General features: G+C 63.6%; 57 protein-coding genes and 1 pseudogene. 22 read left to right on the plus strand and 36 right to left on the minus strand.

Going from position 1 to position 55,743, the window contains the following annotated elements; genetic code table 11:
- The 4 genes from LB545_RS00005 to LB545_RS00020 form a co-directional block, all read right to left on the minus strand.
- Positions 1-994: MBL fold metallo-hydrolase (locus LB545_RS00005; protein WP_140577977.1), on the minus strand; the 994-nt coding region annotated here is incomplete at its 3' end.
- The gene (locus LB545_RS00010) at positions 994-2,070 is read right to left on the minus strand and encodes an ABC transporter ATP-binding protein (RefSeq protein WP_224704178.1); all 1,077 of its coding nucleotides are present in this window, start codon (positions 2,068-2,070) and stop codon (positions 994-996) included. The genes LB545_RS00010 and LB545_RS00005, both read right to left, overlap by 1 nt.
- Positions 2,058-3,761, minus strand: coding sequence for an ABC transporter permease (locus tag LB545_RS00015; RefSeq protein ID WP_140517918.1), 1,704 nt, complete (start codon positions 3,759-3,761; stop codon positions 2,058-2,060). Before LB545_RS00015 ends, LB545_RS00010 begins: the two co-directional genes overlap by 13 nt.
- Before the next feature lie 78 nt (positions 3,762-3,839).
- Positions 3,840-4,826 (minus strand): ABC transporter substrate-binding protein, encoded by a 987-nt coding sequence (locus LB545_RS00020; protein WP_140525497.1) that lies wholly within the window; start codon positions 4,824-4,826, stop codon positions 3,840-3,842.
- Positions 4,827-5,089: 263 nt separating this feature from the next.
- On the opposite strand from LB545_RS00020, the gene LB545_RS00025 reads away from it, so the two are divergent.
- Positions 5,090-6,067: a sugar-binding transcriptional regulator gene (locus tag LB545_RS00025; RefSeq protein ID WP_140500629.1), complete on the plus strand. Its 978-nt coding sequence runs from the start codon at positions 5,090-5,092 to the stop codon at positions 6,065-6,067.
- A gap of 18 nt (positions 6,068-6,085) precedes the next feature.
- Here LB545_RS00025 and LB545_RS00030 read toward each other — a convergent pair whose 3' ends face one another.
- The 9 genes and pseudogenes from LB545_RS00030 to LB545_RS00070 form a co-directional block, all read right to left on the minus strand.
- Positions 6,086-6,454 carry a hypothetical protein gene (locus tag LB545_RS00030; protein WP_140561611.1) on the minus strand — a complete coding sequence of 123 codons (369 nt, stop codon included), beginning with the start codon at positions 6,452-6,454 and terminating at the stop codon, positions 6,086-6,088.
- A gap of 114 nt (positions 6,455-6,568) precedes the next feature.
- A complete protein-coding gene (locus LB545_RS00035) occupies positions 6,569-7,963 on the minus strand; it encodes a pyruvate dehydrogenase complex dihydrolipoamide acetyltransferase (protein WP_140561609.1) in 1,395 nt (464 codons plus the stop codon).
- 3 nt (positions 7,964-7,966) lie between these two features.
- On the minus strand, positions 7,967-8,965 hold the full coding sequence (locus tag LB545_RS00040; protein ID WP_140558466.1) for an alpha-ketoacid dehydrogenase subunit beta: 999 nt from the start codon (positions 8,963-8,965) through the stop codon (positions 7,967-7,969).
- Positions 8,965-9,993, minus strand: a complete 1,029-nt coding sequence (locus tag LB545_RS00045; RefSeq protein WP_140500625.1) for a thiamine pyrophosphate-dependent dehydrogenase E1 component subunit alpha — start codon at positions 9,991-9,993, stop codon at positions 8,965-8,967. The genes LB545_RS00040 and LB545_RS00045 overlap by 1 nt, the downstream gene beginning before the upstream one ends.
- 2 nt (positions 9,994-9,995) lie before the next feature.
- Positions 9,996-11,324: an NAD(P)H-dependent oxidoreductase gene (locus LB545_RS00050; protein WP_140525493.1), complete on the minus strand. Its 1,329-nt coding sequence runs from the start codon at positions 11,322-11,324 to the stop codon at positions 9,996-9,998.
- A 245-nt stretch (positions 11,325-11,569) separates the two neighbouring features.
- Positions 11,570-11,746 carry a hypothetical protein gene (locus LB545_RS00055; protein WP_224619737.1) on the minus strand — a complete coding sequence of 59 codons (177 nt, stop codon included), beginning with the start codon at positions 11,744-11,746 and terminating at the stop codon, positions 11,570-11,572.
- A gap of 116 nt (positions 11,747-11,862) precedes the next feature.
- Positions 11,863-12,651, minus strand: coding sequence for a 3-hydroxybutyrate dehydrogenase (locus LB545_RS00060; protein ID WP_140561607.1), 789 nt, complete (start codon positions 12,649-12,651; stop codon positions 11,863-11,865).
- 137 nt (positions 12,652-12,788) lie between these two features.
- Positions 12,789-13,040, minus strand: a pseudogene (locus LB545_RS00065) (inorganic phosphate transporter); the annotation flags it as partial.
- A gap of 14 nt (positions 13,041-13,054) precedes the next feature.
- Positions 13,055-13,624: a TetR/AcrR family transcriptional regulator gene (locus LB545_RS00070; protein WP_140517913.1), complete on the minus strand. Its 570-nt coding sequence runs from the start codon at positions 13,622-13,624 to the stop codon at positions 13,055-13,057.
- A 145-nt stretch (positions 13,625-13,769) separates the two neighbouring features.
- Here LB545_RS00070 and LB545_RS00075 point away from each other — a divergent pair, with 145 nt between their 5' ends.
- Both LB545_RS00075 and LB545_RS00080 read left to right on the plus strand, forming a co-directional pair.
- On the plus strand, positions 13,770-15,083 hold the full coding sequence (locus LB545_RS00075) for an efflux RND transporter periplasmic adaptor subunit (RefSeq protein WP_140500621.1): 1,314 nt from the start codon (positions 13,770-13,772) through the stop codon (positions 15,081-15,083).
- The gene (locus LB545_RS00080) at positions 15,080-18,163 is read left to right on the plus strand and encodes an efflux RND transporter permease subunit (RefSeq protein WP_140525490.1); all 3,084 of its coding nucleotides are present in this window, start codon (positions 15,080-15,082) and stop codon (positions 18,161-18,163) included. Before LB545_RS00075 ends, LB545_RS00080 begins: the two co-directional genes overlap by 4 nt.
- A 155-nt stretch (positions 18,164-18,318) precedes the next feature.
- Here LB545_RS00080 and LB545_RS00085 read toward each other — a convergent pair whose 3' ends face one another.
- Both LB545_RS00085 and LB545_RS00090 read right to left on the minus strand, forming a co-directional pair.
- Positions 18,319-18,783 carry a L,D-transpeptidase gene (locus LB545_RS00085; protein WP_140525489.1) on the minus strand — a complete coding sequence of 155 codons (465 nt, stop codon included), beginning with the start codon at positions 18,781-18,783 and terminating at the stop codon, positions 18,319-18,321.
- Between the two features lie 213 nt (positions 18,784-18,996).
- Complete coding sequence (locus LB545_RS00090; RefSeq protein WP_181167427.1) at positions 18,997-19,218, minus strand: hypothetical protein; 222 nt, start codon at positions 19,216-19,218, stop codon at positions 18,997-18,999.
- A gap of 326 nt (positions 19,219-19,544) precedes the next feature.
- On the opposite strand from LB545_RS00090, the gene LB545_RS00095 reads away from it, so the two are divergent.
- Entirely contained in the window at positions 19,545-19,712 is a 168-nt protein-coding gene (locus LB545_RS00095; protein WP_140558462.1) for a hypothetical protein, read from the plus strand.
- Between the two features lie 79 nt (positions 19,713-19,791).
- Here the strand turns inward: LB545_RS00095 and LB545_RS00100 are convergent, their stop codons facing one another.
- Positions 19,792-20,493, minus strand: coding sequence for a response regulator transcription factor (locus LB545_RS00100; protein ID WP_140500617.1), 702 nt, complete (start codon positions 20,491-20,493; stop codon positions 19,792-19,794).
- Positions 20,494-20,538: 45 nt separating this feature from the next.
- Here LB545_RS00100 and LB545_RS00105 point away from each other — a divergent pair, with 45 nt between their 5' ends.
- Complete coding sequence (locus LB545_RS00105) at positions 20,539-21,312, plus strand: response regulator (protein WP_181167426.1); 774 nt, start codon at positions 20,539-20,541, stop codon at positions 21,310-21,312.
- A gap of 160 nt (positions 21,313-21,472) precedes the next feature.
- The gene (locus LB545_RS00110) at positions 21,473-23,560 is read left to right on the plus strand and encodes a sensor histidine kinase (RefSeq protein WP_181172799.1); all 2,088 of its coding nucleotides are present in this window, start codon (positions 21,473-21,475) and stop codon (positions 23,558-23,560) included.
- Between the two features lie 130 nt (positions 23,561-23,690).
- Here the strand turns inward: LB545_RS00110 and LB545_RS00115 are convergent, their stop codons facing one another.
- Both LB545_RS00115 and LB545_RS00120 read right to left on the minus strand, forming a co-directional pair.
- Entirely contained in the window at positions 23,691-24,101 is a 411-nt protein-coding gene (locus LB545_RS00115; protein ID WP_140558459.1) for a hypothetical protein, read from the minus strand.
- 29 nt (positions 24,102-24,130) lie between these two features.
- Positions 24,131-24,442 (minus strand): hypothetical protein, encoded by a 312-nt coding sequence (locus LB545_RS00120; protein WP_224704179.1) that lies wholly within the window; start codon positions 24,440-24,442, stop codon positions 24,131-24,133.
- A 98-nt stretch (positions 24,443-24,540) separates the two neighbouring features.
- Here LB545_RS00120 and LB545_RS00125 point away from each other — a divergent pair, with 98 nt between their 5' ends.
- Entirely contained in the window at positions 24,541-25,743 is a 1,203-nt protein-coding gene (locus LB545_RS00125) for an aromatic ring-hydroxylating oxygenase subunit alpha (protein ID WP_140500615.1), read from the plus strand.
- 74 nt (positions 25,744-25,817) lie between these two features.
- Here the strand turns inward: LB545_RS00125 and LB545_RS00130 are convergent, their stop codons facing one another.
- Positions 25,818-27,236 carry an aminotransferase gene (locus LB545_RS00130; RefSeq protein ID WP_140500614.1) on the minus strand — a complete coding sequence of 473 codons (1,419 nt, stop codon included), beginning with the start codon at positions 27,234-27,236 and terminating at the stop codon, positions 25,818-25,820.
- A 26-nt stretch (positions 27,237-27,262) separates the two neighbouring features.
- Entirely contained in the window at positions 27,263-27,508 is a 246-nt protein-coding gene (locus tag LB545_RS00135; RefSeq protein WP_140500613.1) for a hypothetical protein, read from the minus strand.
- 63 nt (positions 27,509-27,571) lie between these two features.
- Between LB545_RS00135 and LB545_RS00140 the strand changes: the two genes are divergently transcribed.
- The 3 genes from LB545_RS00140 to LB545_RS00150 are packed head-to-tail and all read left to right on the plus strand — an operon-like array spanning position 27,572 to position 30,421.
- Complete coding sequence (locus tag LB545_RS00140) at positions 27,572-28,489, plus strand: ABC transporter permease (protein ID WP_140500612.1); 918 nt, start codon at positions 27,572-27,574, stop codon at positions 28,487-28,489.
- Positions 28,486-29,310, plus strand: coding sequence for an ABC transporter permease (locus tag LB545_RS00145; protein WP_140525484.1), 825 nt, complete (start codon positions 28,486-28,488; stop codon positions 29,308-29,310). Before LB545_RS00140 ends, LB545_RS00145 begins: the two co-directional genes overlap by 4 nt.
- Positions 29,311-29,347: 37 nt before the next feature.
- Positions 29,348-30,421 (plus strand): ABC transporter ATP-binding protein, encoded by a 1,074-nt coding sequence (locus tag LB545_RS00150; protein ID WP_140666492.1) that lies wholly within the window; start codon positions 29,348-29,350, stop codon positions 30,419-30,421.
- Here LB545_RS00150 and LB545_RS00155 read toward each other — a convergent pair.
- From LB545_RS00155 to LB545_RS00175, 5 genes are all read right to left on the minus strand, one after another.
- Positions 30,385-31,695: a flavin monoamine oxidase family protein gene (locus tag LB545_RS00155; protein WP_263493547.1), complete on the minus strand. Its 1,311-nt coding sequence runs from the start codon at positions 31,693-31,695 to the stop codon at positions 30,385-30,387. The genes LB545_RS00150 and LB545_RS00155 overlap by 37 nt on opposite strands.
- Positions 31,692-32,768, minus strand: a complete 1,077-nt coding sequence (locus tag LB545_RS00160; protein WP_224704181.1) for an extracellular solute-binding protein — start codon at positions 32,766-32,768, stop codon at positions 31,692-31,694. The genes LB545_RS00155 and LB545_RS00160 overlap by 4 nt, the downstream gene beginning before the upstream one ends.
- 106 nt (positions 32,769-32,874) lie before the next feature.
- Entirely contained in the window at positions 32,875-33,975 is a 1,101-nt protein-coding gene (locus LB545_RS00165; RefSeq protein WP_224704183.1) for an ABC transporter substrate-binding protein, read from the minus strand.
- A 33-nt stretch (positions 33,976-34,008) separates the two neighbouring features.
- Positions 34,009-34,695: a transcriptional regulator BetI gene (gene betI, locus LB545_RS00170; RefSeq protein ID WP_224655901.1), complete on the minus strand. Its 687-nt coding sequence runs from the start codon at positions 34,693-34,695 to the stop codon at positions 34,009-34,011.
- A gap of 27 nt (positions 34,696-34,722) precedes the next feature.
- Positions 34,723-35,523 carry a class I SAM-dependent methyltransferase gene (locus LB545_RS00175; RefSeq protein ID WP_140558445.1) on the minus strand — a complete coding sequence of 267 codons (801 nt, stop codon included), beginning with the start codon at positions 35,521-35,523 and terminating at the stop codon, positions 34,723-34,725.
- A 201-nt stretch (positions 35,524-35,724) separates the two neighbouring features.
- Between LB545_RS00175 and LB545_RS00180 the strand changes: the two genes are divergently transcribed.
- From LB545_RS00180 to LB545_RS00195, 4 genes are read left to right on the plus strand one after another with little or no spacing between them, the layout of a single operon-like run.
- A complete protein-coding gene (locus LB545_RS00180) occupies positions 35,725-37,344 on the plus strand; it encodes a phytoene desaturase family protein (RefSeq protein WP_140558443.1) in 1,620 nt (539 codons plus the stop codon).
- Complete coding sequence (locus LB545_RS00185; protein WP_140558441.1) at positions 37,331-38,896, plus strand: phytoene desaturase family protein; 1,566 nt, start codon at positions 37,331-37,333, stop codon at positions 38,894-38,896. The genes LB545_RS00180 and LB545_RS00185 overlap by 14 nt, the downstream gene beginning before the upstream one ends.
- A 51-nt stretch (positions 38,897-38,947) precedes the next feature.
- Entirely contained in the window at positions 38,948-40,171 is a 1,224-nt protein-coding gene (locus tag LB545_RS00190) for an aminomethyltransferase family protein (RefSeq protein WP_140558440.1), read from the plus strand.
- 2 nt (positions 40,172-40,173) lie between these two features.
- Positions 40,174-40,428, plus strand: coding sequence for a hypothetical protein (locus tag LB545_RS00195; RefSeq protein ID WP_140500602.1), 255 nt, complete (start codon positions 40,174-40,176; stop codon positions 40,426-40,428).
- A gap of 5 nt (positions 40,429-40,433) precedes the next feature.
- Here the strand turns inward: LB545_RS00195 and LB545_RS00200 are convergent, their stop codons facing one another.
- The 4 genes from LB545_RS00200 to LB545_RS00215 form a co-directional block, all read right to left on the minus strand.
- Positions 40,434-41,492: a dipeptidase gene (locus LB545_RS00200; RefSeq protein ID WP_224704186.1), complete on the minus strand. Its 1,059-nt coding sequence runs from the start codon at positions 41,490-41,492 to the stop codon at positions 40,434-40,436.
- Positions 41,493-41,645: 153 nt separating this feature from the next.
- A complete protein-coding gene (locus LB545_RS00205) occupies positions 41,646-41,945 on the minus strand; it encodes a GNAT family N-acetyltransferase (protein WP_140500600.1) in 300 nt (99 codons plus the stop codon).
- The gene (locus LB545_RS00210) at positions 41,938-42,567 is read right to left on the minus strand and encodes an alpha/beta hydrolase (RefSeq protein ID WP_140558437.1); all 630 of its coding nucleotides are present in this window, start codon (positions 42,565-42,567) and stop codon (positions 41,938-41,940) included. Before LB545_RS00210 ends, LB545_RS00205 begins: the two co-directional genes overlap by 8 nt.
- A gap of 11 nt (positions 42,568-42,578) precedes the next feature.
- The gene (locus LB545_RS00215) at positions 42,579-43,511 is read right to left on the minus strand and encodes a VOC family protein (protein WP_140558435.1); all 933 of its coding nucleotides are present in this window, start codon (positions 43,509-43,511) and stop codon (positions 42,579-42,581) included.
- Between the two features lie 221 nt (positions 43,512-43,732).
- On the opposite strand from LB545_RS00215, the gene LB545_RS00220 reads away from it, so the two are divergent.
- Positions 43,733-45,298 carry an alkaline phosphatase family protein gene (locus tag LB545_RS00220; RefSeq protein ID WP_224704188.1) on the plus strand — a complete coding sequence of 522 codons (1,566 nt, stop codon included), beginning with the start codon at positions 43,733-43,735 and terminating at the stop codon, positions 45,296-45,298.
- Between the two features lie 30 nt (positions 45,299-45,328).
- Here LB545_RS00220 and LB545_RS00225 read toward each other — a convergent pair whose 3' ends face one another.
- Positions 45,329-46,639, minus strand: a complete 1,311-nt coding sequence (locus tag LB545_RS00225; RefSeq protein WP_140517892.1) for a PRC-barrel domain-containing protein — start codon at positions 46,637-46,639, stop codon at positions 45,329-45,331.
- Positions 46,640-46,915: 276 nt separating this feature from the next.
- Here LB545_RS00225 and LB545_RS00230 point away from each other — a divergent pair, with 276 nt between their 5' ends.
- Positions 46,916-47,836, plus strand: coding sequence for a diacylglycerol/lipid kinase family protein (locus tag LB545_RS00230; protein ID WP_140500595.1), 921 nt, complete (start codon positions 46,916-46,918; stop codon positions 47,834-47,836).
- Between the two features lie 29 nt (positions 47,837-47,865).
- On the opposite strand, the gene LB545_RS00235 is transcribed toward LB545_RS00230, so the two are convergent.
- Positions 47,866-48,039 carry a hypothetical protein gene (locus tag LB545_RS00235; RefSeq protein WP_181165417.1) on the minus strand — a complete coding sequence of 58 codons (174 nt, stop codon included), beginning with the start codon at positions 48,037-48,039 and terminating at the stop codon, positions 47,866-47,868.
- Between the two features lie 203 nt (positions 48,040-48,242).
- Between LB545_RS00235 and LB545_RS00240 the strand changes: the two genes are divergently transcribed.
- Positions 48,243-49,730: a sensor histidine kinase gene (locus LB545_RS00240; RefSeq protein ID WP_181165423.1), complete on the plus strand. Its 1,488-nt coding sequence runs from the start codon at positions 48,243-48,245 to the stop codon at positions 49,728-49,730.
- Positions 49,731-49,773: 43 nt separating this feature from the next.
- Here LB545_RS00240 and LB545_RS00245 read toward each other — a convergent pair whose 3' ends face one another.
- From LB545_RS00245 to LB545_RS00255, 3 genes are all read right to left on the minus strand, one after another.
- Complete coding sequence (locus tag LB545_RS00245) at positions 49,774-50,238, minus strand: hypothetical protein (protein ID WP_140500594.1); 465 nt, start codon at positions 50,236-50,238, stop codon at positions 49,774-49,776.
- Positions 50,239-50,248: 10 nt separating this feature from the next.
- The gene (locus LB545_RS00250) at positions 50,249-50,575 is read right to left on the minus strand and encodes a YqjD family protein (RefSeq protein ID WP_140517891.1); all 327 of its coding nucleotides are present in this window, start codon (positions 50,573-50,575) and stop codon (positions 50,249-50,251) included.
- 193 nt (positions 50,576-50,768) lie between these two features.
- Complete coding sequence (locus LB545_RS00255) at positions 50,769-51,530, minus strand: Crp/Fnr family transcriptional regulator (RefSeq protein WP_140525472.1); 762 nt, start codon at positions 51,528-51,530, stop codon at positions 50,769-50,771.
- Positions 51,531-51,574: 44 nt separating this feature from the next.
- Between LB545_RS00255 and LB545_RS00260 the strand changes: the two genes are divergently transcribed.
- On the plus strand, positions 51,575-52,024 hold the full coding sequence (locus LB545_RS00260) for a response regulator (protein WP_140500637.1): 450 nt from the start codon (positions 51,575-51,577) through the stop codon (positions 52,022-52,024).
- 77 nt (positions 52,025-52,101) lie between these two features.
- On the opposite strand, the gene LB545_RS00265 is transcribed toward LB545_RS00260, so the two are convergent.
- Together LB545_RS00265 and LB545_RS00270 are read right to left on the minus strand one after the other, a co-directional pair.
- Positions 52,102-52,653, minus strand: coding sequence for an RNA polymerase sigma factor (locus tag LB545_RS00265; RefSeq protein WP_140500591.1), 552 nt, complete (start codon positions 52,651-52,653; stop codon positions 52,102-52,104).
- A gap of 3 nt (positions 52,654-52,656) precedes the next feature.
- Entirely contained in the window at positions 52,657-52,860 is a 204-nt protein-coding gene (locus LB545_RS00270; protein WP_181165418.1) for a NepR family anti-sigma factor, read from the minus strand.
- Between the two features lie 219 nt (positions 52,861-53,079).
- On the opposite strand from LB545_RS00270, the gene LB545_RS00275 reads away from it, so the two are divergent.
- The 4 genes from LB545_RS00275 to LB545_RS00290 all read left to right on the plus strand — a co-directional run bounded on the left by LB545_RS00275 (position 53,080) and on the right by LB545_RS00290 (position 55,734).
- Positions 53,080-53,874, plus strand: coding sequence for a response regulator (locus LB545_RS00275; protein WP_140500589.1), 795 nt, complete (start codon positions 53,080-53,082; stop codon positions 53,872-53,874).
- Positions 53,875-54,057: 183 nt separating this feature from the next.
- The gene (locus LB545_RS00280) at positions 54,058-54,222 is read left to right on the plus strand and encodes a DUF1328 domain-containing protein (RefSeq protein ID WP_006203859.1); all 165 of its coding nucleotides are present in this window, start codon (positions 54,058-54,060) and stop codon (positions 54,220-54,222) included.
- Between the two features lie 177 nt (positions 54,223-54,399).
- A complete protein-coding gene (locus LB545_RS00285) occupies positions 54,400-55,434 on the plus strand; it encodes a sensor histidine kinase (protein ID WP_140500587.1) in 1,035 nt (344 codons plus the stop codon).
- A 129-nt stretch (positions 55,435-55,563) separates the two neighbouring features.
- Positions 55,564-55,734 (plus strand): hypothetical protein, encoded by a 171-nt coding sequence (locus LB545_RS00290; protein ID WP_181165419.1) that lies wholly within the window; start codon positions 55,564-55,566, stop codon positions 55,732-55,734.
- The last annotated feature ends 9 nt before the right edge of the window (positions 55,735-55,743 follow it).

The following is a 55,743-nucleotide window of genomic DNA, read 5'->3' on the forward strand; positions in this document are numbered from 1 at the left end:
GGGTGGGCATGCGCACCCAGTCCGCCCGGCCGGCCTTGTGCAGCAGATCGCCGGGGGAGCCGGACGGCAGATGCCCGGTCAGCAGAACCGGAAAGCCGGCCCGGTCGGCGCGCGGCAGCAGGCGGGACGAAGGCCCAGCCTCGCCCATGCCGTCATCGGCCAGCAAGGGCAGCGAGGGCAGCGGGTCGGCGTCGGTCCAGTCTGCGGCACTACCCAGCCGCAAGCGCAGCATCTCGGATACGCCAGGAAGCAGCGCTGAAGTGGCGGCGATCTGCGCTTCGAGCGAAGCACGCATGCCGGCGTGGATGGCGAAGGGTCCCGGCAAGGCCGCGATCAATTCCAGCGACCGCCCCGACAGCGGCGTCGGCAGAAGGCATCCGTTCGAATGGCGCGCCACCCAGCCCGAAATGGCCTCGGCGCGCGCCGCACCCGGCACGGGATCGGCGCCATAGGACGCGTCGAGAACGAGAAGATCGCATTCGGGGATCGCGTCCATCACGAAGACATTGCTGTCCGGCACCACGTCGGCCGAATAGACGACGCGGCTCTTGCCATCGTCGACGGCAAACCAGACGCCGCCGACGACATGTCCCGACCTCCCCGTCCTGACCGTGAGATTGCCGCTCTTCAGCAAATCGCCGGGTTCGAAAATCTCGATGCGATCTTCCGGAAAGGGAAATCGCTTGAGATCCCCGGGATCGGCATAGCCGGCGAGCGTGGCCGGAGCCTCGGCGCGGGTTTCGGCCGTCATGAAAATCGGACCGGCATAGCCGCGCGACAAAAGCCAGCTCAGAGCACCGACGTGATCCTCGTGCGCATGCGAGACAAACAACGCGTCGATGTCGGCGATCGACCCGTCAAGTGCCGGATAGTACTCCGCCCCTGTGGCGCCGACCTTGATGCCGATATCGAGCAGGATGCGATCGTTTCCGCTGCGGACGGCAACGCTGGTGCGGCCCTTTTCGCCGAAGCCGCCGGCCAGGTCCAGCTTCATCACGACGCCGCCTCCGCCGGGATCAGCCAGCCGGACTTAATGCGCAGGCGCGCCTGGGCTCCGCTCTCCAGCACGACCGGGTCGGGCTGCCCGAAATGCAAGGTAAGATCAGGTCCTGCGGAAGGCGTAAATTCGATGCGCGCCGAGCCACCCTGGTAGATCACCCGCTTGACGAGGCCATCGAAGCCGGGGCCGTCCGGCGAGACGTCGAGATCGGCCGACCGGCAGCAGATCCTTGCGCCGGCGCGCGGCCGCTCGCCTGCCCGGCAGCGGACGACCAGCTCGGTTCCGAGAACCCGGACCTTGCAATGACCGGCTTCCTCGGCGTTCAGCACGTCGGCCGGAAGCAGAATGCCCTGTGAAATGAAGGAGGCCACCATTTCATTCGCCGGCTCATGATAGAGCTCGCGCGGCGTCGCGAGCTGGACCAGGCGACCGTGATCCATCACCGCGATGCGATCGGCCAGCGCCATGGCCTCGGCCTGATCGTGGGTGATGTAGACGATGGTCGTGCCGGTGCGCTTGTGAAAGGCGGCGAACTCGTCCTCCATCGAGGCCCTGAGATGCACGTCGAGATTGGCGAGTGGCTCGTCGAACAATACCAGCGAGGGCGCGGCGACCAGGCAGCGCGCCAGGGCCACGCGCTGGCGCTGGCCGCCGGAGAGGTTGGCCGGCCTACGGTCTCCTAACCCCTGTAGATTGACCAGGGCCAGCGCGTCGGCAACCTTCTGGCGGGCGACCGCCTTGTCCAGCTTTGCAACCTTGAGCGAATAGCCGATGTTCTCGGCGACCGTCATGTGCGGCCACAATGCGTAGTTCTGGAAGACGATGCCGACCCGCCGCTTCTCTGGTGGAACGCTGCCGCCTGCACCCGACACGACCTCGCTGCCGACGCGGATTTCGCCCGACGTCACCTTCTCGAAGCCGGCGACAAGCCGCAGCAACGTCGTCTTGCCGCAGCCGGAAGGCCCGAGCACGGCAAGGAATTCGCCGTCGCCGACATCGATCGAAACGTCCTTGACCGCATCGAACTCGGCGAAGCTCTTGGTCACATGGTCCAGGGTCAATCGCGCCATGGCAGAACTCCACTCGGAAGATGAGGGGCAAGCAGGTTGGTCACCAGCATCAGCACGAAGGTGACCGCGACCGTGATGACGGACATCGCCGCCGCGTAGTTGGAATCGCCGCCCTGTTCGAACGAGAACATCACCACGCCGATTGTCTCGGAACCCGACGACCACAGCAGCGCCGAGACCGTGAGCTCGCTGAGCGCCGTCATGAAGATCAGCAGGCCGCCGGCGATCGCCGCCGGCGCCACCAAAGGAAAGACGATGGTGCGCATGCGCGTGAACAGGCCGGCGCCCGCCACTTGTGCAGCCTCCTCCAGCGTCCGGTCGATCTGGTGATAGCCGCTGATCGTCGGCCGCAAGGCCAGCACCAGGAAGCGGGCGAGATAGGCGTAGAGGATGATCCAGACCGTGTTGTAAAGCTGTATGCCGGTCAGCGGGATCGGCCGCAGGAACAGCAGCAGCGATGCGATCGCGAGCACCACGCCGGGCAAGGCATAGGGCAGTTCGACCGAAAGATTGAGCAGCCGCACCCAGCGCTGCTTGCCCCAGGCAATGAGATAGCCGATCGGCACGGCGACGAGGACCGCGAAGAACGCGGCGGCGATAGACAGCCAGAAGCTGTTGAAGAAGGCGCGGCTGGCGGCAGCGTGCTCGAACAGCACGAAACGGTAATTGTCGAGCGTCGCCGTCTTGGCGCTGAGCGCGATGCCGTAGCCGGGAACCAGCGACGTCAGCACCAGCCCGAACAGCGGCAGGAACAACACCAGCACGACCAGCAGCCACATGCCGGCCTGGACGACCGGACGCCAGCGGCCAAGCTCGTAGGGCTCGGCGGGCAGCGAGGTGGAGCTGATGCGGTAGTCGCGGCGCCGGCTCATGACCTCCTGGGCGATAATACCGGCCATGGCGATGATGCCGATCAGCACCGACAGGAACGCCGTCTCGCCGAGCACGGCCGGCCCGCCGCCGGCCAGTTTTTGATAGATCAAGGTCGGCAGCACGAGATAATTGGCGGGAATGCCGAGAAAGGCGGGAATGCCGAAATTGCCGACGCAGGACACGAAGGCCAGTGCCGCTGCCGCCATGATCGACGGTGTCATCAGGGGTAGCACGATGGTGACGAGCACGGTGAACCAGCTCGCGCCGCCGGCTCGCGCCGCCTCGACCAGTTCGCGCGGCAGCTTGCGCAGGCCAGCGCGCACCAGCAGGAACACCAGCGGGCCATACTGCACGCCGAGCAGCAGGATGATGCCCGACGTGGAATAGAGCGGGTTCTTGGTGCCCAGCGGCGGTGCGGCGCCGAACAGCTTGAGGAACGGGCTGGCCGGTCCGAACAGTTGCAGCCAGGCAAGCGCCGTGACCTGCGGCGCGATCATCAGCGGCATGACGTAGCAGAGCACCAGCGCGCTTCGGCCGCGTATGTCGGTCAGCGTGATGAGCACCGCCACCAGCGTTCCCGACAGCACGGCAAGCACCGTGCCGCCTATGCCGACGACAAGCGTGTGCCAGGTGGCGATCCAGGTCGCCGGGCTTCTCAGTCCAGCCTCCAGGGCCATCGTCGACACCGTGCCGCCGGGTGCCACGATTTCCTTGATCAGGCGCAGCATCGGCAGCAGGGAGAGCAGCACGATGACGACGGCTACCGCCGCCGTCAGGACCATTTCCTGGCCCCGGCTTTCCCTGATCGTTGATGGCATCGTTGCTTTCCTGAAATTCGACCAGCGCGCAGTGGGGATGCCGCCGAAGCGGCATCCCGGCCGGATCGCCGAGCCTTGTCAGCCGCCGAACAGTTCCGAGAACTTCGCCTTGTCGGCGTCGGTCTTGGCGACGATTGCCTTGGTGTCGAACGACATTACCTTGACCTTGACGCCTTCCGGCAGCCATTCGGGCCGGCCGACCGAGGCCCGTGCCGGCAGGTAGCCCATCGAAAGCGCCAGCTTCTGGCCTTCGTCCGAAAGAATGAAGTCGACGAACTTCTTGGCGCCGTCGACATTCTTGGCCGTCTTCATGATCGCGACCGGTTCGGTCACGGCCGGAACGCCTTCCGAGGGGAACACGAATTCCACCGGCGAGCCCTTCTTCTTGGCGTTCATCGCCATGAAGTCGACGAGGATGCCATAGGGCTTCTCGCCTGATGCCACGGACTTCAGCACCGCGCCATTGCCGCGCACGCTGACGGTGTTGTTGGCCTTCAGCTTCTGGAAGAAATCCCAGCCGTAATCGGCATCGCTGGCGAAACCCGAAAGCAGGTAGGCGGCGGCACCTGAATAGAGCGGGCTCGGCATGACGAGACCATCGGCATAGGCCGGCTTGGCGAGATCGGCCCAATGCTCGGGTTTTTGCGCAGCCGCGGTGTTGTAGACGATGCCGGTGGTGATCAGCTTGCTGCCGAAATAGGTCTTGTCGGCGTCGTAAGCATCCGGCTCGATGCCGTCGAGCTTTGCCTCGGGATAAGGCAGCAGCCGGCCATCCTTCTTCAGCAACTCCATCGAGACCGCATCGGCGATCAACAGCACGTCGGCCTGCGGGCTGCCGGCGGCGAATTCGGCCGCCATCTTTGTGAGGATGTCGCTGGTACCGGAACGATAGATTGCCACGTCGATGCCGGGCTGCGCCTTCTTGAAGGCCTCCACGGTCTTGGCCGCATCGGCTTCCGGCTGGGATGTGTAGAGCGTCAACGTTTCGGCACTTGCCATGCCGGCAAACAAAGTTGCCGCGAGCGCCAGCTGGCTGCCCAGCAGCTTGATGAATAGCGTCTTCATAAGACCTCCTGTCCTGTCTGTGCACGACTGGTCCGGCCCCGGCCGGTTCCCTGTCTCTTCCTCCCTGCACGGCGCATATGACTGGTGGATGACACAGCGCGTGAGATATACAGAATATGTTCATATGTTCGATGTCAATTACAAATGAACAAAAATGTGCAACAATCGACACGCCGGACATCCGGTGCCAGTTGACACGCGGCCGGCCTTTCTCCGAAGAGGCGATGCGGGGCCCAGGCCAAGGCTCATGAGGACGAAAAGCGATGCCCGTGGAAAAACCGAGACCGGCCCGCTCCGGATTGCCGATGGTGTCGTCGGATCTCAACGTCAAGACGGCGTGGCTCTATTATGTGGAGGGCTTCACGCAGGAGCAGATCGCCGAGAAGCTCGATGTCTCCAGGGTTAAGGTCATGCGCACGCTGGCCGCGTGCACGGCCGAGGGCATCGTCGTCACCATGATCAACGCGCCGACCGCCGAACAGGTGGCGCTCGAACGTGCACTCGAGAAGCGCTGGGGCCTCGATGCCGCCGTCGTCATCCCGACGCCTTCGGCGCAAGACCACCTGGAGAAGGCGATCGGCCACGCCGTGGCGGCCTATCTCGGCGAGCAGATGCAGGACGGCATGACGCTGGCAATCGGCGGCGGCGCGACCCTGCATGCAAGTTTGGGCTTTCTCGCCCGCCGGCAGCTGAAGCACGCCTCGGTCGTGGCGCTCGTCGGCAGCCTGCCGCATTCGCAATGGATCAATCCGTCGATCGTCGCCGCCAAGGTCGCCGATGTCTTCGAGGTCGACAGCTACCAGATCACTGCGCCGGTGACGGTCGACAACCCCTCGCTGCGTGACCTGCTCTGGGCGCAGCCGGCGCTGCAGGACGTGCGGCAGCGCGCTGCCGCCGCCGATATCGCGCTGCTTACCGTCGGCGACATGTCGCCGGACGCGACCATCTTCCGCCACGGCATCGTGCCGTCGTCGCTCATCGCGTCGCTGAAAGCGAAGGGCGCGGTCGCCAACATGCTGTGCTATTTCGTCGATGCCTCAGGCAGGCTGGTCGACCACGAAGTCAACGGCCGCGTCATGGCCATCGACCTCGATGTCGTCGGCCAGGTGCCGAATGTCGTGCTGGCCGCCGGCGGAAAACGCAAGGTGGCCGCGATCCTCGCCGCGCTGAAGGCCGTCAGCACCAATGTGCTGATCACCGACAGCGATACGGCGACGGCGCTGCTGGCAAAGGCTGGCTGACGCTGCTTCCAGTGCCGCTTAGATCAGGCCGCGTTCGCGCAAGAAATCCTCGACGCCGACATGGGTCATGGATTCGAATTCGGCGATCGCCTCGGCCACCCGCCTGCGCTGGGCCGCCAGCAGCGTGAACACCTGCTTCATCTCGCCGGAAACGCCGAAGCGGCCCCAGCGCTCCGCGATATGCGCAGGCAAGCCGATATCGGCGCAGAACGCATCCAGGCTCTCATAGCCGAGACTGGCGACGAGTTGCTTGGTTTCGTCCCCCGACATACGCGGCTCGAAAGCGTGATCGTGCAGGCGCTGCGCCACCAGCTTGATGTCGGACGGAGACGCGCCCATCACCTTGCCGAACAGGGTCTTGACGTCGGATGGATCGAATGCGGGCATGCGGACCTCCCTTGATCACAGTCCACCTGAAACATGGGCGAAGGGTTCGCGCCTGACAAGTCGATTCTGTGGTGAGCCGGCGCATCATTCGACGCCTCCTCACGTCAACGTGACCTACACCAGCATGCCCATCGGGTTCTCGATCAGCTTCTTGAAGGCGACCAGCAGTTCGGCGCCCAGCGCTCCGTCCACGGCGCGATGGTCGGTCGACAGCGTCACCGACATCACCGTGGCGATTTTGATCTCGCCGTTCTTGACCACCGCCCGCTCCTCGCCGGCGCCCACTGCCAGGATCGTCGCATGCGGCGGGTTGATGACGGCGGCGAAATCCTTGATGCCGAACATGCCAAGGTTCGACACCGCCGTGGTGCCGCCCTGATATTCCTCGGGCTTCAGCTTGCGGCTGCGCGCGCGGCTGGCCAGGTCCTTCATCTCGTTGGAGATCACCGACAGCGTCTTTTCGTCCGCATGCCGAATGATCGGCGTGATCAGGCCGCCGGGGATCGAGACGGCAACGCCGACATCGGCATGCCTGTGCTTGACCATGGCGCTTTCGGTCCACGAGGCATTGGCATCCGGCACCGCCTTCAGGGCCATGGCCATCGCCTTGATCACCATGTCGTTGACCGAGAGCTTGTAGGCGGGCGCCTCGCCCTTGTCGGTCTTCTTTACCGGTGCGGCCACATTGAGCTGCGTGCGCAGCGAAAGCAGCGCATCGAGCTCGCAATCGAGCGTCAGGTAGAAATGCGGGATGGTGGTCTTGGCCTCGACCAGCCGCCGCGCGATGGTCTTGCGCATATTGTCGTGCGGGACGAGATCGTAGGAGCCTTCCTCGAACAGGCGCAGCACGTCCCCCTCCCCCTTGAAGAGAGGGTGGCCGGCCGCAGGCCGGTCGGGTGGGGTTGCTTCGACGGGGCTCGGCGCAAAAGCGGTGCCTCCTGAGACGACCCCCTCCGTCCGCTTCGCGGACACCTCCCCCTCGAGGGGGGATGAGAGTACCGCATCGATATCCGCCTTCACGACGCGGCCATGTGGGCCTGTGCCTGGTATGCCGGAGAGATTCAGTCCTGCTTCACGAGCCAATCGACGCGCCAAGGGTGTAGCGCGGGTTTTCCCCTCCCCCTCGAGGGGAGGGTGGCCGGCCAAAGGCCGGTCGGGTGGGGTCGGTTCGACCGGGCTCAGCGCGATGGCGGTGCCTTTTGAGGCAACCCCCTCTGTCGGCTTCGCCGACATCTCCCCCTCGATGGGGGAGATTGGCGCATAAGTCTCGCCCTCGGCATAGATCCACGCGACCGGTGCGCCGACGGGGATATCGACGCCTTCCTTGCCGGAGACATCGCGCAGGATGCCGCTGGCCGGCGCGTCGATTTCCATCGCCGCCTTGTCGGTCTCGATCTCGAACAGCACGTCGCCCTTCTTGACCCGGGCGCCTTCCTCGGCGAACCAGCGCGAGATCTGTCCGGTCGCCATGTCCATGTCGACCTTGGGAAGAATGACTTCGGTCGGCATGTCTCAGCGAACCCCTCTCACGAGGTCGCGGGCGGCGGTGATGATGCCGGGAACCTGCGGCACCGTCGCCTTCTCCAGCTCCGGATTGTACGGGATCGGCGTCTCCGCGCCGCCCAGCCGCACGATCGGCGCGTCGAGATAGTCGAACGCCTCGCTCTCGGCGATCATGGCGCTGACCTCGGCGCCGATGCCCAGCGTCTTGACCGCTTCGTAGACGCACATCAGCCGCGACGTCTTCTTGACGCTGTCGATGACGGTCTGCTTGTCCATCGGCCGGATCGTCCTGAGGTCGACGACTTCGACGTCGATGCCTTCCGCTTCCAGCGCGGCCGCGGCGTCGAGCGCCTTCTGCACCATGATCGAGGTGGCGACGATGGTGAGATCGCGCCCTTCGCGGCGGATATCGGCCTTGCCGATCGGCACCGTGTAGTAGCCTTCCGGAACCGGGCCCTTCATCTTGTAGAGCAGCTTGTGCTCGAAGATCATCACCGGATCGGGATCGGCGACGGCAGCCAAAAGCATGCCCTTGGCATCGTGCGGCGTCGCCGGCTGGATGACCTTTAGGCCCGGCACATGGCCGAGCCAGGCCTCCAGGCTCTGGCTGTGCTGCGCGGCGGCACCGGTGCCGGAACCGGCGGGAAAGCGCATCACCACGGGAACGGAAACCTCACCGCCCAGCATGAAGCGCATCTTGGCCGCCTGGTTGACGATCTGCTCCATGGCGAGCGTGGCAAAGTCGGAGAACTGGAACTCGAAGATCGGCCGCATCCCGGTGAGGGCCGCACCCACCGCGACACCCGCGCCGCCCAGTTCCGAGATCGGCGTATCCATCACCCGGTCCGCGCCGTAGCGCTCGACCAGATCGCCGGTCACCTGGAAGGCGCCGCCATAGACGCCGATGTCCTCGCCCATCAGGAAGACGCGTTCGTCCATGTCCATGGCGATCGCCATGGCTTCCTGGATCGCCTGGGCGTAGCTCAGTTCACGCACCATCGCGTCCATCACGCCTGCTCCGTATACACGTAATTTCCGGTCTCGCTGACATCAGGCGACGGGCTCGCCTTGGCGAACTCGATGCCGTCGGCGATTTCCTTGGCCACCGCTTCGCGGATCGCCTCGATGCCCTTGTCGTCAATGAACCCGAAGTCGCGCAGCTCGCTTTCGAACAGGGTGATCGGATCGCGGTTCGACATCCAGTCCTCGATCTCCTCCTTGGTGCGATAGCGGTTGCGGTCGCTCTTGGAATGGCCGCGATGGCGGTAGGTCTTGGACTCGATCAGCGTCGGCCCCTCGCCCGCGCGTGCGCGCTCGACGGCCTTGTAGGACGCCTCGGCGACCTCCGAAAAAATGTTGCCGTTGACGATGACGCCGGGCATCGAATAGGCGGCGGCGCGCTCGGCGATGTTCTTGACCGCGGTCGAGCGGGCCGTCGACGTCGACATGCCGTAGCCATTGTTCTCGCACACGAAAATCACCGGCAGCTTCCAGATCGCCGCCATGTTCAGCGCCTCGTGGAAAGCGCCCTCATTGTTGGCGCCGTCGCCGAAGAAGGAGACCACGACCTTGCCGGTCTTCATCATCTTGGAGGAGAGCGCCGCCCCGACGGCGATCGGAATGCCGCCGCCGACGATACCATTGGCGCCCAGATTGCCCTTGGCCACGTCGGCGATGTGCATCGAGCCGCCGCGTCCCTTGCAGTAGCCGGTGGTCTTGCCGAAGAACTCGGCGAACATGCGCTTGACCTCGGCGCCCTTGGCGATGCAGTGGCCGTGGCCGCGATGCGTCGAGGTGATCTGGTCATCCTCGCCGAGCGGCATGCAGATGCCCATGGCGCTGGCTTCCTGCCCGATCGACAGATGCATGGTGCCGTGGATGAGGCCGCGCGTGTAGCTCTCCTCCGCGCCCTCTTCGAAGCGGCGGATGAGGTACATCTTGTAGAGCACCTGTCTGAGCTGCTCGGCGCTGTACTGGCGATAGACGAAGGGCAGGTTGGCGCGGCTGTCCGCGACGGCTTTGCTGGCTGCGGCCATGATCACACCTCCACGGTTCCGTAGACGAGCTTGTCCTGGCGCGCGCGCAGTTCGGCGATCTTGGAGCCGGGAGCCGGGGCGGCATTGGCGTAGGTGATGAGCTCGCCCTTCTTGATCGGCGCCGTCACCGAACCGCCTTGCAGCAGACCGCAGGGAATGGCCCTGGCGGCATGTGCTTCCGGCGCCGTCATGATCCAGGCGCGGTAGCAATATTCGCCGATCGCATCGAGCTTCTCGCCCGGCTTCATGTCCTTCTTGGCCACGGCTGCGACTTCGGCCACCGGCTTTGCCAGCGGCACCATGTCGGCCTTGCCGTAGAGCACGACGCGGGCGCAGGTCAGGGGCACTTCGAGCGAGGTCAGATGGTAGGGCCGATGGAAGGTGAAGTACGGGCCCTTGCCCATCTTCAAATCTTCCATGCGCTCCGAAATGCGCGGATGCGACATGTCGGCGACGACGAACACGCCGGGCGCGACACCCTTGCCGATCGAATAGTCGACGACGCCGACCTTCGACAGCACGCCGCCGTCCTTCTGCGGCACCAGCACCTTGGACAATTCGCCGAGCGTCGCCGCCGGACCATGCATGCCGGCCTTGTCGGGCACCAGCCCGGTGGCGTTGGCGATCGCCGCCATCTCGACCATGGTCTTGGAGCCGTCGACGAACTCGACCAGCATACGCACATTCATGTGCCGGCGCTTGGCTTCCTCTTCATAGTCGGGCGGCGTGGCGTCGATGTTGAGCGGATTGTTCTTGCCCTTGCCGGCGGCGACGATCGGATGGCCCATCGCCGAGACGAATTCGATAAGCTCCATGCAGGAAGACGGCTCGTCGCCGGCGCCCAGCGAATAGGTGACGCCGAGCCGGTCGGCCTCGCTCTTGAGATAGGCGCCGATGGTGACGTCGGCCTCGACATTCATCATCACCAGGTGCTTGCCGTGCTCCATGGCGCGCAAGCCGATCTCGGCGCCGACGGCGGGAACGCCGGTGGCGTCGATGACGACGTCGATCAGGTCATTGTTGATGACCAGGCTGGCGTCGTTGGTGACCGCCACCTTGCCGGCCTCCATGGCGGCCGTCATCGCCGAGGCGTTCGACACTTCGCGCGCATGCCCGGTTTCCTGGAAGGCGATATCCACGGCCTTGCTGGCGGCGGGCAGGTTCAGCTCGGAAATGGCGCCGATCTCGATGCCGGACATATGGGCGACGCGGGTGACGATGTCGGTTCCCATCTCGCCCGAACCGATCAAGCCGATGCGGATTGGCTTGCCCGACTTGGCCCGCACCTCGAGATCACGGGCAAGGCCCGTCAACGAAACATTGGAAGCCATACCGCTCATTCCTCCCGTAATGCTGCTATTCAATCACCTGACGGGTATTGAACATCTGTATTTCTGTCAAGACTAATGTCCAGATTCGTAGCACTTTTGTACCCTTTCCAGCATCACGAGCAAGGTGGGAAAACCGGCAAATCCGACAACCAAACGCTCGCGACGGTTCGACGCATTCGGGCCCGGAAAAACTTCAACCGTGAGCGCGCTTGATGGCGAGAGAAGGGGCGCCCCCTGCTTAAGTGCTAGCCAACCGGAAAATCGTGGAAATGGATGATGGTGCTGACCGGAATGCCGCGCCATTTGCCGGCGATCAGCCGGTGGACACGTCCGGCGAAGATGTGACGGACACTGCCATGGCGTTGGAATAGCTCTTGAAGGGCATCGGCGTCGGTTAGCGTGACCTCGTCGAGCACCGGCATGTGGATGCCGAACGGCGGGTGGTGCATAAACAGGAGGACCGACCGGTCCGGTGCCTCTTGCAACCGCTTGCCGGCGCCTGCGGCATCAGCCGGGAACAGAACGCCTCGCCTGGGCTTTACTGTGCCGTCCAGCCGCCGTCCATCGGCAAGGTCGTGCCGGTGATCTGCCTGGCTGAATCCGAGCACAGGAACAGCGCCAGGGCGGCAAGGTCCTCGACGGCGACGAATTCCTTTGTCGGCTGTGCGGCCAGAAGCACATCGCGCTTGACCTGTTCCTCGGTCATGCCGCGCGCCTTCATGGTGTCGGGAATCTGCTTCTCGACCAGCGGCGTCCAGACATAGCCGGGCGCGATCGCGTTGACGGTGATGCCGTCCTGCGCGACTTCCAGCGCCACCGTTTTGGTCAGGCCTGATATGCCGTGCTTGGCCGAGACATAGGCGGATTTGAACGGCGAGGCGACGAGCGCATGCGCCGAAGCCGTGTTGATGATGCGGCCCCATTTGCGGCTCTTCATGCCAGGCAGCGCCGCTTTTATCGCGTAGAAGGCCGACACGAGGTTGATGCGGATGATCGCTTCCCATTTGTCGTCCGGGAATTCCTCGATCGGCGCGACATGCTGGATGCCGGCGTTGTTGACCAGGATGTCGAGGCTGCCGAACGCCTCTTCCGCCTCATGCACCATGGCGCTGACCGCCGCGCCGTCCATCATGTTGGCGTCGGAGTAGCGGCATTTGACACCGAAATCCTTCTCGATGCCGGCGCGCTCCTGCTCGATGGTCGTGGCGTCGCCCAGGCCGTTGATGGTGAGATTGGCGCCTTCGGCGGCGAAGGCGCGGGCGATAGCCAGGCCGATGCCGCTGGTCGAGCCGGTGACGAGGGCGTTTTTCGAAGACAGGGAAGCCATGGCGATCTCGCGAGAAGTGGGAGGGAAGATGACGATATAATTGTGCGTCGCAGCATGATAATGACAGAGCCTCGCGCAAAGAAAAAAGCAGCGCCGGCGACCGGCCTGCCTTTTTTTCTGAAAGTGCCTGCCCCGGCTCAGAACACCTGGTGAAAGATGATGAACAGCACGAAGGCCAGCGTGATCGAGCACGGCAGCGTCAGCACCCAGGCCAGCAGCAGGTTGCGCACCGTCGACCATTGCAGGCCCGAGCCATTGGCGGCCATGGTTCCGGCGATGCCGGACGACAGCACATGGGTCGTCGACACCGGCAGGCCGAGCCTGTCGGCCATGCCGATGGTCACCATGGCGACGAGTTCGGCCGCGGCGCCCTGGCCATAGGTCAAATGGCCCTGATGGTCCGTCAGGGTCGCTTGGCCCGGGCAGGACCGACATCGGGCGATCCGGCGATTTCCAGCAGCGACGACACCAGCAATTGCCGCTCGTCTGGGGAAAGCACATCCGCGTCGAACAGATTCATGCTGCGCAGGCCCTCGATGGCGAGATAGCAGACCAGCAGCGATTTGAGATCCGGCGTCTCGCTCTTCAGTCGTTGGAAGAGTTGTCGCTTGAACGTCTTTATGGGCGACATGAAGTCCGGATCCTCGGCGATCGCCGAAAATATCCACGACGCCGATGGCTGCTTGTCCTCGCAATCCTTGGCCGAAAGCCTGATGTAGACGGCGAGCGGATTTGCGCCATTGTCGTTGCTGCTGGCGGTCTCCAGCGCCTGCTCGAACTCGCGCAGATAGCCTTCGACCAGGCCCTGCATCAATTTGGCCTTGGTCGGGAAATTGTAGAGCAGTCCGCCCTTCGATACGCCGGCGCGGCTGGCGACGGCATCCAGGGACAGGCTACCGGGGCCGGATTCCCGTGCGACGTCCGCCGCCGCAGCGAGAATCCTCTCGCGCGAGTTCGTTCGTTGGGCTTTCATGGCGCCTCCCATCGCAAGCTTAGGCCCAATTGACAAGACCGTCCAGACGGTACAGTAAGACCGCGGTCATTTGAAATCGGGGCCCGCAGTCGATATGTGTCCCGATATCCGCGCTTCGCGCCGGATTTCGACTGAGGGGACTTCCTTGTTCAAGCGCATACTCCGTTTCGTTATCATCATTGTTGTGTTGGCCGTGCTCGTCATCGTGGTCGGCGGCATCGTCGGGTTCAATTTCCTGCGTGACAACGGCATCAAGCAGTATTTCGCCACGATGAAGCCGCCAGCGGCAACCGTGTCGACAACTATCGTCAAGCCGTCGAACTGGACGCCGGGCATCGAGGCGATCGGCACGGTCCGCGCCGTGCGCGGTGTCGACCTGACGGTTGAGACCGCCGGCATCGTCAAGGAGATCCCCTTCCATGCCAACGAGAAAGTGGCGGCCAATGCGGTGCTGCTGCAGCTCGACGACGCCGTAGAGCGTGCCGATCTCGCGGCACAGAAGGCGCAGGCGGCGCTCGATCAGACATCGCTGACCCGTGCACTCGAACTGACCAAGCGCGGTGTCGGCTCGGACTCGACCTTGGACACCGCACGTGCGGCCGCGTCCGCCTCGGCATCCCAGGTCAACAGGCTTCAGGCAGTGCTCGACCAGAAGCAGCTGACGGCGCCCTTTGCTGGAACCGTCGGCATCCCGAAGATCGATCTAGGCCAATATCTGGCGCCCGGCACCGCCGTGGTGACGCTGCAGGATCTCGACACGATGCGGGTCGACTTCACGGTTCCCGAACAGCAACTGCCGCTGCTCAAGATCGGGCAGACGGTTCGGCTGGGCCTCAGCGGCGGCGACATGCCTTTTGCCGGGACCATTCGCGGTATCGATCCCAAGATCGACCCGTCCAGCCGGCTGGTGAACATCCGGGCGGAAGTCGCCAATCCCGAAGGCAAGCTGACCCCCGGCCAGTTCGTGCAAGTGCGTGTCGAACTGCCCGAGGAGCAGAATGTGCTGGCGCTGCCGCAGACGGCGCTGACCACCAGCCTCTATGGCGACTACATATTCGTGGTGCACCCGGCAAAGCCCGCCGAGGCGCAGCCGACCAAGCCGGAGACAAACCCCGCCGCGGCGGCGACCGACAAGCCGGCGGACGCCAAGCCCGCGGCCGATGCCAAACCGGCCGAAGCCGCGAAGCCTGCCGCCGATGCGGCAAAACCAGCGGACAAGGCCGCCGCCGATCAGGCCAAGCCGGCCACGGGGGGCGAGCAGCCTGCCCTGGTCCTGTCGCAGGTATTCGTCAAGCCCGGCCGCCGCAACGAGGGCATGGTCGAGATCGTCGAGGGCCTCAAGGCGGGCGATGAGGTTGTCACGGCAGGTCAGAATCGCCTCTTCAACGGCATGTCCGTCAACGTCGACAACACCATCGACCCAACCAAATCGGCGAACAAGCAGGCCGACCAGCAATGAGCGTTTCCGATCTCTTCATTCGCCGGCCCGTCCTCTCCACGGTCCTTGCATGCATGATCCTGCTCCTGGGTTTCCAGGGCATATTCAGCCTGTCGATCCGCCAGTATCCGAAGGTTGACGAAACCGCGATCACCATCACGACGGCCTATCCGGGCGCCAGCGCCGACCTGATCCAGGGCTTCATTTCCGCTCCGATCGCGCGCGCCGTCGCCTCGACCGAGAACATCGATTACGTCACGTCGTCGAGCCGACCGTCCTCCAGCACCGTGACTGTGCAGATGAAGCTCGGCTCCAACCCGGACGTCGCGCTGACCGAAGTGCTGTCCAAGGTCCAGGGCGTGCGCGGCACCTTGCCGGACGCCTCCAAGGATCCCGTCATCGTCAAGGGCACGGGCCAGCAATTCGCGATGATGTACATCTCGATGCAGAACCCGAACATGACCAAGGAGCAGCTGACCGAGTATATCGAGCGCGTCATCAGGCCCCGCATGTCGACGGTCGAAGGCGTCGCCGACGTGCAGATCTTCGGCGCCCAGGAATATTCGATGCGGGTCTGGATCGATCCGGTCAGGCTCGCCGCGCGCGGTGTGACCGCATCGGAAGTGCTGACGGCGATCAACAACTCCAACTTCCTGTCGGCGCCCGGCAACACCGAGAACGAATATGTCGTCTCCTCGATCACCGTGCGCTCGACGCTCCAGACGCCGGAAGCCTTCGCCGAACTGCCGCTGCGCTCGACCGACGGCAATGTGGTGCGGCTGCGCGATGTCGCCCGCGTCGAACTGGGCGCCGAGAATACCGACACCAGGGTTTCCTTCAACGGCAAGCCAGGCACCTTCCTCGCCATCTTCCCGACCCCGGCTGCCAATCCCCTGACCACGGCGGCGGCGCTCACCAAGCTGGTGCCTCAAATCCAGGAGACGTTGCCGAAAGGCATGACGATCGAGATCGTCTACGACGCGACCGGGCAGATCAGCGCCTCGATCGACGAAGTGTTCAAGACCATCGGCGAGGCCGTTGCCATCGTCGTCGTCGTCATCCTTTTGTTCCTTGGCTCTTTCCGTTCGGTGATGATGCCCATCGTCACCATCCCGCTGTCGCTGATCGGCGTCTGCTTCCTGTTGTTCGCGGTGGGCTATTCGATCAATCTTCTGTCGCTGCTCGCCATGGTTCTGGCGATCGGCCTCGTCGTCGACGACGCCATCGTGGTGGTGGAGAATATCCACCGCCACATGGAAGAGGACCACATGTCGCCGATGCAGGCGGCCTTCAACGGCATGCGCGAGATCGCCACCGCCATCGTCGCCATGACCATGACGCTGGCCGCGGTGTTCGCACCATTGGCCTTCACCGGCGGCCTGACCGGCGCGCTGTTCCGCGAATTCGCCGTCACGCTCGCCGGCTCGGTGGTGCTGTCGGGCGTGATCGCCATCACCATCACGCCAATGATGTCGGCGCGCCTGCTGAAGTCCGGCACGCCAGGCCGTTTCCAGCGCATTGTCGACGGCACTTTCGCGCGGGTCGAGCACGTCTATGAGCGGGCCGTCACCGGGTCGCTCAACTATCGCCCGCTGACGCTGATCATCGTGCTGGCGCTTGTCGGGGTGACCGGCTTCATGTTCACCAAGACCTCAACCGAACTGGCGCCGGAAGAAGACCAGGGCTTCCTGCTCTCGCTTGTAACGGCGCCGCGTTATGCGACATCCGATTACACCGAGACTTACGTCAACCAGATGCTCGGTCTGGTGAAGGATATTCCCGAAACGCGGGCGCAGTTCTCGGCCGTCGCGTTCGGCGGCACGACGAACAGTGCGTTCGTCGGTTTCGCCTTCAAGGACTGGGCGGAGCGCAAGCGCAACTCGAAGGAGCTGCAGGCCGACATCACAGCCCGTCTCGCCAAGGTGGCGGGCGTCCAGGCCTTCGTCTTTGCGCCACCGACGCTGCCGGGCTCCGGCGGCGGCCTGCCCATCGCCCTGGTGGTGCGATCGACCGGCGACTCCTCGGAAGTGTACGACGTGGCCGAGAAGATCAAGAACAAGGCACAGGCCTCCGGCCGCTTCATCGTCGTGCAGAATTCGATGGCCTATGACGCGCCGCAGGTGACGGTGACCATCGATCGCGACCGCGCCGCGGCGCTGAACCTGCCGATCGCCGATATCGGCCGGACGCTGACGCTGCTGGTCGGCGGCGCCGAAGTGGCGCAGTTCGACCGCGACTCCAACAGCTACGACATCATCCCGCAGGTGCCGAAAGAATTCCGCGACAATCCCGAAAAACTCGGCGAGTACTTCGTGCGCAGCGTAACGGGCGAGATGGTGCCGCTGTCGGCGGTGGTGAAGATCTCGACCAATGCGTCGCCGGCCGCGATCGAGCAGTTCAACCAGCTGAATTCGTCGACGATCTCGGCGCTGCCGCTGCCCGGCGTCACCACGGGCGATGGATTGAAAGTCCTCGAGGACATAGCCAGGGAGAGCCTGCCCGACACCTTCTTCATCGACTATTCGGGCCAGTCCAGGCAGGAGAAGGAACAGGGCAACACGATCCTGATCGCCTTCGGGGCGGCCGTCATCGTCATCTATCTGGTGCTGGCGGCGCAGTTCGAAAGCTTCCGTGATCCGCTGATCATCATGATGGCGGTGCCGCTGTCGATCTTCGGCGCCATCGTGCCGCTCAATCTGGGCCTCGGCACACTCAACATCTACACGCAGGTCGGACTGATCACGCTGATCGGCCTGATCACCAAGCACGGCATCCTGCTGGTCGAGTTCGCCAACCAGCAGCGCGAGATCCACGGTATGCGGCGACGCGACGCCATCATCGCTTCGGCCAAGGTGCGGCTGCGGCCTATCCTGATGACGACGGCGGCGATGGCGCTTGGCGTGGTGCCGCTGATCACGTCCAGCGGCGCCGGCGCCGCGGCCCGCTATTCGATGGGCCTGGTCATTTTCACCGGCATCCTGGTAGGCACCATGTTCACGCTCTTCGTCGTGCCCATGTTCTATACCTTCATTGCCAGCAAGGACTTGCCCCAGCTGGCCGAGAAGCCGGATCCCAAATTGATGCCGGCATTGCCGAGCTGATGGAAACGGCATTGCCGAACTAACAAAAACTAACAAAGAAAAGAGGCCGAAACGTCCCGGCCTCTTTCTTTGGCTGTGCTCGATTTACCGCGGGAAAATGTTCCGGCGGGAGCCCTGAACGGATATGGCTGCTGTGCCGATCCGTTGCCAGCCAGCTACTTGACGATGACGATGCTGGTGTTGGCCGGCCCGAAGGTTTCGACGAGCTGGTAGAAATCGGCGGCATTGTCGGGATGCAGCCGCACGCAACCATGCGAGGCCGGCCGGCCAAGCCGCTTGATGGCATAGGTGGCGTGCACCGCATAGCCGCCGCTGAAGAACACCGAATGCGGCATCGGCGCGTTGTCGTACTTCTTCGAATACCACATTTCATGCATGCGCGTCGGCTTAAACGAGCCGGTCGGCGTCACATGCGCCCTGTCGCCGGTGGAAACCTTCCAGGCGAAGGCCGGGCGGCCGTCGACCGAGACTTCCATGACCTGTTGCGAAAGCGAGACGCGCGCCACGATCTTGTTGGCGGCATGCGCGGTACCCGTGCCGGCGCCGAACAGAAGCGCCGCAGCCGTCAGGGCAGCGGCGGCGGTGATGTTGATGAGCTTGGCGGAAATAGCAGTATGCATGATGTCCCTCTCTCTGCCGGGCTGGCCGGCCCCAAATTCGATGAGCGGCTTATCCCTGCATCATGTTTCGGAGAGATTTCGTGAAATGCTCGTTTGTGTTTCGAATATGTTTCCTCTGGTTAATGGGCCAAAGTTCCCATATGGCGAACATCGACGCTGTCACCCTGGACAGGAGTAGGCACATAGGTATCCAGCCCGAAACGAAAGTTCGGATTAGCCAAAATTGAAAGGTTGGAGCCCTATTTCGAAACAGAATCTGCAACAAAGCGCATTTTCGGCGGCATGAAGCGGATACAGGCCGTCGGCAAAGTTGACGTAACGAAAGCAGACGGCAACGACCACGGGAACGAAAACGAACATGCGGTCCTGGTTTCTCGGGATCAGCATCGCAGCAGCAGCCATTAGCGTCGCCGGCACGGTTGCCGACGGTTCCATGGCCAGCCTCGCGGCGATGAGTTCGAGTGAGATCTCAACCCTCTATACCGTCCTGTTTTGTGCCACGGTCTGGATTGTTCCAGCCTGCGCATCGTCCGGCTCAAGGCCCACTGGCGGGTTGGCCTTCGGCTGCTGGCATTGCGCGGCCCCTCCGGCAACTTGCTGCTGAGAGGACCGAAGGCCCGCGCCGTGACGGGGGGCTCCGTAGACGGCGCGGGCACTTCGGGAGTTCCTGAAGTATGCCGAGGCGTCACGCGCCCACCCAAGACGGGCGTTGGTCTTCGGAAAACAAGCTGCCGCAACATGATTTACTGGGGATTGACGCAATGAAAACGAAACTTGCAGCTTCGGTGCTTTCGGCACTGCTCTACGCACAGGGCCTGCTCGGCTTTGCCGGGCTCGCCACCGTGCTCTTGAAAGAGCGCGCGCATGCAGGCGAGTTCGCGGCAGGCAGCGACATGCCGCCGGGGCCATCGCTACTGGTGGTGCGCTGAGCGCAGGGCAATCGGGCCCGAGGTGAAACCGGTTTGGAATCCGATGCTCAACCAGAGGAATTGCGTGAGCGCCCGGCCGTCAATCGGCGAATTGCGCCGGCGGATCGAAACGGTAGCCGGCGCCGCGTATGGTGATGATGGCTTCCGTATCGAGCTTGCGGCGCAGCCGCACGATGCGCGAATCGATCGAGCGGTCGAAAGCGTCGACATTCTCGGCCGGCGCCGCCGCGATTATGTCGTCGCGCGTCAGCACCTTGCGGGGACTGGCCAGGAACAGCCGAAGCAGCGCCACCTGGCCGGGCGAAAGCTGCTCCTCCGTGCCCGAGCGGTGCATGACGATGGCCGACCTCAAATCGACGGTCGCGTTCTCCAACACGATCAGTTCCTGGGCGGCCCTGCCCCGCCGCGTCAGCAGGCCGCCGACGCGGGCGGCGAGTTCCCTGACATTGAGCGGACTTTCGATGACGTCGGCCGCGCCGAGCTCGAGCGCCAGCACCTTGTCGACGAGGTCGCACGGCCGGCAGATCAGGATGAAATCCGGTCCGCCTTCACCGCCCCCGCCTTGGCTGCCATAACGCCTGAGCAGATCACGTCCCTCCGCCTGGCTGAGGCTGTCACCGACGACGACGACGTCGACGCCCTTTCCCGCCAGCATAGATTCCGCTTCCCAGGGCTGGCGCGCCTGACGCACGTCGTGGCCTCGCCGCTCAAGGTGATCGGCGAGTTCGGTCGCCACCACGTCGGCGACGCAGATAAGCCCGATAACGGCGCGTGCAGCCATGTTTTCCAACCATTTCCTGGCAACCCGATATGAGTGCTGGACATCATGTTTATACCCAATCTACTTTCCACCGAAAGTGGGAGCGAGCGCATCGTGCGGGCAAGAATTTTAATTGTCGAGGATGAGCCCGATCTAAGAGAGGCGGTCGCCGAATATCTCGGCGCCGCCGGCTATGACGTGGCGACCGCCGAAACCGCGGCCGCCGCGCGCAGCCTGGTCGAAACGCAATCATTCCACCTCGCCATCCTCGACATCGCCATGCCGGGTGAGGATGGGCTATCGCTCGGCCGCTGGTTGCGCTCGAGACTGCCGATCGGCATCATCTATGCCACCGCCGCCGGCACCGCGCTTGATCGCATCGTCGGACTTGAGCTCGGCGCAGACGACTACATCGTCAAACCCTACGAGCTGCGCGAGGTGCTGGCCAGGGTCCGCAGCGTGCTGCGCCGGGTTCCGCAGCACGCGCCGATGCACGGCCAAAAGGCGAGCGATCCCCGCCGCTCCGTCGCTTTCGGCTCCTTCCAGGCTGATCTCGACGGCAGGCTGGTCACCGGCGCCAACGGCGCGGTGATCGACATGGCCAAGAGCGAGTTCGACGTGCTGGAGGTTTTCCTGACCCGCGCCAACCGGCTGCTGACACGTGCTGCCATTTCCGAAGCGATCGGCCTCACCGAAGATCCGGAATCCTCGCGCGCGGTCGACATTCGCATCATGCGCCTGCGCAAGAAGATAGAAACGGATCCGGCCAGCCCGAAATTCCTGCGCACGGTGCGCGGCGAAGGCTATATCTTCTCGCTGCCGGCCGGCGACGGCCACTAAGTGGGCGCGGGGGATTGCTCCCGCGCCTGTGCTGGTCTGTGGACGGATCCGTCGCAATACTTGTCGCCCAAAAACGCTCTTGGTTTTGGGACAAGGCATAAAAACAAGGATTTGAGACGCGGCGCATGAAATCCGCTTGGCACCGCAACAATGGCTGAAAATGACCGCTGAAGCAGCAGGCACGGACATGCAAGACGGCCGGCAAGGCGCGGCGATGGCGGCCGTGCGCGTGGTGCGGCGGCTGCGCGAGGCCGGCGACTGGCAGCGCGAGATGGAAGCCATACTGGAAACGCTTTGCCACGCAATGGACTGCCAGCGCGGCATCCTGTTCCGCCTGCGCGAACTGCCCGGCCAGGGATTTGCCCAGTCGGTGGCCGCCTACTGGATCGATCCCGTGCTCGGTGGCGAGTTGGCCTCGCCGACTGTGATCGTGCAGTCGATCATCAACGCCGATCCGCTGCTGGAACGGCTGCAGGAGGATGAACGGCAGGGCAAGATTTTCGCCGGCCATACGCGCGACCTGGACGGCTTCCTGAGAGCCGATTTCGAAAAACAGAGCATTAAGTCGTTCCTGTCGGTGTCCGTGTTCGCGCATGGCCACCTATGGGGGACGCTGGCGGTCAATGACTGCATCGAGGAGCGCGAATGGACCGACGAGGAAGAAGCGACGCTGCACATCATCGCGCTGGCCATCGGCGACGCGATCGAACGCTCGCCCTCCGACGCCCACGCCAGCGAGGTCATCCGCCGCACCATGCTGCAAGCCTCGCTCGATGCCATCCTCGTCATCGACGAGACCGGCTCGATCGTCGAATTCAATCCGGCCGCCGAGAAGATGTTCGGCTTCCTGCGCAGCGATATCCTCGGCAAGGACCTGCTCGACACCATCGTGCCGATCTATTACCGTAAGGGCTATGCGTCGGGGGCCGAATACATGTCCGGCCGCGGCGCGCCAATGGTCGGACAGCGGCTCGAGACGGTGACCCAGAACGCCGCCGGCGAGATTTTCCCCATCGAACTGACGGCGACCGAGATGCGAGTCGCCGACCGCCGCCTGATCTTCGGCTCCATCCGCGACCTGCGCGACAAGCTGCGCGCCGAGGAGGAGATCAATCGGCAGCGCGAGAAGTTGCACCAGAACGAGAAGATGGCGGCGATGGGTTCGCTGCTTGCGGGCGTCTCGCATGAGCTCAACAACCCGCTGGCCGTGGTTGTCGCCCAGTCGACGCTGCTGCACGAATTCGCCTCCGATCCGCAGACCAAGGTTCGCGCCGAGAAAGTTCGCGCCGCCGCCGAGCGCTGCGGCCGTATCGTCAAGAGCTTCCTGTCGATGGTCCGGCTGCATCCGACCGAGCGGGCCGAGACGGACCTTAACCAGGTGATCCGCGCGGCGCTCGAGGTGACCGCCTACGGCGCACGCTCGAGCGGGATCATCATCGACACCGATTTCGCGCCTGGCCCGTTGCTGGCCATGGCCGACGCCGATCACGTCACCCAGGTGGCCGCCAATTTCCTCATCAACAGCCAGCATGCGCTGGCAGGCATAGGCGGCGACCGGCTGATCAAGGTGCGGACCTTCCGCAGCGAGCGCGGCGATCCTGGTTTCTCGGTCGAGGACAATGGGCCTGGCGTACCGGAAGCGATCCGGTCCCGCATCTTCGAATCCTATTTCACCACCAAGCCGGTCGGCGTCGGAACCGGCATCGGCCTGTCGATCTCGAAATCGATCATCGAGCGGCACAATGGCAATGTCTGGTTCGAGGAAGTGCTGCCAAGTGGCGCCCGTTTCGTCGTCCAGCTGCCGGCCATTGTAGCCGGCGTCGCCATCGCCGGCGAGAGCCAGCCGCGATCGAGCGGGCTGCGCCACGCCTTGATCATCGATGACGAGCCCGACGTCGCCGGTTCGCTCTCCGACATACTCGAACTGATGGGCATCAAGTCACGGATCGCGCCCCTCTGGGACACGGCCACAGCCATATTGGCTGGCCACATGCCGCCCGACATCGTCTTTTCGGACCTGCGCATGCCTGGAACAAGCGGCATGACCATCTATCGAGAGTTGCTTGCCGAAAGACCGGAACTGGCGCGGCGTTTCGTGCTGGTCACTGGCGACCTGATCGGCGCCAAGGCCGAAATCGAGGCGCTGCCGCTCTTGCAGCGTCCGCAGATCCTGGAGAAACCGTTCAGCACGCTGGATGTGCGCAGCGTCCTGTCCGCCATTGCCGACCAGGTGGTTTCGAAGGGATAGACCGCACCAACCGGTAAAAAAAGCCCCCGGCCGACATGCGGCGGGAGCCGAAGGGAGCGCTGGACGCGCTCGGGGAGCGCCGCGGCACGTTCCAAAGCGGAGCCGCTTCGGAACCATGTTTCAGTCGAACTCAGAAAATATTCGGCGTATTGGTCAGCGGCGCGGCATTGGCGATCATCCGGACCGCACGGGCTTTGTGGGCTCCGGACTGCTCGGCTATGGCCCGCAGGCAGTCGACGCTCTCGGCGCCCCAGGCCTGACCCTTGCAGGCAAAATCGACCATCGGCATCGGCAGGCGTGCGGTTCTGGTGGTGGTCATTGCGCCGCCGACGACGTTGGCCGGTGGATTGAGCGAAGCAAAGGCCGGGCCGACCGTCGGCGCGAACGCCATGCCGGCGAAGGCGCAAGCAGCCAGCGCCATGAACATCGCCATGGGGTGGTCGCTGGCGCGCTGGCGCAACGCCAGCTTCGGGCGGCGGCCAACGCGCTCCGGAGCCTGGGACCGGCGGTCATTGCTGGCAATCTGAACTTTCGCATGCATCATCATCCCCTTCGTTGACTTTCTTTTTTTTATAAAACGAACTTAGTCGCGCTCTGTATCAGCGGAAAGCTGGCGTGAATCTGATATTGTAACCGCCTTGAAACGGCACCCGCGGCAGACCCCACCAACTGGGCATCACGCGCCCGCTTGCCGATCTCGGCTCGGCGGATCGGCAAGCGGGCAAGACGCGCGGCGACGCCTTTTGCCTCGGCTTCCGCCGTGGCAGGATTTGCTTCGAAACCCTGCCGGAACCAAGCTTTGAAACCCGGGCTAACGCCCGGATTCTCCGGGGTTTTCGGGGCGAGCCGTTGCATCGGATTGGATTGAAATCGGCGCGCCAACTTTCTTTCGAAAATATGCCTGTTTCCACAAGCCATTGCATTTCAATGAAAAATATGATTATATTGAACGGATATTCAATAAAAAGAAGAGACGTTTTATGAACCCGCATCTCCGTGACGTGGCCATTCCCAACGATTGGGACCGGCGGGGACTGCCTGGCTGGAGCTACCATTCCGATGCCCTCCTCGAACTCGAGAAGGAGCACGTTTTCCGCAACCACTGGCAGATCGCCGGACATGTCAGCGACATCCCTGACGCCGGCGATTACCTGGCCATGGACGTCGTCGGCGAACGCGCTCTGATCGTGCGCGGCAAGGACGGCGTCGTGCGCGGTTTCAACAATATGTGCCGCCATCGCGGCAGCCGTGTCGTCGCCGACAGCCAGGGCAACTGCAAGAACGCGCTAGTGTGCCCGTTCCACGGCTGGGTCTACAATCTCGACGGCACGTTGCGCGGCGCTGCCCGCCCGCGTTCCTTTCCCGATCTCGACAAGACCGAGTTCGGCCTGATGCCGCTCGATCTGGAGGTCTGGATGGGCTTTATCTTCATTCGCTTCCGCGCTGGCGGCCCGCAGCCCTCCGTCGCCGAGCTGATGAAGCCGATCGAGCCCGAATTCTCGCACTACAAGGCCGCCGACATGGTGCCCTCCTGGGGGATCTGGACCCAGAAAACTCCGGTCAACTGGAAGTCGGTGCGCGACGTCGACAATGAGGGCTATCACGTCGCCATGGCGCACCCGGCTCTGCAGGACCTCTATGGCGCGACCTATTTCGACGAACCCTTCGTCAACGGCGTGTCGCGCTCCTTCGCCAGCTACAACCCGCATGCCGGCCGTCGCTGGAGCGTAAGGAACTACGTCAAGATCGCGCCGGAGCCGGCGCATCTGCCGGACTATCTGAAGAAGGCCTGGGTCTATTATGGCATCTTCCCCAATGCCGTCCTCTCGGTGATGCCGGAATCGGTGCAGTTCTATCAGGAGTTCCCGCTGTCGACGGGTGAGACCCTGCTGCGCGGCGCCATTTACCGCTATCGCGACGAAAGCCGCGAGCAGGCTGCGGCCCGCTATCTCTCCTTCCGCATCGACCGCGACACCATGTCGGAGGATGTCCAGCTTTCGGTGTGGTCGAACGAATCCATGCTGTCGGAAGCCTTCGAGGGTTTTTACCTCTCCGACCTCGAATACGGCGTGCGCACCCACCACGACCATCTGCGCAGGCAGATCCCCGTGCTTGGGCTCGAAACGGCGCCGGAGGAGAAGGACATGTGGAATTTGAACGACGCGCTGCGGTCGCGTGGATAGGCGACGCCGATAATTGGCGAAACCATCGGTGAGAGCGCTCCTCTCCCCGTCCTATGCGGGGCGAAGAAAGAACGTCATCCCCGCCACACCCCTTCTTTCCTGAGATCATCCATCGTGCGCGAAATGCCCTCGCGCAAAATGCCGACCATGTCGTCGATCTGCTCGCGCGTGATGACCAGCGGCGGCGACATCACGCACATGTTGATCAGCGGCCGCACCAGCAGGCCGAGCTCGTGGCAATGCGCGTCGATGCGTTTGCCGACATTCTTGTCGAGCTGCAGCGGGTCCTTGCTTTCGCGGTCGGCGACACATTCGACGCAGCCCATCAATCCCAGCCCGCGCACCTCGCCGACCAACGGCAATTCTTCCAGCGTCTTCAGCTGCGCCTGGAAGTAGGGCGCGACCGCTTGCGTATGGGCAAGTACGCCCTGTTCCAGAAGGTCGAGATTCCTGAGCGCCACTGCGCAGCCGACCGGATGGGAGGTGTAGGTCAGGCCATGGCCGAACATCGCGTCGGGATGGTTCGACCGGCGCAGTTCCTCCAGCAGCCGTTCCGATATGATGACGCCGCCGAGCGGGAAATAGCCTGACGTCACACCCTTGGCGAAAGTGATCATGTCGGGATCGATGCCGAACACATCGCCGGAGGCGAAGACATGGCCCAGCCGTCCAAAGCCCGTCACCACCTCGTCGGAGACATAGAGGATGTCGTTGTCGCGGCAGATCTCGCGGATGCGCTTGAGATAGCCGTCCGGCGGCACGATAACGCCGCCGGAGGCCTGCACCGGCTCGCCGACGAAAGCGCCGATCCTGTCGGCGCCGACACGCGCGACGGTGTCGCGGAACTGGTCGACGAGGAAGTCGGTGAAATCAGCCATGCTCATGCCCTGCGGACGACGGAACGGATCGGGCGAGGACAGCTTGATCACCAGCTCGTCGGCGCCGTCCATCCAGTCGCGGTCACGCGGGCGGCCATTGAGCGAGGCCGACAGATAGGTCGAGCCGTGATAGGCGCCGCCGCGCGACAGGATCAGCTTCTTCTCCGGCCGGCCCCGCACATTGTTGTAGAACTGCATGAAGCGCAGCGCCGTCTCCACCGCCGAGGAGCCGCCTGTGGTGTAGAAGACGTGGCTGAGATCGCCGGGCGCATGACCGGCTATGCGACCGGCAAGCTCCGCCGACGGCGCGTTCATCGTGTACCACGGCGTGTTGTAGGACAGTGCCATCGCCTGGTCGTACATCACCCTGGCAAGTTCCTCGCGCCGATGACCGACATTGACGCACCACATGCCGGCCGGCCCGTCGATCAACCGCTTGCCGGTGCCGTCGGTGATGTAGATGCCGTCGCCTTCGCCGATCAGCGCGCGCGCTTCCGCGCCGACCGAACCGGCATACGGCCAAGGCTGGACGAGATGGCGCCTGGCCAACTCGACGGCATCCGCGGCTCCGGCTCCGGCCATTTCGCTCGCCTTCAGGTCCCTCGCAGCCGCCATTGTCATCTCCACATAATTCGTCGAATTCAGGATTTCGAAATTTGGCCGGCAGTGCCGGAAATTTCCGGCATAATCCGCACTATTTTGAATGTTCGTTCAATCAATATCTCAGAAATAGCGCTTGATTTCAATCCGCGGATGCGGGCATGATGAAAGAAAGCCGGCAAGCTCGGGGCGCGATCAGCAAAACTGGTCACCGGTTTCGCGTTCGATCGCGCTCCAAAACAAAAATGGGAACAAACAGCCGGCGCCAGTCCAATGGGATAACGCATGGCGGGACGCTCCAGGCCAGCAACCGAGATCACAGCCGGAGCCCTGCCCCCCGGAGCCTGGCAATGACGGCGGCGGCGGAAGGGTCGCCCCCGTTGCGCATGACGCGGGCCAGACGAAATGCCCTTCTGCAATCCGAACCCGTGCAGGGCTTTGCCCTGATCAGCCCGACCTTTCTCTACGCGCTCATCCTCCTGGTCCTGCCGATCCTGGTGGTCATCGCCCACTCCTTCTGGACGCAGAACTATCTGACCATCGACCGCACCTTCACGCTGGAAAACTACCGCGTCGCCCTGACCGAGCCGATCTATCGCGATCTGTTGTGGCGCTCGCTGTATATCTCGCTGACGGTCAGCTTCTTCACCGTCGTCCTGGCTTATCCGATCGCCTATTTCATTTCCTTCCACGGCGGCCGCCACAAGAGCCTGTGGCTGTTCCTCATCACCATCCCGTTCTGGACCAGCTATCTCCTGCGCGTGATGTCGTGGAAGGTCATTCTCGGCTATAATGGCGTCTTGAACTCCGGGCTGATCGGCCTCGGCATCATCGACGAGCCGTCGACGGCGCTGCTCTACAATTCGAGCGCCGTCATCATCACGCTGACCCACGCCTGGGCGGCCTTTGCCATCCTGCCGATCTTCGTCTCGCTGGAGAAGATCGACCGGACCCTGGTGGAAGCGGCCACGGATCTCGGCGACGGTCCCTTTCGTTCGTTCCTTCGCGTGACTTTGCCGCTGTCGGCGCCAGGCATCATCTCGGCGGCGCTGATCGTGATGATCCCGACGGTCGGCGACTATGTCACCCCCAAGCTCGTCGGCGGCAAGGACGGCGTCATGATCGCCAACGCCATCCAGGCGCAGTTCGGCAAGGCCTCGAACTGGCCGCTGGGCGCCGCCCTTTCCGTCACCACCATGCTGGTCGTGACATTGATGGCCGGCGCCACGGTGCTGGTCATCCGTGCCGCCCAGAGGCTTGCGCGATGAGCGCGGCGCGACGTCTGCTGCCGGGCGGCTGGCTGTCGGCCTACGCCTTCCTCTATGTCGGCTTCCTTTATCTGCCCGTGATCTTCCTGCCGATCTTTTCGATCAACACTGCGGCCACACCGAAATTCCCGCTGACCGGCTACACCCTCAAATGGTACGAGGACCTGCCCAACACGCCGGCGCTGCTCGACGCCACCTGGAACAGCCTGATCGTCGGCGTCTCGGCGTCCGTCCTTTCGACGGTTCTCGGCATCCTCGCCGCCCGCTCGATCACCCGCTACCGCTATCCCGGCCGGCGGGCCATCAACGGTCTGATCATGGCGCCGCTCGTGCTGCCGGAAGTCATCGTCGCCATCTCGATGCTGCTGGTGATGCTGCAGCTCGGCTTGAGCCTCTCCCTGTTCACCGTCGTGCTCGGCCATGTCCTGGTCTGCATCCCCTATTCGATGACGGTGCTGACCTCCGGCTTCGAGGGTTTCGACCGCAGCCTCGAGGAGGCCTCGGCCGACCTCGGCGAGAGCGCCTTCGGCACCTTCCGGCGGGTGACGCTGCCGATGGTGGCGCCGGCGATCATCTCCAGCCTGCTGGTCTGCTTCACCATTTCGCTGGACGAGTTCATCATCGCCTTCTTCCTGACCGGTACCGAGGCGACGCTTCCGATCTATATCTGGGGCCAGTTGCGCTTCGCGGCCAAACTCCCGGGCGTGCTCGCGCTCGGAACGCTGCTGCTGGTCGCCTCCTTCCTGCTGATGACCGTCGCCGAAATCCTGCGCCGCCGCGCCGCCAGACGCACCCAGAACGAGGGAGGGCTTTATGCCTGAGCAGGCCCCATCCGCACGAACCCTGTCCGAACGGACGATGATCGAGATCAACGGCGTCACCCGCAGCTACGGCGCCTTCAAGGCGCTCGACGATGCCTCCTTGACCATTCGCGAGGGCGAATTCTTCTCGCTGCTCGGCCCGTCCGGCTGCGGCAAGACCACGCTGTTGCGCATGATCGCCGGCTTCGACAACCCGACGAGCGGTTCGATTTCGGTCGGCGGCCAGCCGATGGAAGGCATTGCGCCCAATCGCCGACCGACCAACATGGTGTTCCAGAGCTATGCGATCTTCCCGCATCTCAACGTCGAGCAGAACGTCGCCTATGGCCTGAAGCGACTGAAGCTCCAGGGCGGCGAGGAGAAGCGCCGCGTCGAGGAAGCCCTGGCGCAGGTCTCTCTCACCGGCCTCGGCAAGCGTCTCGCCACCGAGCTGTCCGGCGGCCAGCGGCAACGCGTCGCGCTTGCCCGCGCGCTGGTGATGCGACCCAAGGTGCTGCTTCTCGACGAGCCGCTGTCGGCGCTCGACAAGAAGCTGCGCGAGCAGATGCAGGTCGAGTTGCGCCGCCTGCAGCAGGCCGTCGGCATCACCTTCGTGCTGGTCACCCACGACCAGTATGAAGCGCTGGCCATGTCCGACCGCATCGCCGTGATGTTCGGCGGCAGGATCGCGCAGGTCGCCTCGCCCAAGGAGATCTACCAGCGGCCGGTCAACCGCCAGGTCGCCGACTTCCTCGGCGGCATGAATTTCGTCAAGGCCGAGATCGTCGAGGAGAACGGCGGCTCGCTGGTCGTCGACACGCTGGGCTTCGGCCGTGTGAAGACCGACAAGCCGAAGGCCTTCGTGCGCAATGGCGGCGGCGCCACGCTCGGCATCCGCCCGGAGCGCCTGCGCGTCCTGTGGGACAACGCGACGGCCAAGTTCGAGGTTGCCGGAAAGGTGGTCGAACGCCACTATTTCGGCGAGATCACCCATTTGATCGTCGAGATCCCCGGCCTGGAAAAGCCGCTGTCGGTAACCGAGACCAACGATTTCGGCGCCGACGATATTCCGGTCGGCACTTCGATCCGCCTTGCCTACGATCCCGAAGCCCTGGTGGCGATGGCGGATTGACGGTTCGCGATGATCTTTCGCGCCGCAATGCGACCGGCAACGATCGCCCCTTCGACATAGCCGGGGAATGACGGCGACAGCTCCGACGATGCGAAATGAACAGGCGGCGCGCCGGCCAGGAGCACAGGTTCGGCATCGGTCGCCGCGACGTCGACGATGAGGTCGCTGTAGCCGCCGCCGCTCCAGCGGTCATGCGTCCAGTCGCGCTGGCTGAAACCCGCGATTTCGGCCGCGTCGGGACCGAGGGCTTCCACCAGTTTCCCGGTCACTTCGGCGCGCAGTGCCGTCTCGCCAAGCTCACCCCAGCGCAAGGCGAGCGGGCCGCCGACGAAGACGACCAGCGCCGCGTGGCCTTCATCCGGACTGGCATCGCAAGCGAACAGCCCCGGCGGGTCGCGCCACATCACCATGCCGCTCAAGCCGCGGCGGCGCCAGAAGGCAGCGGGGTAGCGCACCAGCACCTTGATCACGGCGCCGCTTTCCCAAACGCCGAGCGCCTTCGCCAGGGATTCGGGCAGGGCGGGTGCGAAGCCCAGTTTCGCCGCCATGACCGGCGGCACCGCGACAAGTGCCGCCCGCGCTTCAATGACACCCGCCGCCGAGACGATGCGAACGGCTTGCGGTCCATGCTCGATGCATGAAACGGCCGCGTTGAGCCACAGCCGGTCGCCGAGACCGCTGGCCAGGTCCTCGGCCACCGACTGCATCGTCTCGCGCAGGAAATACTGGAGCTCCGGCACCTCATTGGTGATGCGCCGATCGTTGTCGATCAGGTGCCAGAGCGGCAGTTTCTCCAGCGTCAGGCACCACAGGCCTTCGATCATCGAGCGGAAGGCTGCCTTGGCGGCATCGGCATCGTCTTGCCGGTCGAGCCAGGCGGCAACGGTCAGCCCGGCAATCGAGGGATCGTCCGGCGCGATCGCGTTCATCCGATCGCGGATCGCCATCGAACCAGAATAGGTTCGCTTCGCCTCGGCGGCGGAGATTGGCGGCTGGGCGATAAACGCGCCGTCGACATGGGTTTCGACAAGCGTCTTGCCGCGCGCGTCGACAAGCGCCATCAGCTCCGGCATGTCCTCGCACAGGAACTGCCCGCCACTGTCGATGCGCTCGCCGGAACCGATCTCCATCGACTCGACGCGCCCGCCGACACGGTCGCGCGCTTCGAGCAGCACGAAATCGACGCCGGCCTTTTTCAGCTCGAGCGCGGCCGACAGCCCGGTGAAGCCGGCGCCGATGATGACGACATCGGCTCTTGCGGATCCGCTGTTCAATAGCCGGCCTTGATCTTCTCGAACTCGGCGACCATGCGCTGCTTCAGTGCCGGCGGCACCGGCTGCTGGAACAGCGTCTTGTCGAGGAATTTGTCGAGATTGTCGAAGCCGCGGTCGGCCAGCACCTGGTGATCGACCGCGGCCATGCCGGCACCGTTGCCATGGCCGTAGCCGAAGGTCTTGACCATATAGTCCGACACCCCCGGCGCATTGACCGCGCTGAGGAAATCATAGGCCCGGTCGAGCTTGCCCGGCGCGTCCTTCATCAGCACATAGCCGCACACCCAGGTCGAGATGCCTTCCTTGCTGTCGCGGTTCATGGCGATCGGCAGGCCTTGCCCCTTCAGCGTCACATAGGTCTCGTTCCAGCCCCAGACGAGATCGACCTCATTGCCGATGAAGGCCTGGTTGAGATCGGTGTCGTCGGTCCAATAGAAACGGATGTTCTTGTGCACGTCGCGAAGGAAGGCGGACGCCTCCTGGAACTGAGCATCGGTCATCCTGGTCCAGTCTTTCAGCCCGATGACCAGGCTCGCCAGCGCATAGGCGTCGTCGACATTGTCGCCGATGGTGACGCGGCCCTTGAACTTCGGGTCGGCGAAGATCCTGAGCGATTGCGCCTGCTCCGGCGTCACCTTGTCGGTGCGGTAGAGAAGCGAGGTGTTGCCCCAGTCGAATGGCATGAACCACGCTTTGCCGTCGTCGGTGGTGGCGAGATCCTTCATCGCCATGATGCCGGGATTGAGGTCTTTCCAGCCTGCTATCCTCGACGTGTCGAGCGGCTGCAGCATGCCCGCCTCGCGCCACTTGACCACGCTTTGCGAACAGGGATGCGCGATGTCGGCCTTGAAGCCGGCTCGCATCTTTTCGAAGGCCTCGTCCTCGTCGCCGAAGAAGGCGAAGGTCGGCTCGGCGCCGTATTTGGCGGCATAGGCGGGGTGCAGCAGCGGGTCCTCATAGCCGGACCAGTCGAACACGACGAGGTCGCCGCCACCTTCCGCCCAGGCATACACGGCGCCGGCGCCGATCACGCAGGCGGCGGCAAGGGCAAGACGGCGTAGCACTGGCTTCATGGTGCGAATTCCCCGTCGCAAAAAGGCTGCCGCGAGGTTAGGAGAATTCGCCTCTCTTGGCGAGCCCACCCACCATCTCCGCAGGCGGACGGGCGGCCGAACCGGCTCAATATCCGGCTTTGATCTTCTCGAATTCGGCGATCATCTTGAGCTTGAGCTGCGACGGCACCGGCGACTGGAACAGCGTCTTGTCGACGAATTTCTGCACGTCGTCATAGCCTTTTTCCTTCAGCACGGCCTGATCGACGCCGGCCATGCCCTTGGCGTTGGCCTGGCCATAGCCCCAGTCCTTGACCAGCACCTTGGCGGTTTCGGGATCGTCGACGGCGTTCAGATAATCATATGCCTTGTCGACATTGCCGGGCGCATCCTTGAACAGCACATAGCCGCAGACCCAGGTCGAAATGCCTTCGTCCGTGTCCTTCTTGGCCTTGATCGGCACGCCGGCGGCGACCGATTGCACGGTGGCGTCGTTCCATGCCCAGGCAAGATCGACCTCGCCGCCGCTCAAAAGCTGCACCACGTCCGTTGTGTCGGTCCAGTAGGAGCGCACGTTCTTATGCACCTGGCGCAGGAAATCCGACGCCTGCTTGAACTGGTCGTCGGTCATCTTGGTCCAGTCCTTGACGCCGATGGCGAGGCTCGCCAGCGCATAGGCGTCGTCGACATTGTCGCCGATCGAAACCCGGCCCTTGAACTTCGGATCGGCGAACGCCTTCAGCGACTGCACGTCCTTGGCGTCGACCTTTTCGGAATTATAGGTGAGCTGGGTGTTGCCCCAGTCCCAGGGCATGAACCAGGCCTTGCCATCGGCGGTCGTGGCGAGATCCTTCATCGCCATGATTCCGGGATTGAGATCTTTCCAGCCTGTTATCTTCGATGTGTCGAGCGGCCGCAGCAGGCCGGCCTCGCGCCATTTCACCACGCTCTGCGAGCAGGGATGGCCGAGATCGGCCTTGAAACCCGAGCGCACTTTTTCGAACGCCTCGTCCTCGTCGCCAAAGAAGGCGAAGGTCGGCGAATCGCCGTTCTTCTCGACATATTTCGGATGGAAGCTCGGATCCTCATAGCCGGACCAGTCGAACACGACCAGGTCTTTGTCGGCGGCAACCGCCAGGGCTGCGGCCGAGGCCGCCAGCACGCCGGTCAATGCCAGGGTCAATGTCAGGCGTCGGGCCAATGTCAGCCGCTGGATTGATGTCTTCATTGCTGTTCCATCCTCTTTTATTTATCGATTGCTTCATGCCTTGCGACGGGTGGCGGCTGCTCCCTGGTAATGTTTGGGGAATGCGGCCGACAGGAATTCGTTGGCTGCCTGCAAGGCGCTCTCGCGGGTAGTGTCTTCGGTGCCCATCATCAAGCGCAGCCACAGTCCCTCCAGCGTCGCGCTGAGCGCCAGCGCCATGACCTGCGGCTCATAGGCATAGCCGCCGCTTTGCTTGAGCGTCGCGCAAAGCTCGATGAAGATGTTCTGGTAGACGGCATCGCGGGCGCTGCTCAGCGCCTGGTAGGTCGGCCGCGACTTGGCCTCGCCCCAGAAGGCGCACCAGGCCGCCAGCTTGCGCTTGTTGCAGATCGAACGGTCGAAATCGGCCGCGACCAGGGTCCGCAACTGGTCGGCGGGGTCGTTCCCCGCTTTCTCCAAGGCATTGCGCCAATGCGCCGAGTACTCGTCATACATATGTTGCAAGGTCGCGATCAGCAGTTTTTCCTTGCTCTCGAAATGGAAATTGACGATGCCGCGCGACAGGCCCGCGCCATCGGCGACGTCGGCCATCGTCGTCTCCGAATAGCCGCGCTTGGCCAACGAATCGATCGTCGCCTCGATCAGCTGAAGCTGCCTGACCTCCTTGGAAGCCTTACGCCCGCGTTTCTCGGGTTCGCTCGATGCCTCGGCGGACTGCTCTTGGCGTGCTGCAATTTTCATGGGTGCGGTCATGCTCCACATCGCCGGCTAGCCGACCATCTTCGGTTTTTGCCCGCGAAGATGAGTGGGACGGTGCTCGCCACTGTCAAGCACCTTCTGCATGGCCTCCCAGGTTCGTATGTTCTTGTCGACATAGGCGGCGCCCACTGCCGCCGCGACCGTCGGATAGAGCGGCCCCTTCAGCCTTTCCAGTTCGCCCCGCGCCACCTCGCGGTACCAGGGATTCCGGTCGCGAACCGCGATCTCGGCAAAGCCCGCCTGGCGCATCGCCTGTGCGTAGCGCGCCGGCGAGGCCATCGCGAAGGACAGCCCTTCGGCGGCGACATAGGCCTTCATCTCCGGTGATGGTTCGCCGTCATGCGAGATCATCCAGTTTGATGCCGCAAAGGCGCCGCCGGCCTTGAGCACGCGGAATATCTCCGCAAACAGCGCATCCTTGTCGGCGACATGCAGCAGCGCATCCTTGGAGAAGACGACGTCGAAGGACTGATCCTCGAAAGGCAACCGCCCAGGCGGCGCCTGGATGAAGCTGGCGCGGTCGGCAAGCCCGCGGGAGGCTGCCCGCCGCCTGGCCGTTTCGATCACCGGCCGCTCAACATCGAAGCCGGTGACGTGCGCGGCGCCATGCCGTTCGACCAGATGCAGCGTGATGCCTCCGGACCCGCAGCCGATGTCGAGGATGGTCTTGCCTGCGAGCGAAAGCCCCTCGAGCACGCGGTCGACTTCGTCGGGCCCGCCCGGCGACAGGTAGCCGTCGCCCCACAGCGCCTCGAGGAAGCGGATGGCGGCTCCGTCATACTCCGGCTCGGCCTCGGCCGTTTCGATCATCAACCCTCGATCCCCAATCGACGAATGTCCGTCTCGAACGCCTGCAAAGCCTAGCCCATGTCTGGGAAAACGCAACATCATTTGTTGAACATTCATTCAATATAGCTGGACAAAACGACGACTACCATGCCAAGTTTCGCGCATTGAGGGGACGGATTACGCCAAAATGAACAGCGGATCGCATGGAAAGACTGGGCCAAAATGAAAGCTTGGGATGCGATCGTCATCGGCGGCGGACACAACGGACTGGTCAATGCCTGCTATCTCCAGCGCGCCGGGCTCGACGTGCTGGTGGTGGAGAAGAATCCCTGGGTCGGCGGCGCCGCCACCAGCCGGGAACTGACGCCGGGCTTCCTCTATTCCAACTGTTCCTATGTTTGTTCGCTGTTTCGCCCTGAAATCATGCGCGACCTCGAACTGCCGCGCTTCGGCCTGCAGGTTATTTCCTATGAGGGCGGCGCGGTGTTCACCAGGGATGGCGACTATCTCGCCAATTACCGGGACCATGATGCACACCGGCGCGAATTTGCGCGCTTCTCGAAACGCGATGCCGAAGCCTACGACCGTTATGCGCGCGACGTGACGCGCCAGTGCCGTTTCATCCAGCCGCTGTTGATGCGCACCGCGCCCGACCCGACCAGTCTGCGGCCACGGGATCTAGGCGAGCTCCTTTATCTGGGCAAGAAATTCGCGGGCCTGTCGGCGGAGGAAATGGCGCTGACGCTGCGCTTCTGGACCATGTCGATCTCAGACTTCCTCAATGAATATTTCGAGACCGATGTCATCAAGGCCAATTTCGCTTTGTCCGGCATCATCGGCACGGCGCTCGGTCCGATGTCGCCCGGCACGGCTTATGTGCTGCTGCACCACTATATGGGCGAGGTCGACGGCTCGGTCGGCGCCTGGGGCTATGCGCGCGGCGGCATGGGCGCGGTGACAAAAGCGCTGGCGGCATCCTTCAAAGCGTCGGGTGGAACCATTCGCACCGGCGCCGAGGTCGACCATGTTCTGGTGAGCCGCGGCAAGGCCAAGGGTGTGGTGCTGGCGGGCGGTGAGGAGATCCGTGGCAAGCTCGTCGTCTCCAACGCCGACGTGAAGCGAACCTTCCTGAAATTGGTCGAGGAAAAGGAACTGCCCGAGATTTTCCTGCGCCGGGTCAGGAACTTCAAGATCCGAGGTTCGTCCGGCAAGGTCAACATCGCGCTGGACTCGATGCCCGAATTCCCGGCTCTGCCGAAGGATTCGCCGGTCTATCGCGGCGACATGCATTTCACCGATTCGATGGAGCGCATGGAGCGCGCCTATGACGACTGGAAGGCCGGGCGCTGGTCGGCCGATCCTTTCCTCGACATGGTCATCCCGACGACGCTCGACCCGACGATGGCGCCGCCGGGAAAACACTTCATGAGCTGCTTCGTGCAATACGCGCCGCCCAAGGTGAACGGCCATGAATGGTCCGACGCCGATCGCGACGGATTCGCCGAAAGCGTGATCGCGCAGATTGCCGACTACTCGCCCGGCTTTCGCGACCGCATCGTCCACATGGAGGTGCGCACGCCGCGCGAAATCGAGGCCGAGGTCGGGCTCACCGAAGGCAACATCTTCCAGGGCGAACTGACCTTCGACCAGCTTCTGTTCAACCGCCCGGTGCCGGGCTACGCGCAATACCGCTCGCCGGTCGGCGGTCTTTATATGTGCGGCTCCTCGACCCATCCCGGCGGCGGCGTCATGGGCGCGCCCGGCCGAAATGCCGCGGCCGAGATCCTGCGCGATCTCGCCAAATCGACCTCGCATATGAGCCCGGCCCATGACGTCATATGATGCAATCGTCATTGGCGGCGGCCATAATGGCCTCGTCACTGCTGTCACGCTGGCGAAGGCAGGGCGCAAGGTGCTGCTGCTGGAAGCGGGAGCCGATCTCGGCGGCGCCGCGCGCACGGAGGAATTCGCGCCGGGTTTTCATGTCTCGTCGATCGCCCATCTGCTGAACCGCCTGCATGCCGACGTGGTGAAGACGCTGGAACTGGAGAAGCATGGCCTGCGGATCACCCCAGACGACTTCGCGCCGTCGGTTGCGCTGTCGATGGACGGCTCCCCGCTGGTCCTGCACGGCGCCTATGGCGAAACGCTGACCGGCGCAAGTTTGTCCGAGCAATCCGCGTGGAAGCAGTTGCGCGCGCAACTGCTTCGCTACGCCGGCATCCTGGAACCCCTCCTCTCGCGTCGTCCGCCCGATCTGGCCGGCATGTCGCTGCTGGAGGCGGCGGCGTTCGGCCAGGCCGCACTGGCGCTGAAAAGGCTCGGCAAGGAAGACATGCGCGATTTCCTGCGTGTGCTTTTGATGAACGTCGCCGACCTGCTCGACGAGCAGCTTGCCGACATCAGGCTGAAAGGGCTGCTGGCCTTCGACGCGACGCTCGGCAGCCATCTCGGTCCGCGCTCGCCCACCTCGTTGCTCGGCCTCTACTACCGGCTGGCCGGCGAGGCCGGCGGTGCGGCCGGCGCGCAGACAGTGCCGAAGGGCGGCATGGGCGCGGTGATCGCCGCCATCCGCGCCTCGGCCGAAAAGGCCGGCGTGAACGTCCGCACATCGGCGCCTGTCGCAAGGATCATTGTCGAGAAAGGCCGTGCCGTCGGTATCGCATTGGACAATGGCGAGGTGCTGCGCGCCAGGACGATCGTCTCCGCGACAAATCCGGCGACGACTTTGCTCGACCTTGTCGGTCCACGCGAACTCGACACCGGCTTCGTGCGCAAGGTGAACAACATCCGCATGAAGGGTGATGTCGCCAAGCTTCACCTGGCGCTCGACAGGCCGCCGCAATTCACAGGTGTCGATGCCGCCGGCCACAGGGGGCGGCTGGTTATCGCCCCCTCGCCCGATCATGTCGAGCGCGCCTTCAATCCATCCAAATACGGCGCGTTCTCGCCCGAACCGGTGATGGAGATCACGCTGCCAAGCCTCGCCGATCCATCGCTCGCGCCCGACGGCGCCTGCGTGCTGTCGGCGGTGGTGCAATACGCGCCCTATGCTCTGAAAGAGGGATGGGGCGCCGGCAAGGCGAAATTCCTGGAGGCAATCATGGCTCAGCTCGAAGCCTACGCGCCAGGCATCGGCAAGACGGTGCGCCACACCGAGCTCTTGACGCCCGCCGACATCGAAACGCGCTACCGCATGCCGGGCGGCCACTGGCACCACGGCGAGTTGCAGGCCGACCAGATGCTGATCTCGCGCCCGGTCTCGGGCTGGTCCGGCTACGACACACCGCTCGACGGGCTGTTTCTCGCCGGTGCCGGTTCACATCCCGGCGGCGGCGTCTCCGGCGCACCTGGATTGAACGCCGCTCGACGCATCATTGCGATGAAGGGGTAAGGCGATGTTTCAGTTGGCGGCAGTCGCGTTCTACGGCGAAGGATCGCCAGCATGAATCAGCAACCATCATCCGCCCGCATCGAAGCCCAATCCCACTTCCGCACGTTGCGTCTCGGCACGCCGTTCCAGCCGCGCATCGATGCTCTGGCCAAGACCCAGGATTGGTACAACTGGGCGGGCTACCGCGCCCCCCATTCGCTGTGGGACGAGGAGCTCGAATATTTCGCCATTCGCAGCCAGTCGGCGCTCTTCGACATCTCGCCGATGACCAAGTACCGCGTCGAGGGACCGGACGCCGAGGCCTTCCTCGACCGCGTCACGCTGCGCGCCGTGACCAGGCTGAAGCCGGGCCGCGTCCATTACACCGCGTGGTGCAACGACGACGGCTTCGTCCTCGATGACGGCACGCTGTTCCGGCTCTCGCCGATGCGGTTCCGGCTGTGCTCGCAGGAGCGGCATTTGCCTTGGCTGCTCGACAGCGCCATCGGGTTCGATGTGACGGTGGAGGAAGAGACCGAAGCCGTCGCGGGCCTGGCACTGCAAGGTCCGACCTCTTTCGCCGTGCTGCGTGATGCCGGTTTTGCCGATGTCGAAAAGCTGAAGGCATTCGACCTCGCCGAATTCCCGCATGATGGCGAAACCGTCACCATCTCGCGCACCGGCTTCACCGGCGACCTCGGCTATGAATTGTTCATGCCGGTCGACAAGGCGCTGAGCCTGTGGGACCGGCTGATGGCGGCCGGCGAACTGCGCGGCATCCGCGCCATCGGCTATACCGCGCTCAACCGCGCCCGGATCGAGGCCGGGCTGATCGTCGCCAATGCCGACTTCACGACAGCCGAACACGCCATCCGTGCCGACCGCTTGCGCATGCCCGACGAGATCGGGCTCGGCTTCATGATCGACCTGGAAAAGGCCCATTTCAACGGCGGTCGCGCCATCTTCGAGGCGCGCGCCAAGCGCACGCTGCGGCATGTGCTGGTCGGGCTGGAGATCGAAGGCAACATCCCGGCCGAACACGCCATCGTCTATCACAGGAAGAGCCAGGAGGTCGGGCTGGTCAGCGCCGCCATGTGGTCGCCGATGGCCAAGCGCAACATCGCCATCGCTTCGCTGGTGCGACCATATGGTGATACAGTCGTCGACGACCTCTGGGTCGAGATCTACGCAATGCGCGAGCTGCAATACCAAAAGCTGATGAAGCGGGCCAAGGTGGTGCCGCGGCCGTTCATCAAGCTCGATCGCCGCACCGCCAATCCGCCGGCGGATTTCTGACCATGGACGAGGAAGCCGACAAGCAGCAAGAAGAGGCGGCCGAACAGTGGGAACTGGTCAACACGCCGCTCGGCGAAAAATGGTCGGGCCGCACACGCTATGCCGCCGCCATGTTCTTCTACAAGCGCGGCGAGATGAGCGCCGAGACGCTTGAGGTCTACCGCATCTGCGCGCGGCTCGATTCGGAAAACCCGCTGCCGATCATCCGCGACCGCGGCGTCGGCAAGGACTGGCTGAAGCGCATGGGGTTCGGCTGACCTGCCTATCCTATGGTTCTTTCCAGCATGGCCAGCCAGTTTCGGTAGGCGATCTTTTCGATCAGCGCGCGGCTGAAGCCGCGTGCGGCGAGCGCATCGATGAGCTTCGGCAGGCCGGCGGCGTCGCCAATGACGGCCGGGATCATGGCTCCGTCGAAATCGGAGCCGAGGCCAACCCCATCCTCACCCAGCGCCTGCAGCAGGGAATCGATGTGGCGCACCATGATGTCGAGGCCGGTATCGGCATTCATCTTTCCGTCCTCGCGCAGGAAGCCGGTGGCGAAGTTCAGCCCGACCATGCCGCCGGTTTCGCGAATCGCGCCGAGCTGCCAGTCGGTGAGATTGCGTGAGTGGCCGCAGATCGCATGCACGTTGGAATGGGTCGCGACCAGCGGCGCATCGCTGAGCGCGGCGACATCGCGAAAGCCTTTCTCGTTGAGATGCGACAGGTCGATCATGATCCTGAGTTGGTTGCAGGCCTTGACCAGCGCCTTGCCGGCATCGGTCAAGCCGGGACCGGTATCGGGCGAGGACGGAAAGCGGAACGGCACGCCATGGCCGAAAGCGTTCGGGCGGCTCCAGACGATGCCGAGCGAGCGCAAGCCGGCGGCATGCAGCACGTCGAGCATGGTGAGTTCGGGATCGATCGCCTCGACCCCTTCGATATGGAATACCGCAGCGATCGACTCGCGCGCCATGGCGCCGCGCACATCTGCGGCATTGCGGCAGACGCTCAGCGCTCCGGCCCGTTCCAGCCTGAACAGGATCGAAGCCATCGCGATCGTCGAGGCCAGAGCATCGCTGTGCGGGAGTTCGGGCGGCAAAGGCTCGGCATCGCTGGGCGTCGACGGGACAGCGCCGCGCCGGCCTCTCTCGACAGGCGGCGGGAAGATCGCGAACATGCCGCCGGCAAACCCGCCGGCCCGTGCGCGCGGCAGGTCGATATGGCCGCCCGATTTCCCTTCCATGAACAGCTTTTCGACGTCCGGGTCTTTCGACTGATAGAGTCTGAGCAGCGTGTCGTTATGGCCGTCGAAGACGGGAACGAGATCGGTTTCGGTCATGAAGGGATCATTCGGTTCGATGTGTCGCACGCCGCCCGCGATATATCATATCTACTTAGGCAAGATGGGCCGAGCGTGCAAATGCCAAAGCCGTGCTGGCCTATCACACTGTTTTACTCCCGCGGGTCCCGACTGGCAAAGCGCCGGCTGATCCTACCCCTTCAGCACGTCGGCCCACTCCGGATGACGGCGGAACTGGGCGTTGGCGAAGGGACAGAGCGGGATGATCTTCTTGCCCGCCGCGCGCGCATCCTCGACGGCGCGGGTGACGAGCCGAAGCCCGGCACCCTGGCCGCGAAACGCGTCGGGCACTTCGGTGTGGTCGATGATGATCTGGTGCTCGCCGATCCTGGTGAAGGTCATCTCCGCCTCGGCGCCGCCCGGACCACGCAGCACGTAGCGGCCCTTGGAACCACGATCTTCGAGTTCGATCTCCGGCAGTTGGTCAGGCATCACTTACTCCTTGGGCCACGCCGGCAAGGAGCCGCCGCGCCGCCTCGATTTCGTTCGGCCGCACTTCGTGCCCGCCTTCATGCCACTCCACTGTGACATCGGCGCCATCGGCGCGTAAATAGGCTTCGAGCCGCGAAGTCAGGTTCGGCGGACAGATCGGATCCCGCCTGCCGGCGGTCACCAGAATGCGGCGCCCGGCAAGACTGCCGTTCACCTCCGGTTCGAACGGGATCAGCGGGTGCATCAGCACCGCCGCGTCGAACAGGTCAGGGGCTTCGAACAGCAGCGACGCCAGGATGTTGGCGCCGTTTGAATAGCCGAGAGCGTAGACCGCCGACGGTTTTGCCGCTGCTATCTGCGCCTTGACGAAGCCCGCCATCTTCCGAGTCGCGCGCGCCAGGTCCTGCATGTCATAGACGCCCTCGCCGGTGCGACGGAAAAAGCGCGCAGCGCCTTGTTCAGACACATCGCCGCGTGGCGAGATGATGGTTGCCTGGGGCGCGAGACCGCGCCCCAGCGAGACGAGCTGGCCCTCATCGCCTCCGGTGCCATGGAAGACGAAGAGCAGCGGACCGCCCGGCGAACCGGGCAGCACCTTGTGGATGTAGCTGTCTGTGCTCATGACCCCGCCCCTCAGTCTTCCAGCTTCTGCAGATGCTGTTCGAGATAGGGCCGCAGGTGTTGATGCTGCGCCGGCAGCTTCAAAGCTTCACCGAGATGGGCGGTGTCCTCGTCGCGGTCGAAGCCCGGCTCGTTGGTGGCGACTTCGAACAGAACGCCGCCCGGCGTGCGGAAATAGATCGCCCAGAAGTAATCGCGGTCGATCACTGGCGTCACCTGGTAGCCGGTATCCATCAGCGCCTTGCGCACTTCGAGCTGCCTGGCTCGATCCTCGACAGCGAAAGCGACGTGATGGACCGAGCCCGCGCCGAGATCGGCAAAGGCGGCACCGGGTAGCGATTCGATGTCGACGACGTCGGCGCCATTGCCGTTCCTGATCGCCAGCCGCCGGACATTGCCGGATTTGTCGAGCTCCTCATAGCCCATGAACTTCAAGAGTTCCTCGGTAGCGCCGCCATCCTTCAGGCGCAGCGACACGGAGTGAAAGCCCCGGATCGCCTCGTCGGCGGGAATGCCGCCCTTCGCCCATGGCGCGCGCGTGTCGGCCCTGTCCTCGACGAGCGCGAAACCGTCGCCGTCCGGTCCGGCGAAGGCCAGACGCTTCTCGCCAAAGGTCTCTTCGCGCGAAAGGCCGGCGATACCTTCCTCGGCGAAGCGCCTTTCCCAATAGGCGAGCGTGCCTTCCGGCACCGAATAGGCGGTGGTGCCGACCTCGCCGACGCCGTGACGGCCCTTGCCGATATTGGGAAACGGAAAATAGGTCATCACCGAACCCGGCGTGCCGAGCTCGTCGGCATAGTAGAGGTGGTAGACGTCGGGCGCGTCGAAATTGACCGTTTTCTTGACCCGGCGCAGGCCGAGCTTCCCAGTGAAGAACTCATTGTTCTGGCGGGCATCGCTGGCCATCGAGGTGACGTGATGCAAACCCTTGATCTGGTCGAGCATGAGTGCTGCTCCCTTGTTCTGTTGCGGCCCCTGCCGCTGTCCTCGCCAATATGAGCATCGGCCTGTTCCCGTCAAAGGCGACAAAGACGGGATGGACTGTACTCTGGAAGTGAACAATCGAAAGCAGTTTGTTCACCGATCCACCAGCAGCCCGGGCTTGCGCCGGGGCGGGATTTCGGTTCCATGAGCGACGCTCGCACATTAGCCAAGGATTATCGCCAGTGACCGGAAAAGGCAGGCGTCCGAACGTTCTCCTGATCACCTGCGACCAATGGCGCGGCGATTGCCTTTCGGCGGCCGGCCATCCCCTGGTGAAGACGCCGAATGCCGACGCATTGGCAGCGGAAGGCGTATTGTTCAAGCGGCACTATGGCGGCGCGGCACCCTGCTCGCCGGCCCGTGCCTGCCTCTATACCGGGCTCTACCAGATGAATAACCGGGTTTGCCGCAACGGCACGCCGCTCGATGCCCGTCACGGCAATATAGCGCTTTCGGCGCGCGCGCTGGGCTACGATCCGACGCTGTTCGGCTACACCGACGTATCGCTGGATCCGCGCCGGCTCGCTCCGGCTGATCCGCGGCTGCGAAGCTATGAAGGCGTGCTTCCTGGTTTCACGGTGCGCCAATTGCTGCCAGAGCATCAGAAGCAGTGGCTGTCATGGCTGGGAATGCAGGGCATCGATACCGACGCCGGCTCCCCCGCGATCCATCGACCGGCGAACGGGGCAGGCGACGCCGGCTCCGTGACGACTGCGCCGCCCGTCTATTCGAAGGAGCAGACGCCGACGGCTTTTCTTGCCGGCGAATTCATCCGATGGCTGGGCGAACAGGAGCATGCCGCGCCCTGGTTCGCGCATCTCTCTTTCATCAGCCCACATCCGCCCTTCATCGCGCCTGCACCATACGACGCGATGTACGACCCCGCCGACGGCCCCGGCTTTCGCCGCGCGGCAGGCTGGCAGAAAGAGGCGGACAGCCATCCCTATCTCGCCTACGATTTCGGCAGGCAGAAAAAGCACAAGTTTCGACCTGGCGCCGCCGGCAACGTACATGACTGGAGCGAGGATGATTTCCGCCGCATCCGCGCGATCTATTACGGCATGATCTCGGAAGTCGATGCGCAGCTCGGCCGTATCTGGCAGGCGGTCAAGACGGCGGGCGCGTGGGACGACACGGTCATTGTGCTTACCTCCGACCATGCCGAGATGATGGGCGACCATTTCATGCTGGGCAAAGGCGGCTTCTTCGACGCTAGCTATCATATCCCCCTGGTCATCCGCGACCCGCGTCACGGCCACACCGCAGGCGTGGCCGTCGACCGCTTTACCGAGGCGGTGGACATATTGCCGACCTTGCTCGACCTGCTGGGCGGCGAACCGGCGCCGCATCTCGACGGTCACTCGCTGCGGCCGTTCATCGTCGGCGAGGAGCCGTCGGACTGGCGCGACGCCGCGCATTGGGAATTCGATTTTCGTTCGATCGCGGAAGGCGAAGCCGAACGGCATTTCGGCCATGCCTCGCGCCAGTGCAATCTCGCCGTGATCCGCACGGAAAAATTCAAATATGTGCATTTCGGCGGCGGCCTGCCGCCCTTGCTGTTCGACCTGGAGAAGGATCCCGCCGAGCTCGCCAATCTCGCCGCCGATCCCGCCTATCTCCCGACCAGGCTCGAGTTCGCCGAACGGCTGCTTGCCTGGCGGGCCGAACATCTCGACCAGTCGCTGGCGCTGGCGGAGCTGACCAGGGATGGCGTTGTGGGCTATGTAAGTAGGGCAGTAGGGGAATAGGGAATCCCTACTGCCCTACTGCCCTTGTTGCTATCTCACGATCATCCGCTGCTGCTCGCGGTTCTGCGCATAGCTGCCTTTGTCATAGGCGGCCTGGGCCTCGAGCTGCTCCTTGGTGAAGGTCGTGTAGAGATATTTGTTACCGTCCTTGTCGGTCATGAATTTCAAGTTGTCCATGCCGACGGCGACTTCCTTCTCGCCGACGCCGAGGAAACCGCCGACATCCACGATGACCGCGTCGGTCTTGTTGTCGGGCGTCAGCACGACATCGCCGATCTCGCCGACCTTGACGTCGTTGGCGCCATAAACTGTGGTACCCTTGAGATCGTCGCCCCTGACCTCGCCGACAGGCATTTCGGTCAGTTTGGATTTGTCGATCGCTGCGGTCTTCGTCTGGTCGGGAGCGGTCGCATCAGGCGTGGAGGCGGACGGGGCCTGCGCCGTCTTGTCCATCGGAGCCGTATTGGTTGTCGGCGCGACGGCCGGGGTGGACGCAGCAGGTGCGTTCGATGCCGTCGTGACCGGAGCCGGATCATAAGCCTTGCGGTTGAAGTCCGGCAATGCCTGCAGCTCTTCCTTGGTGGTTTGAGCCACCAGCCAGCGGTCGCCGTTTTTCTCGGCCCACTGGGCCTTGCCGAAATCATACGTGACGTTCTTCTCGCCGATGCCGAGGAAGCCGCCGACGCCGATGACCAGTGATTGCGCCTTGCCTTCCTTGGTCAGGACGATGTCGTTGACGTTGCCGATGTTCTGCGCATCGTCGCCGGTCCCGTTATAGACGCTCTCACCGATGATATTGGTGGCGAGATTGCCGTCGGCGCGCTTCACCGGTTCCGCCGGAGCCGCGTTCATGTCGACTGGCGCCTGGGCGGTATCGCTCGGCGCGGATGTGGACGGCGCCTGTGCGGCTGTCGATGCGGCCGGTGCCGGAGCATAGGGCTTGGTGTCGAACTCCGGCTGCGCCGTCAACTGGTCCTTGGTCGTCTGGGCGACCAGCCAGCGGTCGCCGTTTTTCTCGGCCCACTGCAGCTTGTCGTAATCGAACGCGACATTCTTCGTCCCGACGCCCAGAAAGCCCCCGACGCCGATGACTATGGATTTGGCCTGACCGTCCTTGTCGAAGACGATGTCGGTTACTTTGCCGATATTCTCGGCATTGTCGCCGGTGCCGTTATAAACCGATTCACCGATGATGTTGGTGGCGATGCTGCCCTCGGCGTGCACCACAGGAGCGGCGGGTTGCTCCGCGCCAGGCGCAGCCGGTGTCGGAGTTGTCTGCGCATGCGCGCCCGTCGCCACGAACATGGCAAGAGCAGTCGTGGCTAGAAGATTGCGGATCATGATGGTGTCTCCTCGTGCCTGATTTCATGCATGCCGCACCGGCCTCCGCCGTCACCGGCGACGGGCGAACGCGGCATTCGCCTGATCACAACGTCGTGACTGCGCCCATTGTTCCGACAAAAGCCAGGACGCATATTCTCCGCACACGCGGCCCGCAACTTGCGTGCTGCAAAGGGAAATTCGCCGCATCATCCGGAACCTTTTTGCCACTTGCGCCGTTCAGCCGACGGCTGGAGCTTCTCCGGCTCGGAGTTTTTTTGAGAACACGGAGGGGACATGCGGTTTGCGGCGGTGCTGAACCGGGACGGTGGCACCTTGCGCACCCTCGACCTGGATGGCTTTCGCGATCGCATGCGCGACCTGCTGGAGGCAGCAGGCCATTCCATCGATATCGACGTGGTTGCCGGCAAGGACATCGTGCCGGCATTGGACAACGCGGCTTCGCGTCGCGGCATCGACGTGGTTCTCGCCGGCGGCGGCGATGGCACGATATCGGCGGCGGCGGCGCGGCTGATGGGCAAGAAAAAGGCGCTGGCCATATTGCCCGCAGGCACCATGAACCTCTTCGCGCGCGGGCTCGGCATCCCGCAGACGCTCGATGCGGCTTTGCGATCCTTCGCCGATGGCGAGGTGATGGCGGTGGACATCGCCACCGCCAATGGCCGGCCTTTCGTGCATCAGTTCTCGATCGGCATGCACGCCAAGATGGTGCAGCTACGCCAGAACATGGAGTTCGGCTCCCGGCTGGGCAAGATGCGGGCATCCGCGAAAGCGGCTTGGCAGACGATCAAGAATCCGCCGGCGATGACGGTCACCCTGACCATTGGCGAGGCCGAGATCACGGCGCGAACCACCGGCGTCGGCGTCACCAACAACCTGTTTGGAGAGGGTCACCTGCCCTTTGCCGACAATCCGGCGGGCGGCGTGCTCGGCATTTATGTCACGGTCGCGCGGCAGCGCGCCGAACTGGTCAAGTTCTTCTTCAACGTCGCGCGTGGCAAATGGCGGGACAATGAACATGTCGAAATCCATCAGACAGAGCGGGCTGTGCTGAAGATCCGGTCGGCGGCCAGGAAATACCGCGCCGTCCTCGACGGTGAACTTATCAAGCTCGAGGACGAAATTACCATCGAAATCCACCCGGGCGCCTTGAACGTGCTGGTGCCGCGGCACGCCATGCGGGCAAAGGCGGCCTGATGCAGGGGCAGCCGACGAGGAACAGAAGACTAGCCGCTCGGAGCGCTGCCTTGTTCGGTGGTCGGGGATTTCGTGTACTCGCCGTAAATCTCGACGATGCCCCAAACGACAAAGGCCAGGAGAAGTCCCGCAATCAGGATCCGCAAGCCGTGCCAGCCCCAGTGTCCCTGACGCGCTTTGTTTTCAGGAATGGTCTTGGGCATAGCCGGCCTCGATGCGATGTGGACGCGTTGAGCGTCTCTGGCAAAACATCTTCGGGTAACGGTTCCTTGCTACGAAGGTTCCGCGTTTGGCCAAGCCCTTCGCCGGCAAGTCGGGAAGGCGAAGTCGGAGGGCTCGCGAGGAAGCGTCGGGGGCGCTGGTGAACAAGGCGGCGAAATTGGCGCCGGGCCTTCCGGCCGAAGTAATGCACGTCGTCAACGACGCCGGCCGGCTGGCCGTGCTGCACGGCTTGCAGGCGCTGGATACGATGACTGACGCCGACTTCGACGGCGTCAGCCGCCTTGCCGCGGCCGCCATGCGCGCACCGATCGCGCTGGTTACGCTCGTCGACGTCGAGCGGCAATGGTTCAAGTCGCGTGTCGGCCTGGACGAGATCGAGACCGCAACCGACATCTCCTTCTCCGCCCATGCGATTGCCGCGGGCGGCGAACTGATGGTGGTACCCGACGCGACCTTGGATCCGCGTTTTAAAGCCAACTCACTGGTCACGGGCAAGCATCACATCCGCTTCTTTGCGGGCGCGCCGGTGACCGTCGCCGGCGCCAGGATCGGAACGCTCTGCGTTTTCGACCGCAAGCCCCGTCCCTTTCCATCGCGCGTCAGGCTCGACCAGTTGAAGGCGCTGGCCGGCCTAGCCGCCAGCCTGTTCACGCTGAAGGATGCGACGCGCAGCGGCGCCATCGCCGAGGCGGCGCTGGTTCGCGAAGAAAAACGGCGCGCCATAGCGCTCGACGCGGCATCGCTTGCCAGCTGGGCCTGGGACATCCGCACCGACATGATCGAATGCGATGGTTTGCTGCCGGAATTGTTCAATCTGCCGCGATCGAACCGGTTGCGGGCGCGCGACATCCTGATGGCAATAGATCCACGCGACGTCTATCAAACCGAAACCCGCTTCCGCGACGCCTTGGCCGGCGGCGACGACTATTTCGGCGAGTACCGCGTGAAAGGCTTCCATCCACCCCGCTGGCTGGCGACGCGCGGCCGCGTCATCGAGCGCGATGGCGACGGCAAGCCGACGCTGATCTTCGGGGTCAATTACGACATATCCGAACGCAAGCTTGGGGAGGAAAGGCAAAGGCTGCTGCTTCGCGAACTCAATCATCGCGTCAAGAACACGCTGGCGACCGTTCAGGCGCTGGCGACGCAGACCGTGCGCCATGCCCGGCAGCCGAGCGCTTTCCTGGAAGCCTTCGGCGCCCGGCTCCAGGCACTCGGCATTGCCCATAATCTCCTGTCCGACCGGGAATGGCGCGGCATCGGCATCCATGAACTCATCCAGATCGAGGTGAGGCCCTTCGACACCGCCGAGCAACTGCGCATGACGATCACCGGTCCCGATCTGTTGCTGTCGCCGGACCAGGCAGTGGGGCTGGGCCTGATCTTGCACGAACTGGCCAGCAACGCCCTACAATATGGGTCGCTGTCGGCAACATCCGGCAAGGTCGATCTGAGCTGGAAGACACAAGGCAGAAAAAGCGACCGGCGCCTTGTCTTGACCTGGCGCGAAAGCGGCGGTCCTGCGGTTGCCCCGCCCGAGCGGCACGGTTTCGGCTCGATCCTGATCCGCCGCAGCCTGGCCAAGGTCATCTCCAGCGAAGTGGCGCACGAGTTCCGGCCGGAAGGCGTCTTTGCCGAAATATCCATGCCGCTGGAGGATCTCTCCAAGTGACCGGCCCAGCTTTAATCCGGACGCAGCCTTCATCCGGTCAGCCTCAATCAGGATCGCCGCCAGCCGGCCCGCCGGGACCTGGTTTCACGTTCTCGCGGTAGATGGCATAAGCCGCCAACGCCACGGCGGGACCGAGAATGGCCCCGAGGCCGCCCTTTCCCTTGAGCAGCGCCGGCAGAGCGGCCAGTGCGGCGGTGACCCCGATTGCGGTCATGTCCGCCTTGCGCCGTTCTGCCCGGCGCCGTGCGCGCGAGCCGGCCGAGAAGCGATAGATCAGCAAGATCAGGCCCGCGACGATCAGAAAGCCGACGCCGAAGCCCAACGCCGCCGCGAGCGGCCCATAGCGGTCCGCAGCCCATATATAGCCGGCCCCGATCAGGAAGCCGAGACCGCACAGCGCCGCGAGCGCGGCAAGCGCATAGACAATTGCAGCCGTGCGCGCGCGGCGCATGGCTGCAACGGTTTCGCCCGAAGCCAGGCCCGAGACAAGGGAAGCCAGCAATCCCATTTGAGCGGGACTAGCGGCGCGCCAGGAGCGCGAACAGGAAGCCAACGCCGGCGGCGATCGCCAATGAAGTCACCGGCTTCTCGCGCACGCTTGCCGCTATCTGCGCCTCTATATCCCTGGTGTTGCTGCGCAGGCTATCAAAGGCTGCCTCGCCTTGGGCGCGCAGATGCTCGACACCTTCGGCGGCGGCACGGCGGGCGGTGCCGTATCCATGCTCACCTGTCTTTGCCAGCTGCTTCGTCAGCTTGTCGATATCGGCCTTCAACTGCCTGATATCGGCTTCGAGGTCCGAGTTCGCCCGCGCTTCGCTTGCGTTCTTTCCTGCGGCAGCTGCCATCGCTTAACTCCCTGTGATTGCTTTGATTTCAACGCGCTGCATGTCTCAAGGTTCCGAGCCCCTCGGATAAACGGGCATGATCCCGCAAAGCGGGTGTCGGTTTGCCAAAAGATCACGCTCAATCCAATGGATAGAGGCCGTCCCGGTTCCATCGATCTGGACCCTAGCTCAAAACGGGGCCTCCTGCATCCGATCAGATCAGTGGCCGTCGTTCCTTGCCCAGCCCCTCCCAGCCAGCAAGCTGCTTCAACCCTTCATGATCGATGATCTCGCAGCCGCCATCGCGCCAAGCGATCAGCTTGCGATCCATCAGTTTGCGAATCGTCTTGTTGGTATGGACCAACGACAGCCCGAGCGTATCGGCGATGTGCTGCTGCGTGAACGCGATCCGGGTGAGCCGCCCGCCATTGAGGCCAACGGCCTTGGCCCGGCTGCCGATGAAGGCGATGAGATAGGCGGTGCGCTCGATCGCGCTGCGGCGGCCGACGCTGAGCAGGTTCTCATCCAGCATCCGCTCCTCGCGCGACGCGATCCAGGTGATGTCATAGGCCAGGCCCGGATGGTTGCGGAAAAGCTCATGCAGGGACTCCCGCTCGAACACGCAAAGCAGCATCGGCGACAAGGCTTCGACGGAATGCTGCATTTCGCCCATCACGCTGCCTTGCAGCCCGATGAGATCTCCAGGGATGGCGTAGTTGAGGATTTGACGGCGGCCATCCGACAACAGCTTGTAGCGGAAAGCCCAGCCCGACAGCACCGTGTAGAGATGAGTGCTGCGGCGTCCTTCCACCAGCACCGTTGCGCCCTTGTCGACCGCGAGCTCGCCTTTCTTCAATTTGTCGATGAAGGCCAGTTCCGATCTCTCGAATTTGCGGAAACCCGGCAGCGGCCGCAGCGGGCAATTCTCGCAATCATACCGGCGGCTGGAGGAAGCAAGGCCGTTCTGGATTGACATTTCGACCGCTCCTCGAGAACCGCGGGCTCAGCCGCTGCGGTGGCATGTCTTTTTTAAATGACAGCGCGTCAAATAGCGATCATGACTCGCTGCGTTTCAAGGAGCCATTGCCTGTGTCGCCTTTGCTTGACGGATTGCGCATTCTTGTCCTGGAAGATGAATTTCTCATCGCCATGGATGTCGAGCAGCTTTGCCGTGATCACGGCGCCGACGACGTAGTGCTTGTCCGCGACCTGGCCGAGATCGATGGTCGACAGGTTGCCACCCAATTCGATGCGGCGATCGTCGACCTCATGCTGGGGGGCACTCCGACTTTCGACTTTGCATCGCGCCTGCGTGAAACGGGCGTGCCCTTCGTCTTTGCCTCCGGTTATTCGGATGCGGACGAGATCAAGGTTGCCTTTCCAGGGATAAGGCTGGTCAGCAAACCTTATTCGGGCGAAGATCTTGTGGAAGCGGTGGCCCGGGCCTGCGGACGAGTCCCGCCCGCCTGACGACGTCGCGTCGCGTCGCGTAAGAGTCAGAGCGGATGCGATGGCGATTCTGTCAGCCGTTTCGATGCGACGCTTTTTTAGTGCGCCGCCGTGCCCGTGACCTGTGCTGAGATCGCATCGGGACCGTACTCGTCTTCGCCGGAGATTTTCAGTATCTCCTGCAGGCGCGTGCGGGCTCGGCTGACGCGGCTCTTGATCGTCCCGACCGCGCAACCGCAAATCTCGGCCGCCTCCTCGTAAGAGAAGCCCGAGGCGCCGATGAGGATGATGGCCTCGCGCTGGTCTTCGGGCAGTTGCTCGAGCGCACCGCGGAAATCCTTGAGGTCGAGCTGGCCGTGCTGGGCGGGATGCACCGCAAGCCTGGCTGTCATGATGCCGTCGCTGTCCTGCACCTCGCGGCCGCGTTTGCGCATCTGCGAATAGAACTCGTTGCGCAGGATGGTGAAGAGCCATGCCTTCAGGTTGGTACCGGGCTGAAAGCTCTCATGCTTGTCCCAGGCCTTGACCAGCGTTTCCTGCACGAGGTCGTCGGCCTTGTCGGCATTCTGCGTCAGTGACACTGCGAAGGCACGCAAGCTCGGTATTGCCCCAAGCAGATCGGTCTTGAAGCCTTGTGAGACCGTTGCCATGCCTCAGTCCTTTTTCTGTGCGGGCTCGGCCCGCTCCAGTTGGCTGAGCAACTGCGCGAAACGATCCGGCACATCGTCGGAGACCAGCTCGTCGTAATACTGCTTGAGTTTGCGTCCGATTTCGGAATTCGGCCCGAGCGGGTCGCCCACGCCGTTCCGGCGCCTGATTGAGGCGCCAGTCAAGACATCTTTCGTCATTTCCTTCATTTCGCCCTTTAATCCAGCCCCATAGCCGCTCAACATAACTCAACACAACACAAGCGGCATCCTCGTCTGGTTGCCCATCCCCAATTCAAACGCCGTTCAGGCGTATTAGTTCCCGGGGCCGGAACTTTTTGCGAAAGCCCGCGTTTGTGTCGTTGGGGCTTGCAATGGGGCTTGACCTGCATTTTTAGTCAATCACGTCATCTGAGGGAGACGTCCGTCATGAGTTTATCCGCCACCATCGCTCCGCACCTGCCGTTCCTGCGCCGCTTCTCGCGTGCCGTATCGGGATCGCAGGAGAGCGGCGACGCGCTGGTTGCCGCGATGCTCGAGGCCATCATCGCCGATGTCGACATTTTTCCCGAGGCATCTAGCGACCGAATCGCGCTGTACAAGGTCTTCGCCAAACTGTTCACGTCCGTCGCCATCCGCGTTCCACAAGAACAGGCGCAATCGGCATGGGAACAGCGCGCCGCGGCCAATCTCAATGCGATCGCGCCGCTTCCCCGCCAGGCCTTCCTTCTGGTGGCCGTCGAGGGTTTCAGCGAGGATGAGGCGGCCGAAATTCTTGGCGTCGGCGAACAGGAATTCTCAGAACTGCTTGCCCAGGCGAGCAACGAGATTTCCCGCCAGGTGGCGACCGACGTGCTGATCATCGAGGATGAACCGCTGATCGCCATGGATATAGAGGAGATGGTCGAGAGCCTGGGCCATCGGGTCGTCGGCACCGCCCGCACCCATGCCGAAGCGGTGACGATGTTCGGCAAGACGCGGCCGAAGATGGTGCTCGCGGACATCCAACTCGCCGACGGCAGTTCGGGCATTGAGGCGGTGAACGAGATTCTGTCGTCGACTTCCGTGCCGGTGATCTTCATCACCGCCTTTCCCGAGCGTCTCCTGACCGGCGAGCGGCCCGAACCGGCTTTCCTGGTGACGAAGCCGTTCAACCCGGACATGGTCAAGGCGTTGATCAGCCAGGCTCTGTTCTTCGACCGGCAGGCGAAAGCAGCCGCATAGCCATGCGCAACTGAAGTCGCAAACGCGCGCAAAAGCAGGGCGCGACCAGCCGGAAGGTTCCGCTGGCCGCGCCTTGCTTTTCCGCGCCACGATGGTGCGCGGGGGGATCGTCTTTTTCGGCAAAAAGTGGAACAAACCGCATCCACCCACGTTTTTCTCACATAGTTGGAAGGAGATGGAACCATGCTTTACTGGGCGCTCGTATTTCTCGTCGTGGCAATCATCGCCGGCGCGCTTGGTTTCGGCGGCATTGCCGGTACATCTGCCGGGATAGCGCAGATATTGTTCTTCATCTTTCTCGCTTTCCTCATCATTTCGCTTCTCGCCGGCCTGTTCAGACGGGCCTGAGGGTTATCAGGCGAACACTGGAAGCCGCACCCCTCAAACGGTTTCCAGCCACCGCCGGGTGGTGTCCCACAAGGACGCCGCCCGGCGGACCGCTTTTGGGCGTCTGGTTCCCGTAAAACCTGCCTTGGAACCCATTGGACGGTGAGCCGTTCAGCCTGAGTTGGGTGAACAGGTCGGATGCGTTCCAGGGCTCGAGATACCAAGAAGAACGAGCGGGGGGACGAGGTCATCGCCCTGCATCCCGCCGAAAGCGGCATGCAACTTGGCCGGGCGCTTCTCCACGCACTCCACAATGCCGGCATTTCCGTCCTCTACCAGGACCGCGACATGAAAACGGTCTGGGCGCGGAACATGCGTGCGCCCTGGGCCGCCGACAGCAGCGAGGGCGACGGCATCCTGCCGCCGGCACAGGCCGACCGCATTGGCGCTGCCAAGCGCAACGTCGTCGCAAGCGGCGATCCGCAGCGCCTCGAGATCGGCGTCCCGATGGAGGACGGCATGCGCTGGTTTCAGGTCTGGATCGACGCCGACCATGGCGAGGCCGGCGACGTGCAAGGTGTCGTCACCACCATGGTCGAGACGACCGAGCAGCGACGCCGCGAACAGACGCTGACGACGCTGTTGCGCGAAGTCACGCACCGCTCGAAGAATTTGCTGGCAATCATCCAGAGCATCGCCACCCAGACGGGACGCTATTCCGACAGCATCGGCGATTTCCTGACCCGCTTTCGCGGCCGGCTCCAGTCGCTGGCCTCCTCCCAGGATTTGGTAACCTCCTCCAACTGGCGCGGTGCTGCCCTTCGCGAACTCGTCGCCGGTCAGGTCGGCCGCTACGGGACGGACGCGTCGCACAGCCTTCGCTTCCGCGGCGCAAATCCTTACCTCAACCCCAACGCCGCGCTGCATATCGGCCTTGCGATGCATGAACTGGCCGTCAACTCGGTCAGCTATGGCGCCCTGTCGCGGCCGGAGGGCTTCGTCGAAGTGACCGCCGTCCTCGACACCGCCGCCGATGGCGGCATTGCCCTGTCGCTGACCTGGGCCGAAACCATAGGAACCGACAGCAACCAAGAGGGCAAAAAGCGCTTCGGCAGCGTCGCACTGGAACGCGTAGTGCCCTCTTCCCTGAACGGAACGGCGCGCCTCGAGATCGCGGATGGTCGCCTCGAATACCATCTCGTTGTTCCGCACGGCAATTTCGAGACGGAGTAGGCGACCGCCATTTTTTAACCGGCTGTTCACCATAGAAGCAGATGCTGTTTTTGCCAGATACCGATGGAACTGCCGAGCCGACGAGCATGCTTTCGAGGGCTTTGCCGCAGCATAGTGGGGAGGAGCGCCTTGACGGTCGCCGATATCAACAGACTCGAGCATGCCGCTCGCATTTCGATGGGCGAAATCCAGGATCCCGAGACATCCACGGCATCGCCGGTTGCTCATGGCATCCTGCCCATCGTCGCTCCGGCGTTGGCCGCGGCAATTGTCCTGATCGCCCTGTCCCAGCTGGCCTGATCCCGCCCC

The organism is Mesorhizobium sp. BR1-1-6, assembly GCF_020165355.1.
Classification (GTDB): domain Bacteria; phylum Pseudomonadota; class Alphaproteobacteria; order Rhizobiales; family Rhizobiaceae; genus Mesorhizobium.

Bases quoted from the DNA above. Each gene is read 5' to 3' on its own strand.
- LB545_RS00150 (WP_140666492.1), top strand. From the start codon at position 29,348: ATGATCGAGATCAACGGCGTCACCCGCAGCTACGGCGCCTTCAAGGCG.
- LB545_RS00095 (WP_140558462.1), top strand. From the start codon at position 19,545: ATGAAAACGAAACTTGCAGCTTCGGTGCTTTCGGCACTGCTCTACGCA.
- LB545_RS00165 (WP_224704183.1), bottom strand. From the start codon at position 33,975: ATGAAGACATCAATCCAGCGGCTGACATTGGCCCGACGCCTGACATTG.
- LB545_RS00060 (WP_140561607.1), bottom strand. From the start codon at position 12,651: ATGGCTTCCCTGTCTTCGAAAAACGCCCTCGTCACCGGCTCGACCAGC.
- LB545_RS00180 (WP_140558443.1), top strand. From the start codon at position 35,725: ATGAAAGCTTGGGATGCGATCGTCATCGGCGGCGGACACAACGGACTG.
- LB545_RS00190 (WP_140558440.1), top strand. From the start codon at position 38,948: ATGAATCAGCAACCATCATCCGCCCGCATCGAAGCCCAATCCCACTTC.
- LB545_RS00225 (WP_140517892.1), bottom strand. From the start codon at position 46,639: ATGATCCGCAATCTTCTAGCCACGACTGCTCTTGCCATGTTCGTGGCG.
- LB545_RS00160 (WP_224704181.1), bottom strand. From the start codon at position 32,768: ATGAAGCCAGTGCTACGCCGTCTTGCCCTTGCCGCCGCCTGCGTGATC.
- LB545_RS00215 (WP_140558435.1), bottom strand. From the start codon at position 43,511: ATGCTCGACCAGATCAAGGGTTTGCATCACGTCACCTCGATGGCCAGC.
- LB545_RS00090 (WP_181167427.1), bottom strand. From the start codon at position 19,218: ATGGAACCGTCGGCAACCGTGCCGGCGACGCTAATGGCTGCTGCTGCG.
- LB545_RS00105 (WP_181167426.1), top strand. From the start codon at position 20,539: ATGTTTATACCCAATCTACTTTCCACCGAAAGTGGGAGCGAGCGCATC.
- LB545_RS00195 (WP_140500602.1), top strand. From the start codon at position 40,174: ATGGACGAGGAAGCCGACAAGCAGCAAGAAGAGGCGGCCGAACAGTGG.
- LB545_RS00140 (WP_140500612.1), top strand. From the start codon at position 27,572: ATGACGGCGGCGGCGGAAGGGTCGCCCCCGTTGCGCATGACGCGGGCC.
- LB545_RS00200 (WP_224704186.1), bottom strand. From the start codon at position 41,492: ATGACCGAAACCGATCTCGTTCCCGTCTTCGACGGCCATAACGACACG.
- LB545_RS00125 (WP_140500615.1), top strand. From the start codon at position 24,541: ATGAACCCGCATCTCCGTGACGTGGCCATTCCCAACGATTGGGACCGG.
- LB545_RS00020 (WP_140525497.1), bottom strand. From the start codon at position 4,826: ATGAAGACGCTATTCATCAAGCTGCTGGGCAGCCAGCTGGCGCTCGCG.
- LB545_RS00130 (WP_140500614.1), bottom strand. From the start codon at position 27,236: ATGGCGGCTGCGAGGGACCTGAAGGCGAGCGAAATGGCCGGAGCCGGA.
- LB545_RS00245 (WP_140500594.1), bottom strand. From the start codon at position 50,238: ATGGGATTGCTGGCTTCCCTTGTCTCGGGCCTGGCTTCGGGCGAAACC.
- LB545_RS00045 (WP_140500625.1), bottom strand. From the start codon at position 9,993: ATGGCCGCAGCCAGCAAAGCCGTCGCGGACAGCCGCGCCAACCTGCCC.
- LB545_RS00035 (WP_140561609.1), bottom strand. From the start codon at position 7,963: ATGCCGACCGAAGTCATTCTTCCCAAGGTCGACATGGACATGGCGACC.
- LB545_RS00235 (WP_181165417.1), bottom strand. From the start codon at position 48,039: ATGCCCAAGACCATTCCTGAAAACAAAGCGCGTCAGGGACACTGGGGC.
- LB545_RS00275 (WP_140500589.1), top strand. From the start codon at position 53,080: ATGAGTTTATCCGCCACCATCGCTCCGCACCTGCCGTTCCTGCGCCGC.
- LB545_RS00270 (WP_181165418.1), bottom strand. From the start codon at position 52,860: ATGAAGGAAATGACGAAAGATGTCTTGACTGGCGCCTCAATCAGGCGC.
- LB545_RS00030 (WP_140561611.1), bottom strand. From the start codon at position 6,454: ATGCCCGCATTCGATCCATCCGACGTCAAGACCCTGTTCGGCAAGGTG.
- LB545_RS00100 (WP_140500617.1), bottom strand. From the start codon at position 20,493: ATGGCTGCACGCGCCGTTATCGGGCTTATCTGCGTCGCCGACGTGGTG.
- LB545_RS00205 (WP_140500600.1), bottom strand. From the start codon at position 41,945: ATGCCTGACCAACTGCCGGAGATCGAACTCGAAGATCGTGGTTCCAAG.
- LB545_RS00015 (WP_140517918.1), bottom strand. From the start codon at position 3,761: ATGCCATCAACGATCAGGGAAAGCCGGGGCCAGGAAATGGTCCTGACG.
- LB545_RS00070 (WP_140517913.1), bottom strand. From the start codon at position 13,624: ATGAAAGCCCAACGAACGAACTCGCGCGAGAGGATTCTCGCTGCGGCG.
- LB545_RS00080 (WP_140525490.1), top strand. From the start codon at position 15,080: ATGAGCGTTTCCGATCTCTTCATTCGCCGGCCCGTCCTCTCCACGGTC.
- LB545_RS00210 (WP_140558437.1), bottom strand. From the start codon at position 42,567: ATGAGCACAGACAGCTACATCCACAAGGTGCTGCCCGGTTCGCCGGGC.
- LB545_RS00185 (WP_140558441.1), top strand. From the start codon at position 37,331: ATGACGTCATATGATGCAATCGTCATTGGCGGCGGCCATAATGGCCTC.
- LB545_RS00115 (WP_140558459.1), bottom strand. From the start codon at position 24,101: ATGCATGCGAAAGTTCAGATTGCCAGCAATGACCGCCGGTCCCAGGCT.
- LB545_RS00010 (WP_224704178.1), bottom strand. From the start codon at position 2,070: ATGGCGCGATTGACCCTGGACCATGTGACCAAGAGCTTCGCCGAGTTC.
- LB545_RS00285 (WP_140500587.1), top strand. From the start codon at position 54,400: ATGCGTTCCAGGGCTCGAGATACCAAGAAGAACGAGCGGGGGGACGAG.
- LB545_RS00240 (WP_181165423.1), top strand. From the start codon at position 48,243: ATGCACGTCGTCAACGACGCCGGCCGGCTGGCCGTGCTGCACGGCTTG.
- LB545_RS00050 (WP_140525493.1), bottom strand. From the start codon at position 11,324: ATGGCTTCCAATGTTTCGTTGACGGGCCTTGCCCGTGATCTCGAGGTG.
- LB545_RS00265 (WP_140500591.1), bottom strand. From the start codon at position 52,653: ATGGCAACGGTCTCACAAGGCTTCAAGACCGATCTGCTTGGGGCAATA.
- betI (WP_224655901.1), bottom strand. From the start codon at position 34,695: ATGAAAATTGCAGCACGCCAAGAGCAGTCCGCCGAGGCATCGAGCGAA.
- LB545_RS00250 (WP_140517891.1), bottom strand. From the start codon at position 50,575: ATGGCAGCTGCCGCAGGAAAGAACGCAAGCGAAGCGCGGGCGAACTCG.
- LB545_RS00055 (WP_224619737.1), bottom strand. From the start codon at position 11,746: ATGCCGGTGCTCGACGAGGTCACGCTAACCGACGCCGATGCCCTTCAA.
- LB545_RS00280 (WP_006203859.1), top strand. From the start codon at position 54,058: ATGCTTTACTGGGCGCTCGTATTTCTCGTCGTGGCAATCATCGCCGGC.
- LB545_RS00260 (WP_140500637.1), top strand. From the start codon at position 51,575: ATGTCTTTTTTAAATGACAGCGCGTCAAATAGCGATCATGACTCGCTG.
- LB545_RS00145 (WP_140525484.1), top strand. From the start codon at position 28,486: ATGAGCGCGGCGCGACGTCTGCTGCCGGGCGGCTGGCTGTCGGCCTAC.
- LB545_RS00255 (WP_140525472.1), bottom strand. From the start codon at position 51,530: ATGTCAATCCAGAACGGCCTTGCTTCCTCCAGCCGCCGGTATGATTGC.
- LB545_RS00025 (WP_140500629.1), top strand. From the start codon at position 5,090: ATGCCCGTGGAAAAACCGAGACCGGCCCGCTCCGGATTGCCGATGGTG.
- LB545_RS00085 (WP_140525489.1), bottom strand. From the start codon at position 18,783: ATGCATACTGCTATTTCCGCCAAGCTCATCAACATCACCGCCGCCGCT.
- LB545_RS00135 (WP_140500613.1), bottom strand. From the start codon at position 27,508: ATGCGTTATCCCATTGGACTGGCGCCGGCTGTTTGTTCCCATTTTTGT.
- LB545_RS00230 (WP_140500595.1), top strand. From the start codon at position 46,916: ATGCGGTTTGCGGCGGTGCTGAACCGGGACGGTGGCACCTTGCGCACC.
- LB545_RS00110 (WP_181172799.1), top strand. From the start codon at position 21,473: ATGACCGCTGAAGCAGCAGGCACGGACATGCAAGACGGCCGGCAAGGC.
- LB545_RS00175 (WP_140558445.1), bottom strand. From the start codon at position 35,523: ATGATCGAAACGGCCGAGGCCGAGCCGGAGTATGACGGAGCCGCCATC.
- LB545_RS00040 (WP_140558466.1), bottom strand. From the start codon at position 8,965: ATGGACGCGATGGTGCGTGAACTGAGCTACGCCCAGGCGATCCAGGAA.